The sequence below is a fragment of the Halolamina pelagica genome (assembly GCF_001307315.1).
Lineage (GTDB): Archaea > Halobacteriota > Halobacteria > Halobacteriales > Haloferacaceae > Halolamina > Halolamina pelagica_B.
The window spans coordinates 1-54,664 of the sequence record NZ_LGUC01000001.1; the positions used below are offsets into that span (position 1 = coordinate 1).

At 66.6% G+C, this 54,664-nt stretch carries 55 protein-coding genes and 9 pseudogenes (1 of these 64 cut by a window edge); 34 read left to right on the forward strand and 30 right to left on the reverse strand.

Annotation, left to right across the window (positions count from 1 at the left end; translation table 11 throughout):
• The first annotated feature begins 431 nt into the window (after positions 1-431).
• From SY89_RS00005 to SY89_RS00015, 3 genes and pseudogenes are all read left to right on the forward strand, one after another.
• Positions 432-894, forward strand: a pseudogene (locus tag SY89_RS00005) (dTDP-4-dehydrorhamnose 3,5-epimerase family protein).
• A gap of 3 nt (positions 895-897) precedes the next feature.
• Positions 898-1,965 (forward strand): annotated as a pseudogene (locus tag SY89_RS19210) (glucose-1-phosphate thymidylyltransferase).
• Between the two features lie 2 nt (positions 1,966-1,967).
• Entirely contained in the window at positions 1,968-2,147 is a 180-nt protein-coding gene (locus SY89_RS00015; protein ID WP_054582629.1) for a hypothetical protein, read from the forward strand.
• Here the strand turns inward: SY89_RS00015 and rfbD are convergent.
• Positions 2,144-3,030: pseudogene (rfbD, locus tag SY89_RS00020) on the reverse strand (dTDP-4-dehydrorhamnose reductase). The gene SY89_RS00015 and the pseudogene rfbD overlap by 4 nt on opposite strands.
• A 52-nt stretch (positions 3,031-3,082) precedes the next feature.
• On the opposite strand from rfbD, the gene rfbB reads away from it, so the two are divergent.
• Positions 3,083-4,009 carry a dTDP-glucose 4,6-dehydratase gene (gene rfbB / locus SY89_RS00025; RefSeq protein ID WP_054582630.1) on the forward strand — a complete coding sequence of 309 codons (927 nt, stop codon included), beginning with the start codon at positions 3,083-3,085 and terminating at the stop codon, positions 4,007-4,009.
• Positions 4,010-4,058: 49 nt separating this feature from the next.
• Here rfbB and aglF read toward each other — a convergent pair whose 3' ends face one another.
• A complete protein-coding gene (gene aglF / locus SY89_RS00030) occupies positions 4,059-4,784 on the reverse strand; it encodes a UTP--glucose-1-phosphate uridylyltransferase AglF (protein ID WP_054584628.1) in 726 nt (241 codons plus the stop codon).
• 87 nt (positions 4,785-4,871) lie between these two features.
• On the opposite strand from aglF, the gene aglM reads away from it, so the two are divergent.
• The 4 genes from aglM (at position 4,872) to SY89_RS00045 (ending at position 8,718) form a co-directional block, all read left to right on the forward strand.
• Positions 4,872-6,176 (forward strand): UDP-glucose 6-dehydrogenase AglM, encoded by a 1,305-nt coding sequence (gene aglM, locus SY89_RS00035; RefSeq protein WP_054582631.1) that lies wholly within the window; start codon positions 4,872-4,874, stop codon positions 6,174-6,176.
• Positions 6,177-6,756: 580 nt separating this feature from the next.
• Complete coding sequence (locus SY89_RS00040) at positions 6,757-7,689, forward strand: NAD-dependent epimerase/dehydratase family protein (RefSeq protein ID WP_054582632.1); 933 nt, start codon at positions 6,757-6,759, stop codon at positions 7,687-7,689.
• Positions 7,690-8,153: 464 nt separating this feature from the next.
• Positions 8,154-8,303, forward strand: coding sequence for a zinc ribbon domain-containing protein (locus tag SY89_RS16930; protein ID WP_189319077.1), 150 nt, complete (start codon positions 8,154-8,156; stop codon positions 8,301-8,303).
• A 187-nt stretch (positions 8,304-8,490) separates the two neighbouring features.
• A complete protein-coding gene (locus SY89_RS00045; RefSeq protein ID WP_054582633.1) occupies positions 8,491-8,718 on the forward strand; it encodes a hypothetical protein in 228 nt (75 codons plus the stop codon).
• A gap of 81 nt (positions 8,719-8,799) precedes the next feature.
• Here SY89_RS00045 and SY89_RS17920 read toward each other — a convergent pair whose 3' ends face one another.
• On the reverse strand, positions 8,800-9,180 hold the full coding sequence (locus tag SY89_RS17920) for a hypothetical protein (protein WP_239685464.1): 381 nt from the start codon (positions 9,178-9,180) through the stop codon (positions 8,800-8,802).
• Positions 9,177-9,674, reverse strand: a complete 498-nt coding sequence (locus SY89_RS17925; protein ID WP_239685465.1) for a hypothetical protein — start codon at positions 9,672-9,674, stop codon at positions 9,177-9,179. Before SY89_RS17925 ends, SY89_RS17920 begins: the two co-directional genes overlap by 4 nt.
• A 202-nt stretch (positions 9,675-9,876) precedes the next feature.
• On the opposite strand from SY89_RS17925, the pseudogene SY89_RS18900 reads away from it, so the two are divergent.
• From SY89_RS18900 to SY89_RS00070, 3 genes and pseudogenes are all read left to right on the forward strand, one after another.
• Positions 9,877-11,535 (forward strand): annotated as a pseudogene (locus SY89_RS18900) (long-chain fatty acid--CoA ligase).
• A gap of 126 nt (positions 11,536-11,661) precedes the next feature.
• Positions 11,662-12,033, forward strand: a complete 372-nt coding sequence (locus tag SY89_RS00065; RefSeq protein ID WP_239685466.1) for an NUDIX hydrolase — start codon at positions 11,662-11,664, stop codon at positions 12,031-12,033.
• A 47-nt stretch (positions 12,034-12,080) separates the two neighbouring features.
• On the forward strand, positions 12,081-12,344 hold the full coding sequence (locus SY89_RS00070) for a ubiquitin-like small modifier protein 1 (RefSeq protein WP_054582636.1): 264 nt from the start codon (positions 12,081-12,083) through the stop codon (positions 12,342-12,344).
• A gap of 188 nt (positions 12,345-12,532) precedes the next feature.
• Here the strand turns inward: SY89_RS00070 and SY89_RS00075 are convergent, their stop codons facing one another.
• The 4 genes from SY89_RS00075 to SY89_RS17945 all read right to left on the reverse strand — a co-directional run bounded on the left by SY89_RS00075 (position 12,533) and on the right by SY89_RS17945 (position 15,909).
• Positions 12,533-13,846, reverse strand: coding sequence for a nicotinate phosphoribosyltransferase (locus SY89_RS00075; protein WP_239685467.1), 1,314 nt, complete (start codon positions 13,844-13,846; stop codon positions 12,533-12,535).
• 141 nt (positions 13,847-13,987) lie between these two features.
• Positions 13,988-14,359 (reverse strand): hypothetical protein, encoded by a 372-nt coding sequence (locus SY89_RS00080; protein ID WP_054582637.1) that lies wholly within the window; start codon positions 14,357-14,359, stop codon positions 13,988-13,990.
• A gap of 5 nt (positions 14,360-14,364) precedes the next feature.
• Positions 14,365-15,231, reverse strand: a complete 867-nt coding sequence (locus tag SY89_RS00085; protein ID WP_054582638.1) for a cytochrome b — start codon at positions 15,229-15,231, stop codon at positions 14,365-14,367.
• 66 nt (positions 15,232-15,297) lie between these two features.
• Positions 15,298-15,909: a YncE family protein gene (locus SY89_RS17945; RefSeq protein ID WP_239685468.1), complete on the reverse strand. Its 612-nt coding sequence runs from the start codon at positions 15,907-15,909 to the stop codon at positions 15,298-15,300.
• Positions 15,910-15,975: 66 nt separating this feature from the next.
• On the opposite strand from SY89_RS17945, the gene SY89_RS17950 reads away from it, so the two are divergent.
• Entirely contained in the window at positions 15,976-16,167 is a 192-nt protein-coding gene (locus SY89_RS17950) for a hypothetical protein (RefSeq protein WP_239685469.1), read from the forward strand.
• Between the two features lie 163 nt (positions 16,168-16,330).
• Here SY89_RS17950 and SY89_RS00095 read toward each other — a convergent pair whose 3' ends face one another.
• Together SY89_RS00095 and SY89_RS00100 are read right to left on the reverse strand one after the other, a co-directional pair.
• A complete protein-coding gene (locus tag SY89_RS00095; RefSeq protein WP_204374400.1) occupies positions 16,331-17,398 on the reverse strand; it encodes an alanine racemase in 1,068 nt (355 codons plus the stop codon).
• 51 nt (positions 17,399-17,449) lie between these two features.
• Positions 17,450-17,971, reverse strand: coding sequence for an archaemetzincin family Zn-dependent metalloprotease (locus SY89_RS00100; RefSeq protein ID WP_054582639.1), 522 nt, complete (start codon positions 17,969-17,971; stop codon positions 17,450-17,452).
• 38 nt (positions 17,972-18,009) lie between these two features.
• Here SY89_RS00100 and SY89_RS00105 point away from each other — a divergent pair, with 38 nt between their 5' ends.
• From SY89_RS00105 to SY89_RS00120, 4 genes and pseudogenes are all read left to right on the forward strand, one after another.
• Entirely contained in the window at positions 18,010-18,393 is a 384-nt protein-coding gene (locus SY89_RS00105; RefSeq protein ID WP_054582640.1) for a UPF0146 family protein, read from the forward strand.
• Between the two features lie 87 nt (positions 18,394-18,480).
• Positions 18,481-19,355, forward strand: a pseudogene (locus SY89_RS00110) (TIGR01548 family HAD-type hydrolase).
• A gap of 71 nt (positions 19,356-19,426) precedes the next feature.
• Entirely contained in the window at positions 19,427-20,095 is a 669-nt protein-coding gene (gene npdG / locus SY89_RS00115; RefSeq protein ID WP_054582641.1) for an NADPH-dependent F420 reductase, read from the forward strand.
• 73 nt (positions 20,096-20,168) lie between these two features.
• Positions 20,169-20,441, forward strand: coding sequence for a hypothetical protein (locus tag SY89_RS00120; RefSeq protein WP_054582642.1), 273 nt, complete (start codon positions 20,169-20,171; stop codon positions 20,439-20,441).
• On the opposite strand, the gene hisE is transcribed toward SY89_RS00120, so the two are convergent.
• The 3 genes from hisE to SY89_RS00135 are packed head-to-tail and all read right to left on the reverse strand — an operon-like array spanning position 20,438 to position 21,593.
• Entirely contained in the window at positions 20,438-20,764 is a 327-nt protein-coding gene (gene hisE, locus SY89_RS00125; RefSeq protein ID WP_054582643.1) for a phosphoribosyl-ATP diphosphatase, read from the reverse strand. The two genes, SY89_RS00120 and hisE, sit on opposite strands and share 4 nt — an antisense overlap.
• Positions 20,761-21,387 carry a pyridoxal 5'-phosphate synthase glutaminase subunit PdxT gene (gene pdxT, locus SY89_RS00130; RefSeq protein ID WP_054582644.1) on the reverse strand — a complete coding sequence of 209 codons (627 nt, stop codon included), beginning with the start codon at positions 21,385-21,387 and terminating at the stop codon, positions 20,761-20,763. Before pdxT ends, hisE begins: the two co-directional genes overlap by 4 nt.
• Before the next feature lie 50 nt (positions 21,388-21,437).
• Positions 21,438-21,593 (reverse strand): preprotein translocase subunit Sec61beta, encoded by a 156-nt coding sequence (locus tag SY89_RS00135; protein ID WP_054582645.1) that lies wholly within the window; start codon positions 21,591-21,593, stop codon positions 21,438-21,440.
• Between the two features lie 118 nt (positions 21,594-21,711).
• Between SY89_RS00135 and SY89_RS00140 the strand changes: the two genes are divergently transcribed.
• Together SY89_RS00140 and SY89_RS00145 are read left to right on the forward strand one after the other, a co-directional pair.
• Positions 21,712-21,993 (forward strand): thioredoxin domain-containing protein, encoded by a 282-nt coding sequence (locus tag SY89_RS00140; protein WP_054582646.1) that lies wholly within the window; start codon positions 21,712-21,714, stop codon positions 21,991-21,993.
• Between the two features lie 100 nt (positions 21,994-22,093).
• Positions 22,094-22,243, forward strand: coding sequence for a 50S ribosomal protein L40e (locus SY89_RS00145; protein ID WP_054582647.1), 150 nt, complete (start codon positions 22,094-22,096; stop codon positions 22,241-22,243).
• Between the two features lie 49 nt (positions 22,244-22,292).
• Here SY89_RS00145 and SY89_RS00150 read toward each other — a convergent pair whose 3' ends face one another.
• Positions 22,293-22,916 (reverse strand): MBL fold metallo-hydrolase, encoded by a 624-nt coding sequence (locus SY89_RS00150; RefSeq protein WP_054582648.1) that lies wholly within the window; start codon positions 22,914-22,916, stop codon positions 22,293-22,295.
• Between the two features lie 383 nt (positions 22,917-23,299).
• Here SY89_RS00150 and SY89_RS00155 point away from each other — a divergent pair, with 383 nt between their 5' ends.
• The 3 genes from SY89_RS00155 to SY89_RS00165 all read left to right on the forward strand — a co-directional run bounded on the left by SY89_RS00155 (position 23,300) and on the right by SY89_RS00165 (position 24,461).
• Positions 23,300-23,473 carry a DUF5786 family protein gene (locus SY89_RS00155; RefSeq protein ID WP_054582649.1) on the forward strand — a complete coding sequence of 58 codons (174 nt, stop codon included), beginning with the start codon at positions 23,300-23,302 and terminating at the stop codon, positions 23,471-23,473.
• Entirely contained in the window at positions 23,469-24,104 is a 636-nt protein-coding gene (locus tag SY89_RS00160; protein WP_054582650.1) for an endonuclease dU, read from the forward strand. Before SY89_RS00155 ends, SY89_RS00160 begins: the two co-directional genes overlap by 5 nt.
• A gap of 66 nt (positions 24,105-24,170) precedes the next feature.
• Positions 24,171-24,461, forward strand: a complete 291-nt coding sequence (locus SY89_RS00165; protein WP_054582651.1) for a DUF7536 family protein — start codon at positions 24,171-24,173, stop codon at positions 24,459-24,461.
• Here the strand turns inward: SY89_RS00165 and SY89_RS00170 are convergent, their stop codons facing one another.
• Positions 24,462-25,685 carry a potassium channel family protein gene (locus SY89_RS00170; protein ID WP_054582652.1) on the reverse strand — a complete coding sequence of 408 codons (1,224 nt, stop codon included), beginning with the start codon at positions 25,683-25,685 and terminating at the stop codon, positions 24,462-24,464.
• Positions 25,686-25,809: 124 nt separating this feature from the next.
• Between SY89_RS00170 and citZ the strand changes: the two are divergent.
• Positions 25,810-26,960, forward strand: a pseudogene (gene citZ, locus SY89_RS00175) (citrate synthase).
• 40 nt (positions 26,961-27,000) lie between these two features.
• On the opposite strand, the gene SY89_RS00180 reads toward citZ, so the two are convergent.
• Both SY89_RS00180 and SY89_RS00185 read right to left on the reverse strand, forming a co-directional pair.
• Positions 27,001-28,188, reverse strand: coding sequence for an MFS transporter (locus SY89_RS00180; RefSeq protein ID WP_054582653.1), 1,188 nt, complete (start codon positions 28,186-28,188; stop codon positions 27,001-27,003).
• A gap of 47 nt (positions 28,189-28,235) precedes the next feature.
• Positions 28,236-28,679: a hypothetical protein gene (locus SY89_RS00185; RefSeq protein WP_239685472.1), complete on the reverse strand. Its 444-nt coding sequence runs from the start codon at positions 28,677-28,679 to the stop codon at positions 28,236-28,238.
• A gap of 87 nt (positions 28,680-28,766) precedes the next feature.
• Here SY89_RS00185 and SY89_RS00190 point away from each other — a divergent pair, with 87 nt between their 5' ends.
• Positions 28,767-29,507 carry a CPBP family intramembrane glutamic endopeptidase gene (locus SY89_RS00190; RefSeq protein WP_189319078.1) on the forward strand — a complete coding sequence of 247 codons (741 nt, stop codon included), beginning with the start codon at positions 28,767-28,769 and terminating at the stop codon, positions 29,505-29,507.
• 18 nt (positions 29,508-29,525) lie between these two features.
• On the opposite strand, the gene SY89_RS00195 is transcribed toward SY89_RS00190, so the two are convergent.
• From SY89_RS00195 to SY89_RS00210, 4 genes are all read right to left on the reverse strand, one after another.
• Positions 29,526-30,359: an LLM class flavin-dependent oxidoreductase gene (locus tag SY89_RS00195; RefSeq protein ID WP_239685473.1), complete on the reverse strand. Its 834-nt coding sequence runs from the start codon at positions 30,357-30,359 to the stop codon at positions 29,526-29,528.
• 196 nt (positions 30,360-30,555) lie between these two features.
• Entirely contained in the window at positions 30,556-31,155 is a 600-nt protein-coding gene (locus SY89_RS00200; protein WP_054582655.1) for an NUDIX hydrolase, read from the reverse strand.
• A gap of 43 nt (positions 31,156-31,198) precedes the next feature.
• Entirely contained in the window at positions 31,199-31,687 is a 489-nt protein-coding gene (locus SY89_RS00205; protein ID WP_054582656.1) for a DUF7109 family protein, read from the reverse strand.
• 58 nt (positions 31,688-31,745) lie between these two features.
• Positions 31,746-32,447 carry a hypothetical protein gene (locus tag SY89_RS00210; protein WP_054582657.1) on the reverse strand — a complete coding sequence of 234 codons (702 nt, stop codon included), beginning with the start codon at positions 32,445-32,447 and terminating at the stop codon, positions 31,746-31,748.
• 252 nt (positions 32,448-32,699) lie between these two features.
• On the opposite strand from SY89_RS00210, the gene SY89_RS00215 reads away from it, so the two are divergent.
• Positions 32,700-33,059, forward strand: coding sequence for a MarR family transcriptional regulator (locus SY89_RS00215; protein ID WP_054582658.1), 360 nt, complete (start codon positions 32,700-32,702; stop codon positions 33,057-33,059).
• A complete protein-coding gene (locus SY89_RS00220; protein WP_054582659.1) occupies positions 33,056-33,397 on the forward strand; it encodes a type II toxin-antitoxin system PemK/MazF family toxin in 342 nt (113 codons plus the stop codon). Before SY89_RS00215 ends, SY89_RS00220 begins: the two co-directional genes overlap by 4 nt.
• A gap of 93 nt (positions 33,398-33,490) precedes the next feature.
• Here SY89_RS00220 and thsB read toward each other — a convergent pair whose 3' ends face one another.
• A complete protein-coding gene (gene thsB, locus SY89_RS00225) occupies positions 33,491-35,146 on the reverse strand; it encodes a thermosome subunit beta (protein WP_054582660.1) in 1,656 nt (551 codons plus the stop codon).
• A gap of 349 nt (positions 35,147-35,495) precedes the next feature.
• Complete coding sequence (locus tag SY89_RS00230) at positions 35,496-35,675, reverse strand: hypothetical protein (protein WP_054582661.1); 180 nt, start codon at positions 35,673-35,675, stop codon at positions 35,496-35,498.
• Between the two features lie 130 nt (positions 35,676-35,805).
• Between SY89_RS00230 and SY89_RS00235 the strand changes: the two genes are divergently transcribed.
• From SY89_RS00235 to SY89_RS00245, 3 genes are all read left to right on the forward strand, one after another.
• A complete protein-coding gene (locus tag SY89_RS00235) occupies positions 35,806-36,117 on the forward strand; it encodes a DUF7116 family protein (protein WP_054582662.1) in 312 nt (103 codons plus the stop codon).
• Positions 36,118-36,188: 71 nt separating this feature from the next.
• On the forward strand, positions 36,189-36,794 hold the full coding sequence (locus tag SY89_RS00240) for a mechanosensitive ion channel domain-containing protein (RefSeq protein ID WP_054582663.1): 606 nt from the start codon (positions 36,189-36,191) through the stop codon (positions 36,792-36,794).
• Between the two features lie 56 nt (positions 36,795-36,850).
• Entirely contained in the window at positions 36,851-37,795 is a 945-nt protein-coding gene (locus SY89_RS00245; protein ID WP_054582664.1) for a metal-dependent hydrolase, read from the forward strand.
• Here SY89_RS00245 and SY89_RS15500 read toward each other — a convergent pair.
• From SY89_RS15500 to SY89_RS00270, 4 genes and pseudogenes are all read right to left on the reverse strand, one after another.
• Positions 37,792-39,092 (reverse strand): annotated as a pseudogene (locus tag SY89_RS15500) (tripartite tricarboxylate transporter permease). The gene SY89_RS00245 and the pseudogene SY89_RS15500 sit on opposite strands and share 4 nt — an antisense overlap.
• A gap of 29 nt (positions 39,093-39,121) precedes the next feature.
• Positions 39,122-39,541, reverse strand: coding sequence for a universal stress protein (locus SY89_RS00260; protein ID WP_054582667.1), 420 nt, complete (start codon positions 39,539-39,541; stop codon positions 39,122-39,124).
• Positions 39,542-39,589: 48 nt separating this feature from the next.
• Positions 39,590-40,984: a bifunctional metallophosphatase/5'-nucleotidase gene (locus SY89_RS00265; RefSeq protein ID WP_054582668.1), complete on the reverse strand. Its 1,395-nt coding sequence runs from the start codon at positions 40,982-40,984 to the stop codon at positions 39,590-39,592.
• Between the two features lie 66 nt (positions 40,985-41,050).
• On the reverse strand, positions 41,051-41,251 hold the full coding sequence (locus tag SY89_RS00270; protein WP_054582669.1) for a dodecin: 201 nt from the start codon (positions 41,249-41,251) through the stop codon (positions 41,051-41,053).
• A gap of 110 nt (positions 41,252-41,361) precedes the next feature.
• On the opposite strand from SY89_RS00270, the gene SY89_RS00275 reads away from it, so the two are divergent.
• The gene (locus SY89_RS00275) at positions 41,362-41,712 is read left to right on the forward strand and encodes a DUF5518 domain-containing protein (RefSeq protein WP_054582670.1); all 351 of its coding nucleotides are present in this window, start codon (positions 41,362-41,364) and stop codon (positions 41,710-41,712) included.
• A gap of 10 nt (positions 41,713-41,722) precedes the next feature.
• On the opposite strand, the gene SY89_RS00280 is transcribed toward SY89_RS00275, so the two are convergent.
• A complete protein-coding gene (locus SY89_RS00280; RefSeq protein ID WP_054582671.1) occupies positions 41,723-42,130 on the reverse strand; it encodes a VanZ family protein in 408 nt (135 codons plus the stop codon).
• Between the two features lie 109 nt (positions 42,131-42,239).
• Between SY89_RS00280 and SY89_RS00285 the strand changes: the two genes are divergently transcribed.
• Both SY89_RS00285 and SY89_RS00290 read left to right on the forward strand, forming a co-directional pair.
• Entirely contained in the window at positions 42,240-44,609 is a 2,370-nt protein-coding gene (locus SY89_RS00285; protein WP_054582672.1) for a hypothetical protein, read from the forward strand.
• Between the two features lie 48 nt (positions 44,610-44,657).
• Positions 44,658-46,072 (forward strand): annotated as a pseudogene (locus tag SY89_RS00290) (sugar transferase).
• Positions 46,073-46,554: 482 nt separating this feature from the next.
• Here the strand turns inward: SY89_RS00290 and SY89_RS00295 are convergent.
• Positions 46,555-47,805 carry an RNA-guided endonuclease InsQ/TnpB family protein gene (locus SY89_RS00295; protein WP_054582673.1) on the reverse strand — a complete coding sequence of 417 codons (1,251 nt, stop codon included), beginning with the start codon at positions 47,803-47,805 and terminating at the stop codon, positions 46,555-46,557.
• A 478-nt stretch (positions 47,806-48,283) separates the two neighbouring features.
• Here SY89_RS00295 and SY89_RS00300 point away from each other — a divergent pair.
• Together SY89_RS00300 and SY89_RS00305 are read left to right on the forward strand one after the other, a co-directional pair.
• Positions 48,284-49,839 (forward strand): annotated as a pseudogene (locus SY89_RS00300) (succinic semialdehyde dehydrogenase).
• Entirely contained in the window at positions 49,836-50,912 is a 1,077-nt protein-coding gene (locus SY89_RS00305; RefSeq protein WP_080506541.1) for an SDR family oxidoreductase, read from the forward strand. Before SY89_RS00300 ends, SY89_RS00305 begins: the two are co-directional and overlap by 4 nt.
• A 105-nt stretch (positions 50,913-51,017) precedes the next feature.
• Here the strand turns inward: SY89_RS00305 and SY89_RS00310 are convergent, their stop codons facing one another.
• On the reverse strand, positions 51,018-52,625 hold the full coding sequence (locus tag SY89_RS00310; protein ID WP_054582674.1) for a long-chain-fatty-acid--CoA ligase: 1,608 nt from the start codon (positions 52,623-52,625) through the stop codon (positions 51,018-51,020).
• Between the two features lie 950 nt (positions 52,626-53,575).
• Here SY89_RS00310 and SY89_RS00315 point away from each other — a divergent pair.
• Positions 53,576-54,664: the start of a pentapeptide repeat-containing protein gene (locus tag SY89_RS00315; RefSeq protein ID WP_054582675.1), read on the forward strand. The gene runs 2,352 nt beyond the window's last position; 1,089 of the gene's 3,441 nt are visible here — the first part of the coding sequence; it begins with the start codon at positions 53,576-53,578; its stop codon lies off the right edge, out of view.

Here is a 54,664-nt window from a genome sequence, read left to right on the forward strand (position 1 = left end):
CGCAGAAAGAGGGATGCGGTTCATTAGTTGACTAGAATTATAACATCTGTTTAGGATTATCCTAGCCAACTGGTGATTTTGATTCTAATATTTTTTTTTTTGCATTATTTAGAGGCCGATTATTGAATTCACCTCCTGCTACGAGCAGGTGAAGACCCGGTTGAACCAAACTCGTAGTTCGTGATGGCGACGACCACTCTCTCGGAAACATGTTGCGTGCCATCGTCTGTAATGATAGTCAGAGATCAGGTAAGTCGGCCGAAAAGAAAAGACCAAATTACTAGGAGGAATCTACCGAAAGGAGATTCCAATACATGGCCAATTACCAAAACTGCAAACATTAATGAACCTATTGGTATTATCTGACTGACGAGCATTTATCATTTTCTGATTTTCAACAAGGCTAAGACAGTACAGCAATATCGTCGATTATGATTCACGATGTAGAGGTTAAAAGCCTCCAAGTGAATGCTGACGAACGCGGCCATCTCGTCGAAGTATTCCGAACCGACTGGGAGAGTACAACATCGACCCAGCCATGTCCTACTACTCCATGACTACCCCGGAATCATCCGGGCGTGGCACCGCCACCTCGAAGGACAGAACGATCACTTTGTCTGCCCACAGGGTCGCATCAAGGTCGGCGTCTACGACGATCGCGACGACTCACCCACCCAGGGCGAACTCAACACGTTCGTCATCGGTGAGCACAACCAGAAGCTCATCCACATCCCTGGCGATTGCTGGCACGGCTTCAAAGCCATCGGCGACAAACCCGCCCTCCTCATCAACTACCCCACCGAACTCTACGACTACGAGAACCCCGACGAGGAGCGCATCCCATACGACACAGACAAAATACCTTTAGACTGGGAAGAACCACCTCACGAGTAGTACATGAAGGGCGTCTTACTTTCCGCGGAACTGGCTCTCGACTCCGTCCGATCACCCATACTGGACCGAAACAGCTGGTCCCCGTCGCGAACAAGCCAGTCCTCGAGTACGCGATTGAGGACATCAAGAGGCTGGCATCACCGAAATTGGCGTCATCCTCGGAAACAAAGGTCGGGAAGAGATCCAGGAACTCCTCGGCGACGGCTCGAAGTACGGCGTCGACATCACATACATCGTCCAAGGAACCCCCTCGGGCTCGCTCACGCGGCTGGCTGCGCGCGAGAGTTCGTCGGCGATGACGACTTCGTGATGTACCTAGGCGACAACATCCTGAAGTCCGGTGTTACCGAGCTCGTCGAGAGCTTCGAGGCCGGTAACTATGGGGCGGGTATCGCGCTTCAGGAGGTCGACAACCCTCAGGCGTTCGGCATCGCCGACGTCGACGACGAGGGCAACGTCACAGAGCTCATCGAGAAGCCCGACCAACCGCCGACGAACCTGGCGCTCATCGGGATGTACGTCTTCTCTCCGGCGGTGTTCGACGCCATCGACGACCTCGAGCCGTCCTGGCGCGGGAGCTCAGATTACCGACGCCATTCAGGACCTCCTCGAAGACGGCCACGAGATCGACTCCCACGTCGTGACCGGCTGGTGGAAAGACACAGGAAGCCCGAGGACATTCTGGAGGCCAACCGCCTCGTCCTCGAGGATAAGGAACTCACGACGGCAGGGGTCATCGAAGACGGCGCCGAAACCGACGGCCGGATAGAGCTCGCAGACTCGTCCGTCATCGAGTCCGGCGCCGTCGTCCGTGGGCCCGTCTCGATCGCTGAGAACGTCACGATCCAGGGCGGAACCTACGTGGGACCGTACACATCAATCGGCGCCGACTCCACGCTGGAGAACATCCACATCGAGAACAGCGTCGTCATCGGCGGCTCCGAGATCTCGGCCTCGGGCCGCATCGTCGACAGCCTCCTCGGCCGGAACGCCGACGTCGAGAGTGCCGACGAACTCCTGCCCGAAGGTCGACGACTCGTCGTCGGCGAGAACTCCCAGCTCAAACTCTAACCATGCGCATCATCACCCACTCCTGCCCGGCCTGTGGAACCGTCATCGCGGCGAACGAACTCGAGGACAACCGCGTGATGAAGTGTCCGGGACTGGACTGCCAGGAGGTGCTCCGGTTCGACGACCTCCCCGAGGATGCACGCGAGCACTTCCTCGAACACCGAGACCGGTACCAGATCTAGCGGAACGCTTCCTCTATCGCCTCGATATCTTCTCGTAACGTCGGCTGTTCCCGATTCAGAGTCGACTCAAGCCGAGCAACGTTCAGACAGCTGTATGTCGGCCTTGTTGCTTCCCGTTCCACGTCGGCGACAGACCCCTCTCGAAGATCCGCATCCTCGTCGACGTACTCGGAGAGCAACTCCCCGAACTCGTAGGGAGTAACACAGCTGCGGCAGGCGACATGGAACAGGCCATCGGCCCCTTGCGCTGCAAGATCGAGCAGCACGTCTGCAGCCTGCCCGGCTCGTGTTGGAGTCACCCACTGATCTATAAACAACGGCACGTCATCCCCGTCGAGGAACTTCCCACGTACCCACGCAGGGAACCCTGTGAGCTCCTCGTCTCCGCGATGAACTCCCCACACGAACGACAGTCGGGCTATCAGAGCGCTCTCTTGTACCTCCTCGACTGCCTGTTCACCTGCCAACTTGGACTCCCCGTAGGCCTGTACCGGGTTCATTTCGTCGGTTTCGTCGTACGGCACGCGTGCAGTTCCGTCGAAAACGTAGTCTGTGGAAATATGGACGAACTCAATATTCTCGCGACGGCACTCCGCAGCCATCTCACCAGGTGCCTCACCGTTGAGTTCGTAAGCCAGTTCCGGGTTCGTCTCGCAGGCGTCTACATCGGTCATGGCCGCACAGTTGATGACGGCTTCCGGCTCGTGTTCCGCAAGGATGTTCCTGAATACGTCGTAGTTCCGGAGACCGTGCTGGTCCAGCGGATATCGAACGCTGGCCGTTCGGAGTGATACGTACCACGAACGTCCCAGCCACGCTGTTGAGCGGTGTGAACGACGTTGCTGCCGAGGAGACCGTTCGCGCCGACGACGAGGAGCCGCATACGCTAACCTTTCAACAGTAAGGTAAATACGTGCCGCTCGTAAGCCAATAGTATGCGAATTCTCGTTACTGGCGGAGCCGGATTCATCGGGTCGAACTTCGTCCACCACGTCCTTTCTGAACACGAAGACGACGAGATCGTCACGCTCGACGCACTCACCTACGCGGGGTCAAAAGACAACCTCGAAGGCGTACTTGACAATCCCCGTCACGAGTTCGTCAAGGGTGACATCCGCAACGAAGAGCTCGTCCGTGACCTCGTCGACGATGTCGACGCAATCGTCAACTTTGCGGCTGAGTCTCACGTCGATCGATCGATCGAGGGAGCGAAACCGTTCGTCCAGACGAACGTCGAAGGGACGCAGGTGCTCCTTGACGCTGCGAAAGAGGCGGACATCGATCGGTTCCTCCAGATCTCGACGGACGAAGTGTACGGGCAGATCCTTGACGGGAAATTCTCGGAGGACGACAAACTCTCGCCGCGAAACCCCTACTCCGCGACCAAGGCGGGCGCTGATCACCTCGCCCAGAGCTACGAAACGACCCACAATCTTCCTGTGCTCATTACGCGCACGTGTAACAACTTCGGCCCGCGTCAGAACCCAGAGAAGCTCATCCCCAAGTTCATCCTGAACGCAGCAAACGGAGAGAACCTCCCCGTCTATGGCGATGGGTCAAACGTCCGGGAGTGGATTTATGTGGAGGACAACTGCCGGGCACTCGATGTCGTCCTCCGTAAGGGCGAGGTCGGGGAGGTCTACAACATTGGGAGCCACGCGGAGAAAACCAATCTCGGGGTTACGGAGGCAATCATCAATGCCGTCGGTGCGTCTGACGATCTCATTGAGTTCGTTGAAGACCGTGCTGGACACGACCAGCGGTATGCGCTGGAAACTGAGAAGATCGAGGCACTTGGGTGGGATCCGGAATACACCTTTGAGGAGGGGCTAGAACGTACGGTCGATTACTACATCGGGTAATCACTTACAGAAGAAAAGGTCTGGTAGTTCTCAACCAGATATCTCTACTTCAAGCTTCCACTTGCTTCCCCTGTAACCGCTCCTCTGCCTCATCTCGATCCTCGGGATACCCAACGTCGATCCGCCAACCTTCCAACCCAATCGCATCGATCGTCCGACCACTCTGAATCAGCAGGTCAATCGCCTCCGAAATTTCGTACTCGCCACGGTTAGAAGGCTGCACGAGGTGACACGCGTGGAAAATCGCCGGGCTGAACGTGTAGAACCCGGTCATCACCAGGTTCGACGGCGGCTCTTCTGGCTTCTCCACTACGTCAGTAATCTCCCCGTATTGATTCGTGTCACACACCCCGTACCGACTAGCATCCTCCCAGTCAACCTCCTCCACGAGGAACGCCGCATCTGCCCGGTCCTCCTGCTGCCGACGAACCACGTCTTCCAGATTCGCTTGGAAGATGTTGTCCCCGAGCATCAGCATGAAGTCGTCGTCAATGTGCTCTTCGACGTTTAACAGCGCATGCGCGAGCCCTTTTTGTTCACGCTGGTGGGCGTACGTAATCGGCACCCCCTCGAACTCGTCGCCGTAGTGCTCGATGATGTTCTGTTTCAGGTAGCCAACCACCACCACCAGTTCATCGGCGCCCAGCTCCACCAACTGCTCGAAACAGTGGGTCAGGATCGGCTTCCCGTCGACCTCGACCATCCCCTTCGGTTTGTCTTCCGTGAGCGGACGCAGGCGCGTCCCCTCGCCGGCAGCAAGTACGACAGCTTTCATGACTATGTTGGAGTTGCCATACACCGCCATATGTCTTTTCACACGGATAACCAAACCTATGAGTGACCCTCTTGCTTACCCGACCCCATGCACCTCTCTGTCGTCGGCAGCGGCTACGTCGGCACCACGATCGCGGCCTGCTTCGCGGACCTCGGCCACGACGTCGTCAACGTCGACATCGACGAAGAGATCGTCGACGCCATCAACGCCGGCGAAGCGCCAATCCACGAGGACGGCCTCCCTGAGCTCCTCGAGAAACACGCCGGCTCCAACAGCACAAACCGCCTCCGTGCCACCACAGACTACGCCGAGCTCCTCAACACTGACGCGACCTTCCTCTGTCTCCCGACGCCGCAGAACGACGACGGCAGTATCGACCTCTCCATCATGGAGACCGGCGCCGCACAATTAGGCGCCACACTCGCCGACAAGGACGACTGGCACACCGTCGTCGTGAAAAGCACCGTTATCCCCGGCTCCACCGAAGACAAAATCACCCCCATCCTCGAGAGAGAATCAAACAAGATCGCCGGCGAGGACTTCGGTATCGGCATGAACCCCGAGTTCCTCCGAGAGGGAACTGCAGTTCACGACTTCCTCGACCCGGACAAAGTCGTCCTCGGCGCCGATGACGACCGCGCGCTCGCGGACATGCACGAAGTGTTCGACCCGCTCATCGACCAGACCGATGCCCCGGTCGTCGAAACTGACACTAGGACGGCGGAAATGATCAAGTACGCGAACAACTCCTTCCTCGCGGCCAAGGTCAGCCTGATCAACGACATCGGGAACATCTGCAAGGAGCTCGGCGTCGACGCCTACGAGGTCGCCGACGCAATCGGCCTCGACGACCGTATCGGTGCGCAGTTCCTCCGCAGCGGCTTGGGCTGGGGCGGCAGCTGCTTCCCCAAGGACACCGCAGCAATCCGCGCAGCGGCCCGTCAGCACGAGTACGAGCCGCTCATGCTCGACGCCGCCACCGAAGTGAATGACGAGCAACCAACGCGCCTCCTCTCGTTCATGGACGACCACGTCGACGTCCGCGGAAAGCGAGTCACCGTCCTTGGCCTCGCGTTCAAGCCCGGGACTGACGACGTCCGTAACTCCCGGGCCATCCCCGTCATCGAAGGCCTCCAGCAGCGTGGCGCTAAGGTCGTCGCCTACGACCCTATCGCTGCCGAGAACATGCGCGAGCACTTCCCCAACATCCAGTACGCAGAAAGCCCTGCGGCCGCGCTCGACAGCGCCTCGGCTGCCCTAATCGTCACCGACTGGGAGGAAATCACCTTGCTCGACAAGGAGTTCGACGCCATGGCCACGCCTGTCGTCGTCGACGGCCGCCGCGCGATCGATCGCAGAGACGGAATCGTCTACGAAGGCCTCACCTGGTAACTGTCGTTTCGACCAGTTCTGAAGCTCGCATAAATCCGTCGCCTATCCCCCGTAATTATGCCATAATTTGAAGAATGCTGAACATTTATGACCCCGCCGCCCTACAGTCATATCTAGCGAATCACCAGACGGCGACGAGTGCTGTAACGCAGCGTGACGATATCTAATCGACGCCCGCCGGAACATTTATAAGTAACCCGGCGCCGTCGTGTGAATACGAATCGTCACGTTTCGTGGCTGTACCTGCAGGAAATTGGCAGGTATAGTGAGATATTTGATAAACAGTGGCGTCGATTGGATCACCAGTCACCACACCATTGACTGCTGTCTACGAAAGAGAGGTAAGAACCAGATAAATCGGGACCCATTAGTGAATCGCCATGTACCACATGTCATGAGCCGATACCCTCGATCTGTACGCTCTTCTCGCGTGAAGTGTATCCCGTGTAACGCACCGGCCGCCGAAACTGTCGACGGCGACTACGTCTGTGTTGAGTGTGGCGACACAGTCGTCGGCGACGAGGATTGACACCCGGGATCGATCGACACCCTTTCCACCAACTATCGAACACGAACTCCCATGCAGAACCAACGCGTCCTCGTCACTGGTGGCGCGGGCTTCATCGGCTCAAACCTCGCGAATCAACTCGCCGAGACGAACAACGTCATCGCCGTTGACGACCAGTACCTCGGCACGCCCGACAACCTTGACGAAGCAGTGGAGTTCGTCGACGCATCCGTCGTCGACGACGATCTCCCCACGGACGTCGACGTCGCGTTCCATTTGGCGGCACTCTCCTCCTACAAAATGCACGAGGACAACCCCGCGAAAGGCGCCCGCGTCAACGTCGAGGGGTTCGTGAACACGATCGAACAGGCCCGCAAGGACGGCTGCGACACCGTCGTCTACGCGACCACGTCCTCCATCTACGGCGACCGGACCGAACCCTCTCCCGAAAGCATGGACGTCGAAGCCCGAACCGGGTACGAAGCCTCGAAACTCGCCAGGGAGCGCTACGCCGAGTACTTTCACAACTTCCACGACATGACCCTCGCCGGCCTGCGATTCTTCTCGGTCTATCAGGGCTTCGCCGGCGCCGAGGAACACAAAGGCGAGTTCGCCAACACCGTCGCCCAGTTCACCGACAAGATCGCCAACGGCGAGCGGCCGGAACTGTTCGGCGACGGCACGCAAACCCGCGACTTCACGCACGTCGACGACGTCGTCCGCGCCTGCGAACTCGCCGCCGACCATGAACTCCAGGGCATCTACAACGTCGGCACGGAGGAGAGCTACACGTTCAACGAGATGGTCGCGATGATCAACGACGAACTGGGCACCGACGTCGACCCGAAGTACATCGAGAACCCGCTGGAGGTGTACGTCCACGACACGATGGCCGACTACTCGAAACTCCACGAGGCCACGGGCTGGGAGCCGACGATCGACTTCGAAGAAGGTGTCGCGCGAGTTTGTGAGCCGTACACGGACTCGGTGGTCACGGAGAACTAACCACACTCATGAGCCGCTACCCTCGAACCGTCCGATCCTCGCGTGTAAAGTGCATCCCCTGTAACGTCCCTGCCGCAGAAACCATCGACGGCACGTACGTCTGCGTCGAATGCGGCGACACCGTCATCGGCGCCCGAGACTAACGCGCACCTTTCTCCACGACTACCCCGTATTCCTCCCATTGCGACACGTGGGAGTATCTCGTGAGCGCTCACAGGGAGCCGCTGGGGCGATTAACCAACAGATGTCGACGGTATGGCGCGATGTGTTGGTTAAGACTGCGCACTCTCGAAGTCTCGACCTCCGTCTCGAGTCCGTGAACCAGTACGGACTAGCGTCGCTGCCACGAAACGCCCACTCAACAAACCCTCGGCCACCAGCGACCCCTACTGAACAGCCACCCGAAGAGCCGTGACCCGTCACGAGGACATAGAGTTAACAAGAAGGAAACAGATTATCCACTCGTGCGCCTCCTCAAGCGCCTCCGCAGCGTCGTCGACGACGAGCCCACAGCGATGTGGGAGTGTCGACGCTGCGGGGAAACGCTCGCAGCCGACACGGAGGTATGCCCGAACTGTGGGACCAGCGATATCGCCTGCTACCGGTTTAGCTAGTACTGGTGCGAGACGTTGCGGCATCGCCGCCGAGCGGGCGAGACGATCGGAGGGCAGACAGTAACGGACACTGATTTCGGCATCGGATCTGTATTGAGGGAGCCATACACTACCCAAGCCGCATTTGATACACATCAGGACCCGGATTTTGCGAAAGCGCTATTAATTCGGCATGTAACATATTTCGATGATGGGTCCCCGCGAAGAACTCAAAGAAAAGGTCCAACGCCGAACGGACAGCGTCGTCGATGCGACGGCCAACGGAACGGCAGCTGTTGGCCTCCACGATCCGAACCACGATATTGCGGCGTACGAGTCCCTCGACATCGTCAAGCGGGTCGAGCAGGCCTGTCCTGACGAAATCGAGATGCGGGTGTACGTTACCGCGCGACCGGGCGGCGTCGGCGTCAGCTGAGCCAGGGCGTCTAGACCACGACGCCTGAGTCACGGGCACCTCGCTCCTGCTTGCCGGCTCGTCGATGAACCGGCCCTGCCATCAATGTCGGTTTCCACGACGCGACACCATCCTGCGAAGAGAATCGACCTGCCGCAAGCCGTACTCCACGAGACCGCCGATCAGGAAGATCGCGAGAAAGACGAACCACGCCCCGAAGTAGAGTGCGTGGGCGTCCTCGACGCTCGCCGCAAACTCCGACCGAACGTCGATGACGATGAAGCCGGTGAGCAGCGTCGCTGGAACCACGAGCCGGTGGCGAACGAGCAGGTAGAGCGGCACCGCCGCGAGCAGCCACATCCCGACCGTGCTGGATGCATAGAGCACCCACTCGTAGCCACCGGTAATCGTCACGCCGAGTCGGCGAGCGAACCACACCATTACGACGAGGTGGAGTAGCCCACCCGCGGCGGCGACACTCACAGCCTGCCGTCGAGAGACGGGTGGGGAGAGCCAGTCCGGCAAGCCGGGGGAGCGGGCAGCCGTCGCCAGTCACTCCGGCTGACAGCCTCGACCAACCCAGCAAACAGGAACCCGACGAGCCAGACGGAGGCGTTCATCATGTAGCGCACGATGTACAGCCCGTTCTCGACGACGATGATACCGGTCGGTTCGTCGAGGCGCTCGAATTCGGCGACGTCATGGAACGTCGGTCCGGGTGGCGTGAGCTCCATCCCGAAAACGTAGCCAGTCGTGAGCACGAGGGCCAGCAGCGGAACGACGAGCCGGAAGCGAAGTGCAAGCCAGACTGGAACGGCGGCGACAACAACGAGCCCGCCATAGCGCCAGAGCAAGCCGATCGCTGTGTATTCGGCTGGGCCGACTGCGTAGCCAAGCTCAAGTGCAACACCCAGGAGTCCGGCCGCATGGAGGACACCGACCAACAGACTGCGTGTGATCCGACCGACGGAGGGCATACCTGAGTTGATGTCCGCTTTGGCATCTATCTTGTCCCCATCGAGGGAGCTTGGACGCTGGACAGCGGTATCGAAGGGGACGAACAGGTGAGACACGCCGCCCTACTGCGCTACTCGGTCGGGTCGTTCCCCGCGTTGCTCCGTGAGGAAGGCGCAACAAAACCACCGAAAAACTATTGCGCGTGTTACCACGACTCTAACTGTGACTGGCTACCAACAGACGCTGAAGCCGTTCCTCTGGCGTGCCGAAAACATCACCCCGGAGCGAGAGATCGTCGCCCGCACACACGAGGGGACGAAGCGGTACAGCTACGACGAGTACGGTGACCGCGTCGGGCAGTTGGCGAACGCCCTCGACGAGGCCGGCGTCGAAACAGGCGATCGCGTCGGGACGGTCTGCTGGAACACCGACCGCCACTTCGAGACGTACTTCTCGGTCCCGAACATGGGGCCCAGCTCCACACGATCAACCCGCTGCTGCCCGACGGCCACATCCAGCACATCGTCGACGACGCCGAAGACAAGGTGATCTTCGTCGACCCGTCGCTGGCCGAGAAGCTGGCCGCCGCGTACGACCCCGAGGCGTTCGAGAGCGTCGAGCAGTTCGTCGTCATGGGCTCGGAAGTGCCCGACCTGCCGCTCGAGCCCATCACCGACTACGAGTCGTTCATCGGCGACCAGTCGACGAGCTACGAGTTCCCGGAACTGGACGAGGAACAGCCCGCGGGGATGTGCTACACCTCAGGGACGACGGGGATGCCGAAGGGCGTCGAGTACACCCACAAGATGCTCCACGCCCACACGATGGCGACGATGGTCCCCCAGGCGCTGAACATCGACGACGCGGACGTGGTGATGCCGGTGGTGCCGATGTTCCACGTCAACGCGTGGGGATGCCGTTCTCGGCGGCCGCCGCCGGGGCCAAGCAGGTGTTCCCCGGCCCGTCGCCGGAGCCGGCGGACCTCGCCCGGCTCATCGAGGAGGAGGGCGTGACGCTGACCGCGGGCGTGCCGACGGTCTGGCTGGGCCTCCTCGACTACGTGGAGGAGCACGACGTCGACCTCTCCTCGCTCGAGCGGATCGTCATCGGCGGGGCGGCGGCCCCGGAGGCGCTTATCGAGCAGTTCGACGAACTCGGCGTCGAGGTCCTCCACGCGTGGGGCATGACCGAGATGTCCCCGATCGGGACGGTCGCGAACCTGAAACACGACCTCCTGGACGCCCCGAAAGAGCAGCAGTTCAACGTGAAGTCGAAACAGGGCTGATCGTGCCCGGCCTCGAGTTCAAGGTGATCGGCGACGACGGCGACGAGATCGAGTGGGACGGCGAGGCGTTCGGCGAGCTGCTCGTCCGCGGTCCCTGGGTGACGATGGAGTACTTCAACAGCCCGGCGGCGAACGAGGCGGACTTCGAGGGGTCGTGGCTCCGGACCGGCGACATCGTCACCGTCGACACGGACGGCTACATCGAGATCGTCGATCGGGCCGACGACGTGATCAAGTCCGGCGGGGAGTGGATCTCCTCACAGGAACTGGAGAACGCGATCATGGCCCACGACGACGTCAGCGAGGCGGCGGTCATCGGTGTCCCACACGAGCGCTGGCAGGAACGACCCGTGGCGATGGTCGTCGCGCCCGAGGGGACCGACCGCGACAAGTTGAGCGAGGAGCTCCGGGAGATGCTCCGCGAGGAGTACCCGAAGTGGTGGATCCCGGACGGGTTCGAGTTCATCGACGAGATCCCGAAGACGGCGACGGGGAAGTTCTCGAAGAAGGATCTGCGAGAGCTGTACGAGGGCGAAGAGAGCGAGCTGCTCGAAGAAGACGCGCCCGCAGACGCGGCCCCGGAAGGCGAGGACTGACCAGCCTCGCTGATTCCGGTACGGTTGGGGTTCGACCGGACGCGACAACGTAAAAAAGCTGAACTCAGTGTTTGTACCTCAGTCGGCCAATGACCGACACGCCCCTCCGTGCCTCAATTAGCCTTCGTGGGGTCATCCTCAACCGACGACGAACTGCTGCTCGTTCGTCGAGCGAGCGATAGCGGGTGGGAGCTCCCTGGCGGTCGACTCGAACCCGGCGAGAATCCCGTTCCCGGACTGCGACGCGAGATCGACGAGGAGACCGGCCTCGACGTCGCCGTCGACGAACCGGTCCACACGGTCGCGTGGCGCAACGACGCGGGCCGGGACCGGTTCGGCGTGTACTACTGCTGTTCCACGACGGATCGGGAGGTCTCCCTCAGTGCAGAGCACACGACGGCCGAGTGGACGCGCCCCGGCGTGGCCCGCCGACGGCTCAGCGACCCGCAGGCCCGGGGCGTCGAACGGGTGATGGAGCGTTCGGTATCCACGCTGTAGCCGGTGGACCCGCAACCCTCTTTTCCGCCCGCCGCCGACCCGCGGGTATGCAGTGGAAGCTCTTCGCCGATCTCGCCGAGGCCGCCGGTGACCGCACCGTCGCGGTCGACGTCGACGACGACGCGAGCGTCGGCGACGCGCTCGAGGCGCTACTGGCCGCGAAGCCGGCGCTCCGCGACCGGGCGCTGACCGAGGACGGCGATCTCCGGGGCGACGTGAACCTCCTCAAGAACGGCGAGAACGTCGACCCGGACGACGGCGTCGACGCCGGCGACGAACTCGCGCTGTTCCCGCCGGTCAGCGGCGGGTAGCCCCGCCTCGTCGGCTCGCTCGCGAGACCGGGGTTTCAACACGGCGCCCGACGACTGACTGCCCGAGATGGCGACGGCCACATTGATCGCGATCTGGCTCCTCGCGCTCGGAACGCTCGGCGTCGGCGCTACCTTCGCGTTCCGAACCGAGACCGCGATCGCCCTCCAGGAACGAGCCGCAGAGCGAATCAGCTCGACACCGCCTTCTGAGAACCCCGAGTTCTACGACGACACCCAGGAGCACCGGCTGTGGACGTTCCGGTTCGGCGGGGTCGTGCTCCTGATCGTCGGGTTCCTGCTGCTCGGGGTGGCGGCTTACGGGACGTTCGTCGTCGACTCCTTCCCGCCCTAGCGGTCGCGGGGAAGTCGGTGCACTCGGCGTCCGTGCGTGCGCGTTCGGCCGCGGCGTCGATGTCGAACCCGCGGACCAGTTCGCCGTCCCGCAGCAGCGGCTGCATGAGCGACTCGGCGTCGTCGGGGCCCTCGCGGCTTCGCAGCCCGACGTGGTGGCCGCCGTCGTCGGTGCGGTAGACGGCTTTTGCGCCCGAAAGCTTCCCCCGCTTGGCGGCCGGCTCGCCGTCGACCTCGACGATGTCCAGCGCGAAGTCGACGGGGTCGGCGTTGCTGACGTAGCCACCGACGCCGAACCCGTCGGCCACGTCGCGTAGCTCGCGGATCGACGCTGGGTCGATGCCGCCGCTGACGAACACGTCCACGTCGCCGTGGCCGCGGGCGTCGAGCTCCCACTGCACCTCCCGGACGATGTGCCGGAAGTCGCCGCGGCGCGAGCCCGTCGTGTCCAGCCGGACGCTGTCGAGATCGTCGCCCAGCGCCTCGACGGCGCGGAGCACCTCGTCGACCTCGTCGCTGTAGGTGTCACAGAGCGCGACGCGGGGCACGTCGGCGGCGACGGCGTCGTCGAAGGCGCGCCAGGCGTCCTCCTGATTGCCCCGGCCGAAGCAGATCAGCAGTGCGTGTGGCATCGTCCCGCCCGCCTCCCGATCGAGCACCTCGCCCGCGGCGACGTTGGAGATGCCGTCGAGCCCGCCGACGAGCGCCGATCGCTCGACCATCGCGCCGATCGAGGGGTGGACGTGGCGGGTGCCGAAGCTCAACACCGTCGACTCCGGCGCCGCGCGCCGCGCCCGGAGCGCGTTGGTCGCGACCGCCGAGGCGTGAGAGAGAAAGCCCAAAAGCGCCGTCTCGTACCGGGCGAACTCGAGGTACGTCCCCTCGATCCGGAGCACGGGGCCGCCGTCGAACAGCGTCCCCTCCGGGAGCGCGTCGGCGTCGATCGGCAGCCCTTCGAGCAGGTGGGCGGCGTCACGCAGCCCCGCGAGGAGTTCGAACTCCCCCGTCGGGAACTGGTCGGCCGTGACCTCGGCGACGACGTGGGGGTTGTGCCCTGCGTGCTCCAGGGTCTCGGCCGTTCGGTCGAAGTAGGCGTCCGTCGCATCGCCTGACTCGATCGCTTCGGGTGGGATGATGTCGAACTCGCTCATGATCTGGGAGTCGCCCCGACGCCGGCGGGTCGTCCGTGGGCACTGTCTGGGGCGTGTGAACAAAAAGTCCTGTCAAACGGCGCGATCGGCAGCCGAGTGGGTTCAGCCGGGCGGTCCGTTCGTTCGGCGTCGACAGGTTGCCTACTCGGACTCGTCCAACTGCTCGGCCAGCGTCACCGCGTCGGCGGCGACCGTGGTGTAGTCGACGCCGGCCTCGTCGGAGACCAGGCGGATGTGCGAGGCCAGCAGCGAGAGTGCCTGCATCCCCTCCTGCTGGTGATCGTCCGCCTGCTGGGCGAACGTGGAGTCTACCTCGCGGCCGTCGCGGACGACGCCGACGTAGAGCGCGGTGGCGTCCTCGCCGAGCAGGTCGCGGGCCTCAGAGACCCGCTGGGCGAACTCCGCGTCCTCGTCGCTCCCGGCATCGTCGCCGGTAGCGTGATCGCCGTCAGCGTCGTGGTCGTCCTCACCGGCCTCGGCCGGTGCGCCGTCTTCGCGAGTGTCGTCGACCACGGGAATCAGTCGTCAGGCCGCGGTCGGGCGACGAACAGCGTCTCGACGATGCTGAATGGGTCGTACACGGACTGGTGGCAGGCGCAGTAGACGCCGTCCTCGCCGCCGAAGGAGGCGGAGGACTGAGTCTGCTTGTACCCCGGCACACAGCAGAAGTGGGTACACTTGTTGAGCCACGCAATGAACCCGTCCTGCGTGCTGGCGCTGAGCCAGTCGACGATGGCCTGGTCGGCGTCGGTGTTGCCGTTGGCGATATCCTCGATGATCGGACTCCGGATCACCTGGATCGGGATGGTGTTCTCGGTGTCCTCGGAGCGCCAACGACCGGTCGCCGGCTTCCCGATGCCGGCCTTCCCGATGCCGTTGCCCCACGACTCGTAGTCCTCGAACATGTCGACGTTGAGGCGGTCGCCGCCTTCGAGTTCCTCGCTCTGCCAGTCGTAGGCGGGGCCGGAGTCCGAGCGGAAGTAGTTATCCGACTCGTAGCCCGGTACGATCCCCTGGTAAGACTCGACACCGCAGTACTGGAACCACTCCGAGGAGTAAGTCTGGCCGCCCATCTCGGCCTCCGCGACCTCGATGGTTCGGCCGCCCTGGTCGACCTCCTCGACTTCGGGCCAGAACCCCTTGAGGTACCCCTCGTCGTCGATCTCGACCGGGATCAGGGGCATCCCACGCGGTGCGGGCCCCGCAGTGTTCTCGATGGCCATCGCCGTCGTCGAGCCACCGCCCGACCCCGGCGACTGGGTCGTGGAGTTGATACCGACCGCGCCGGTCGTCCCGACAGCGGCCAGCCCAGCGCCGCCCACGACGCCCTTCACGAACCGCCGCCGCCCCGATTCGGCGGGATACTTGTCCTCGTCTGCGCTCATGTCCAATACGTCGGTGCCGCGTTCTCAAAAGCATGGCGAAGCACCCGAGCAACTGGGGACGGCGCGTCAGTCAGCCCGGTAGGCGATCCCGTCGGGATGGATCCCCGCGTCGAAGCGCTCGACCTCGTCGAACGACTCGGTGTCGATCACCGAAATATCGTTGGTCTTGTTGTTCGCGACGAACGCCCGATCGCCCGACGGGTCGAAGGCGGTCCCGCCGGGCCAGATACCCACGGGGATGCGTTTGACCTCCCACGGCCGGCGCTCGCCGTCGCGGACGAACGCCGTGTCGATCACCGACACGTCGTCGCTCTCGCGGTTGGCCGTGAGCGCGTAGCGTCCCGCGGGGTCGAACACCAGCCGGACCGGCGTCGTTCCGAGCATCGCGGTGCTGGTCTCCTCGTAGCTCCCGCCGTCGAGGACGGTGAGGTTGTCGTCGTCCTGGTTCGCCACCAGCAGTTCGCCCGTGTCGGGGTCAACGGCGAACCCTTCCGGCCCCTCGCCGACCGGCGGGTCGGCGACGACGCGGCGCTCGTCGGCGTCGACGACGGTCACCGAGTCGCTGCCGATGTTGGCGACGTACGCGGTCTCCTCGTCGGGGCCGAACGTGACCATGTGGGAGTACTCCTGGTGGGTCGGGAACGTCTCGAGGAGTGCCTCGGTCTCGAGGTCGAACACGAACAGCTGGCTGCTGTACGTCGACGCCAGCCAGAGTTCGCCCGCGGATTCCCGGACGGCGAGCCCGTGGGGGAACTCGAACAGGTCGTGCTCGAAGCGGTCCCGGACCTCGCGGGCCTCGTTGTCGAGGAAGAGCAGCGAGTTCCCCAGCGAGCAGGTGACGTAGGCGGTCTCGCCGGACGGCGAGAGCGCGATCTCGTGGGGTTGAAGTCGGTCTCGACGGTCGCGAGCGTCTCGCCCGTGTCGGCGTCGAGGTAGTCGACGGTGTCCTCGTCCTTGTTGAGAACGATGAGTTCGCCCATGGGCGTACTTCGACAGAGCGTGGGTTAATCGCGAGGGTTCCGGAAATCGCGTTACCGTACCTTCCCCCGGGCCTGCACTTCCCAGAGATCCGCGACCTCGCCGTCGCGGACGCCGACGATCAGGTCGTGCAGGTTGATCGTCGTACAGACGTGGGGACGATGAACTCGAGTCGGTCGCCGACTTCGAACGACGCCTCGGACTCGCTGGTGTCGATCCAGCCGTGCTCCTCGCTGGCGTTGACGTACTCGATGTCGTCGCGGTGCTTCGGGACGGGCAGCTGGGGTTTGTCCAGCGAGAACGTCTTGCTGCCGCCGTCGACGACGAGGCGGTCGTCGTCGGGCACCGAGATCACCGTCGTCAGCACCGTCGCCGTGCAGTCGTCCTTCGACACTTCCCACGGCCGGAGTTCGAGTTCGCCCACGTCGTTGAACGGGTACATCCCCGGGTTGATCTCGGTGACGACGGGGTGGCGGGCGCTGTAGCGCGAGGTGGCCGTGCCGCCGACTTTGACCTCGGGCACCTCGATCCCGGCGGCCTCGATGTCGTCGACGACCTCCTGTGCGAGCTCCATCGCCGCCCACGCGCGTTCCTCGAACTCCTGTTCCGTCGACGCCTCGCTCTTGACGTGGGCGTCGTAGGCGAGGAGCCCGTCGAACGCGAGCGCGTCGGCGTCGGCGATTCGTCGGGCGAGCTCCGCCGCTTCGTCGGGCGCGACGCCGGTCCGGTTGAGCCCCATGTCGACCTCCAGCACCGCGTGGAGCGTCCGGTCGTTGCGCTCGGCGGCCGCCGCGAGCGCGTCGACCGTCGCCACGGAGTCGACCGTCGTCGCCAGAGCGTCCACTTTCCCGTCGAGCCAGCAGAGCCGGTCGAGTTTCGACTCGCCGACGACCTGGTAGGAGAGGTACACGTCGTCGATCCCGTTGCGGGCCATCGTCTCCACCTCCCCGAGCGTCTGACAGCAGATTCCGGTGTCGCCGGTGAGTTCGACCTCACGGGCCGCCAGTGCGGCGTTCTTGTGCGTCTTGACGTGTGATCGCAGCTCGACGTCGTGCTCGTCGGCGACGGCGGCGTACTCGCGGATGTTGCGCTCCATCGCGTCCACGTCGGCGAGCAGCACCGGCGTCTCGAGGTCGTCGACGGGCTCACCGAGTCGGGGGCCCATCTGGTCGCTGGTCCAGGTGGTCATGCCGAGAAGCCCGGCCGGCGGCGAGAAAAACTGCCGGGAAGCGGTGATTCGCTACCGTAGCATCCGCGAACAGGAGCCACAGAGGTTCTCCTCTTTCACGTCGACCTCCCGCACCGTCGGCGAGAACGACATCACGCACTTGCTGTTGTCGCAGTGTTCCAGCCCGAAGTTGTGGCCCATCTCGTGGACCACCTCCTTCCGGATGCGGTCGGCGAACACCTCCGAGGTGGGTTTGGTGGAGATGCCGCCGTCGGAGGAGGTGTTGAGCCGGTGGGTCGAGATGACCGAGCCACGGCCGTTGAGGTAGGCCAGTCCGAACACGTAGTTGCGCTGGCGGTAGTAGAGGTCCTCGGTCGTGATGGCGATGTTCTTCTCCCCGTTGCCGGTGTTGCTCGCCACCTCGATGAAGCGCTCGGCGCGGTACTGGCTCCGCCCGCGGTCGAGCGCGTCATCGGGGATCGGCTGCTCGTTCCGAACGCCGACGTCGCAGTCGTAGACGGCCCGCAACGCCTCTGACGCCTCGCGTTTGGCGCGGCTCGGGACCGACCCGACTGGAACGATGTCGACGTGCATATGCCACCACACGCCGAGGATCAGCATAAACCCTCGGCATGAACAGCCAAACTGATTCTTCAATCGTCCGACGGCTTCGGGGCGCCGGCCGGCTGCTGGAGGTCGGCATCGGCGACCGCACCGGCGTCGCGGCCGGGCTCGTCGACGCCGGCGCCGACGTGCGCGCCACCGACGTGCATCCCGTATCAGTGCCCGATGGCGTCCGGTTCCGCGTCGAGGACGTGACGACCGTCGACGAGCCCGACGCGTTCCACCGCGTCGATGTCGTCTACGCGCTCAACTGCCCGCCCGAACTCCACCGCCCGATCGCCGACCTCGCCGAGCGTGTCGGGGCGACGTTCGTGTTCACCACGCTCGGCTACGACGAGCCGTCGATCCCCGTCGAGCGCGAGCAGTTGGGTGGGGGCGACGCCCCCGGGTGACGCTGTACCGCGCCGCCACCCGCGAGGCCCGGCGCTGACGCCGCCGCGAGTCGCAAACGCCTTTCGCCCCCGGGACCGAGCGGGGGTATGCACGCGGACGCGGTCGTCCTCGACGTCGACGGCGTGCTCGTCGACGAGTCGGACTCATACCGGCGGGCGATCATCGAGACGATCGAACGGCGCCACGGCACGACGATCGAGCGCGGGACCGTCCAGCGCTTCAAGGAGGCCGGCGGCTTCAACAACGACTGGGAGCTCACCGACGGTGCGACGCTGTTCGTGCTCGCCCGGGCGGCGGGCTACACGGGCGACGCCGCCGAGTTCACCGACGCCATCGCCGCCCGCGAGGACGGCGGGGTCGCGGCCGCCCGCGCAGTCCTGCGCGAGGCCGCGGCCCGGGACGGGTTCGACGCCGACGCCGTCGAGGCCGAGTGGGACCCCGAGGGGATCCGGGAGACGTTCCAGGCGCTCTACCTCGGCGCCGACCTGTTCCGCGAGATCGAGGGCGGGGAGCCACCGTTCGAGGCGCCGGGCTACATCCACGACGAGCCGGTGATCCTGGAACCCGGCACCGTCGAGGCGCTGCAGTCCCGGTTCCCCGTCGGGGTGCTGACCGGCCGCCCCGAAGCCGAGGCGGAGATTGCGCTGGGGCGTGCTGGCCTGTCCGTGCCCGAGGAGCACCGGTTCACGATGGACGACTGGGCAGAGGGGAAGCCCCACCCCGCGCGCTGACGACGCTGGCGGAGCGGTTCGACGCCGAGTCGGTCGCCTTCGTCGGCGACACGCTGGACGACGTGCGGACGGCCGTGAACGCCGCCGAGGCCGATACGTCGCGGGAGTACCACGGCGTCGGCGTCCTCACGGGCGGGCTGACGGGCGAGTCCGGTCGCCGGAAGTACGAGGCGGCGGGCGTGGCGGCGGTGATCGACTCGGTGAACGACCTCCCTGACCTGCTGGACTGAGGCTCGCGGCGACGCCCCAGCCACCTGCCGCTCGCACAATCCTTACGTCGCGACCGACCGGAGTCTCGACTATGGATATCGCGATCCTTGGCGGCACGGGCGACATCGGCGAGGGGCTCGCCCTCCGGCTGGCGTACCACACGAACCACGAGGTGCTGATCGGCTCGCGGGACGCCGAGAAGGCCGAGGCCAAAGCCGCGGAGTACGAGGCCGAACTCGACTCCCGCGGGATGGAGCTGACGATCGACGGCGGGGCCAACGCGGACGTGGCGACGCTCGCGGACGTGGTGATCGTCGCCGTCCCGCCGTACTACGTCACCGACACGATCGAGGCCGTCGCCGACGACTTGGACGCGGGCGACATCCTCGTCACGCCCGCGACGGGGATGGACCGGGACGACGACGGGTTCCACTACGCGCCGCCGCCCGCGGGCAGCGTCACCGAACACGCCGCGAGCGCGGTGCCCGACGGCGTCGAACTCGTCGGCGCGTTCCACAACCTCGCCGCGGGGCGACTGGCCAATTTGGACGCCGACCTCGGCGTCGACACGTTCGTCGTCGGCGACGACGGCGACGCGAAGGGGATCGTGACCGACATCGCCGAAGGGATCGACGGCCTGCGCGCGCTCGACGCCGGCGGGCTCGGCAACGCCGCCGAGGTGGAGTCGCTCACGCCGTTGCTCATCAACGTGGCGGCGAACAACGACGGGCTGCACGACCTCGGGCTGGAGCTGAAGTAGTCCGCCGTCCCGAAACCTCGACAGGCAACGGTGTACCGGGAACTACAGGTCGCTCGCGCCGTAGGTCCGCGGTATGAGCAAGACGGTTCACGAGCTTCGGAACGAGATCCGGGTCGGCGTCGGCCGGTACGAGCGGCAGGTATCCTCCGGGTTCACGAAGGAGGCGTTGGCCGCGATCTGTGAGTCGGTGGATGCGGACGTGGACACCGCGGTGATCCCCGGGAAGGACGTGATGCGGCAGGCTATCAGCGACGAAGTGGCTGGCGTCGACGGCAGTCGCGATCAGACCAGCGGCTTCCGGAAAGCGGAACTCGAGGCGATCGCTGCCGAACTGGACGGGAACTAAAACCGCGCTTCGAGCTCCTCGCGCAGGTCGTTGGGGCCCATCTCCTTCATCGAGAGCAGCACCAGCAGGTGATAGAGGAAGTCCGCGCTCTCGGCGGCCAGCTCCTCGCGATCGTCGTCCTTCGCGGCGAGGATCAGCTCCGTCGACTCCTCGCCCAGCTTCTCGAGCACCGCGTTCTCCCCCTTCTCGTGGGTGAACAGCGACGCCGTGTAGCTGTCCTCGGGCAGGTCGCGTTTGCGCTGCTCGATCGTCTCGAACAGGGCGTCGATGGTGTCGGCGTCGAGCTCCGCCTCGCTCTCGTCGGCAGTCTCGGGGTCGCTCACTCTCCCGCCACCTCGACGGTGTCGAAGAAAGCGAGGTCGTGGATGCGGGAGTCCGACGTGAGTTCGGGGTGGAACGAGGTGCCGACGACGGGGCCCTGGCGGACTGCCACGGGGTCGTCGTCCCAGCGTGCGAGCACCTCCACCGAATCACCGTCGTTGATCGGTGCGCCGCTGCCGTCGCCGACCCGATCGATCAGCGGCGCGCGGATGAACACCGACGGGAACGGGGAGTCGAGTCCCTCCACGTCCAGTGGCGCTTCGAAGGAGTCCTTCTGCCGGCCGAACGCGTTGCGATCGACGGTCACGTCGATGAGGTCGAGCGTCTCGACGCGCTCGTCCTTCGCGTCGGTCGAGGCGACGATCAGACCCGCACACGTCGCGAGCACGGGCTTGCCCGCGGCGACATGGTCGCGGATCTCCTCGTCGATCCCCTCCCGTTCGAGGAGTCGGGAGATGGCCGTCGACTCGCCGCCGGGCATGAGGAGCACGTCGCAGTCGGGGACGGTGCCGGACTGCCGGATCTCCACCACCTCGGCCTCCTCGCCGTGGGCCGCGGCGGCGCGCTCGATGGCGGCGGCGTGCTCGCTCACGTCGCCCTGGACCGCGATGACGCCTGCTTGCATGGCTAGAGGTGGGCGGGCGGCGCGCAAAAAGGGTGCGTTCGGCCCCGGGCTCAGAGCGCCCGGAGGACGAGAACCAGCACGCCGAACAGCATCCCGGCGGCGACGACGGTGCGCGGGTCCATTCGGATGGCGTTGCGGTCCTCGGCGTCGAAGTAGCGGACCAGCCCCGCGCTGGACATCAGTCCGCCGCTGTCGCTTCCGCTCATACGCTCACGTGATCCCCTGAGCCGCCTAAACCTTCCGGAAGCGAGATGGGGGCGAAACGGCCGGAACCGGCACGTGGGAAACCCTTATGCGCTGTCACGGCTAACGCCGGGTCACGCTATGACTGTCCGACTGAAGGATTTCTACGCCGACTGGTGTGGCCCGTGTAAGACCCAGGATCCGATCCTCGAAGAGCTCGAAGAGGAGTACGCCGACGTGGAGTTCGAGAAGATCGACGTCGACTCCGACCAGGAGACCGCCAACGAGTACTCCGTGCGCTCGCTGCCGACGCTGGTGATCGAGAACGACGACGGCGTCGTCGAGCGCTTCGTCGGCGTCACCCAGCGCGACGACCTCGAGGAGGCGATCAACCGGGCCCAGCAGGGCCAGCAGGCGGCCTAATTCACTCGCCAAGCTGCTTCGTTTTTCCCGCCCGAGAGCGGCCGCGCCGTCGTTCGGCCCGAAAGTAAGGGTTAAACGCCCGCCGAGAGAACCCGGGTGTATGGCTAAGTTCGAAGAAGCGGAGGAGCGCATCCTGAACAAACAGATCTGCATGCGCTGTAACGCCCGCAACCCCCAGCGCGCCCAGCACTGCCGGAAGTGCGGCTACGGGAAGCTCCGACCCAAGGCGAAGGAACCGCGCTCGGCCTGATCTCGCCGCGTTTTTCTACGCAGTCGACTGCCACAGCGGCGCCGCCGGCCTACTCGTCGGGGTACTTCGGCTCCCGGCGTTCGGCCCGCTCGAGCGCGCGCTCGATCACGTCCCGGACCGACTCGCCCGCCGTCGCCTCGAAGGGGTCGCCGTGGCCGGCGTACAGCCCCGTCACCGAGTCCGGGAGCCGGTCGAGGATCGTCCGCAGGCTCTCGATCAGGCGCTCGCGGTCGCCGGTCGGGTGATCGGTCCGGCCGAAGCTGCCGTCGTCGAACGCGCCGTCGTTGTACACCACCACGTCGCCGCTGAACAGCGCCGTCTCGCCGACGAAGGCGACGTGGTCGGCAGCGTGGCCCGGCGTGTACACCACCTCGTGGGTCTCGTCGCCGATCTGTAGTTCATCGCCGTCGTCGATCACGTGGGTCCGTCGCGGGTGGTCGTCGTAGGCGAACAAATCGGCGTCGAACGCGTCGAGCACCGAGTCGAGTTGCTCGACGTGGTCCCCGTGCTGGTGGGTGAGAACCACGCGGTCGAGGTCGTCGACGTGGGTTCGGATCTCGTCGACGACGCCCGGCATCGCGCCGGCGTCGACCAGCGTCGTGACCTCGCCGTCGACGAGGTAGACGTTGCTGGTGAACTGCTCGGCGTCGGCGGTGACGTTGACGGGACTCATGGGTGTTCGTTCGCGGGAGGGGAGTAAAACGCCGGCGACGGCGAATGCCGGCAATTGGCAGCCGGGATCGGCGACGGCGGATACCGGCAATTGGCAGCCGGCATCGGCGGCAGCGGACGCCGGCAACACTCAGCCGGGTTCGGCGCCAGCGGCCACCAGTATCGATCAGCCGGCACCTACAGCAGCGCCGCGGAGTTATTCGGCCTATGGCTGTGCCTGCGAGCGAGGGCGATCGGCCGCCCGCGAGCCCGCCAGTAGGCGGCGGCAATCGCCAGACTCCGTCGAGGGTTGCGGAAACCGGCGATCCGCGCCACCCGTGTGGTATGGTATCAATACCTACCGCCCAAGCGTTTAACCCAAGGGAGCCACAAGATTGACGTGTAATGGGCTTCGGGAGCTACGATGAATCCGAGCAGGAGAATCAGCAGCTCGACATGAACGACGGCGACGATGCGGTCGACGCCGACGGCGGGACCCACGAGGGCTCCGTGGAGTTCGACAACGGAGCCTCCAACGACGAGCTCCTAAACCGCTTGGAGGAGATCAAGGACGATTAAGCCGGGGCAGCGCGCGCTCGGGGTGGCGTTCTCCGACGCCGAGTCCGTCGCCACCTGTGCCGGCGCCGTGGTGCGCGCCGACCGGGTCGTCGACGGCCTCGCCTACGAGCGCTGCACCGTCGGCGGCGACGACGCGACTGCCACAGTCGTCGCACTCGTCGACAGTATCGACAGGCCAGACATCGCCGCCCTCCTGCTCGCGGGGGTCGCCCCCGCGTGGTTCAACGTTCTCGACCTGCCCCGGATCCACGAGGCTACGGGGCTTCCCACTCTCGCCGTGTCGTTCGAAGCCAGCCCCGGGCTCGCGCCGGCGATTCGCGCGGAGTTCGACGGCGCCGACCGGGCGTGGCGCCTCGACAGCTACGACTCGCTGCCGCCGCGGCGCGCGCTCACCGTCAACGACGAGCAGGTGTTCGTGCGCGCCGTCGGCGCCGACGCAGCCGTCGCGGCGGACGCCACCCCCAACGCCGCGGACGCCGACGCCGTCCCGCGGCTCGCGCCGAACTGCGAGGCCGCCCAGCTCGTCCGCGGGTTCACGCCCGAAGGCGGGCGCCCCGAACCGCTCCGGGTGGCTCGGCTGGCCGCCCGGGCCGGGCGCGAACTGGGCACGCGACTGACTGCGCGCGACTGACCGGGCGCTCGGCCGGCGGCGCGACGGAGCGACGCCGATAAGCCCCGCCGCCACCAAGCGCCGGCAATGAGCGAGGAGCCGCCCGAACCGTCGGTCGCGCCGCTGCTCGAAGCGCTCTCGGTGCGGCGCAACGCCGCCGTCGGCGCCGCCGTTGGCGTGGCGCTGGCCGCGCTGGCGTACGTGTTCCGCCTCGGTCGCGCCGCGGGCCCGTTCGCGGGCACGCGACAGTTCCCAGTTCTCGGGGAGACGGGGTGGTTCCTGTTGCTCTCCGTCGTGCTCGCCAGCGCCGCGGCGCTGTTGGTCACGACGCTGCTAACGCTGCTCTCGCTCGTCGCACTCGTTCGCGAGGAGGCGTAGCTACGCGTCGAACTCGCGGCGGTCGCCCGCCAGCGCCGAGAGCCGTTCGGCGCCCGCGCGGGTCCCCTTCGCGACGAGCACGTCCCCCGCCGTGAGCCTGGTCGCCGCGTCGGGCGAGACCACCCACGACTGCGCCTCGCCCGGCCGCCGGATCGCGATCACGCGCATCCCCGTCTCGGTCGCAAGTTCGAGGTCGCCGAGCGTCCGGTCCGCGATCTCGGCGTCGTCGGCGACGGTGAGCCGGACGATCACCTCGTCGCTCTCCTCGACGGCGGCGGCGACGACGGGGTGGGCGCCCAGCCCCCGGAGGACGCCCTCGCTGATCTCCAGGGCCGCGTCGCTGATCGTCTCCGCCGCGGCCGCGAGATGGACCAGCCCCCGGAGTTCGACAGGATCGTCGACGCGCCCAGCGGCCCGGAGCGTCCACGCCTCCAGCCGGGACTTCAGCGCGTCGACCTCCGCCTCGAGTTCGGCCACCTCCTCGGCGACGGCCTCGCTGTCGAACAGCACCGAGCCGTAGGCGAGATCGACCGCGAGCTCGCTCATGTCCTTCATCGTGACGATGGAGTCGACCGCGCGTTCGAGGTCCGCACTGGATGGCTCGGTCGCCTGGGGACGCCGATAGGGCTCGCCGGTCGCGGTCTCGAACACCGCCGCCAGCCCCTCGTCGAGCCCGCGCAGCAGGAGCGCGTCGCCCGCGCGGAGCTCGGTGTCCTTGTCGGGGTTGGTGATCCACGCGCGCTTGCCGGTCTCACTGGCGCGGCGGATCGCGATGGCGCGGACGCCGCGCTCGGTCTCCATGTTGATCGCGCCCAGCGTCCGCCCGACGTAGTCGGCGTCGTCGGCGACGGTCGCCCGCACCAGCGCCTCGGTCGCCTCCGGGATCGCCGCCCGCATCGCGTCGGGGAGGCCGATCTCCTCGAGCACGATCTTCGCGATGTCGCCGGCGGCGTCGGCGATCTTCTCGGCGGCGCCGACGACGCCGAGCACGGGCGCCAACTGCTCGGCGTCCTCAGGGCTGCGGGCGGCCATGAGGAGGCTCATCCGCGCCTGCAACTGGAGCACGTCCATGCGCTCTTCGAGCGCGAGCACCTCCTCGGCCACCTCGTCGCTGCCCGATAGCACCGCGGAGTAGGAGAGGTCGATGAGGAGCTCCGCGGTGTCTTTCATCTCGGACAGCACGTCCTTGACGCTGACCGGTTCGTACGCCACGTCGGGCGCCATAGCTCACGCTTCAGCGGGACGGGGGATAAGAGTTGTCGGCCCGCGAGGCGTCCCGACGGGGGATTCCCAACCTCATCGCCCGGAACGGCAACGCTTTTTCGTCGACCGGACCAACCGTTAGCCCATGTCAGGAGAGGTTCAGAAAGGCCTGGAAGGTGTCGTCGTCGGGGAATCTCAACTCAGCTACATCAACGGGGACGAGGGACGGCTGATCTACCGCGGCCACGACATCGAGACGCTGGCGGAACACGCGACTTACGAGGAGGTGCTCTACCTCCTCTGGCACGGCTCTCTCCCCACGGAGTCCGAGCTCGCGGAGTTCACGGCGACGATGGCCGAGGAGCGCAGCGTCGACGACGAGGTGCTCGCGGCGCTGGCCGATCTGGCGGCCGCCGACGAGGCGCCGATGGCCGCGCTCCGGACCGCGGTGTCGATGCTGTCGGCCAGCGATCCCGAGCCCGACGCCGCCCCCGACGACCAGGCTGCGACCCTCCGACAGGGGCGGCGCATCACCGCGAAGATCCCGACGATCCTCGCGACCTACCAGCGCCTGCGCGACGGCGAGGAGCCGCTGGCGCCGAAGGCGGAGCTGAGCCACGCCGGGAACTTCCTCTACATGCTCACCGGCGAGGAGCCCGACACCGTCGCGGAGGAGACGCTGGACATGGCGCTGATCCTCCACGCCGACCACGGGCTCAACGCCTCGACGTTCTCGTCCATGGTGATCGCCTCGACGCTCGCGGACACGTACGCCGCGGTCACCGGCGGTGTCGGCGCGCTTTCGGGGCCGCTCCACGGCGGCGCCAACCAGGACGTGATGGAGACGCTGCTCGAGGTCGAGGACTCCGCGAAGGACCCGGTGCAGTGGGTAAAAGACGCCATCGACGCCGGCCGGAAGATCCCCGGCTTCGGCCACCGCGTCTACAACGTGAAGGACCCCGGGCGGTCATCCTCGAGGAGAAGTCCCGCGACCTCGGCGACGCCTCCGGCGAGCGCAAGTGGTACGACCACGCCAACGACATCGAGCAGTACCTCGTCGAGGAGGCCGGCTTCGCCGAGAAGGGGCTGGCGCCCAACGTCGACTTCTACTCCGGGACGGTGTACTACCAGCTCGGCATCCCCGTCGACATGTTCACGCCCATCTTCGCGATGAGCCGCGTCGGCGGCTGGGTGGCTCACGTGATCGAACAGCTCGAAGACAACCGCATCTTCCGGCCGCGGGCGAAGTACACCGGCAAGAAACAGGCAGACTGGACGCCGGTCGACGAGCGGTAACCGTCGTGCTGTAACGACCTCCCAACGACGACTTCGCTCCTTACTCCCGTCCGCGAAGCACGATCACCACGCTGCTGAGCAGGAGACAGCCCACCAGCCCCGTGAACGCGGTGTCGTAGTCGACGTATTGGGCGACGACGCCGACGTAGGTCGCGCCCAGCGAGCCGATGCCGATGTAGACGCTGCGCATCGCGCCCAGGTCGCCGCCCATGCTGTCGCCCGGGAACGAGTCCATCAGGTACGCCTGCATCACCGGCGGGTACGCCAGCAACCCGGCGGCGAACACGCCGACGGCGATCAGCGCCGCGGTGGGCGTCGACGCCAGCACCAGACCGACCAGCGCGACCGCCGCCACCACCAGCACGCCCGGCGCGAGCAGCCCCCGCGGGACGCGGTCGCCGAGCCCGCCGGCCAGCGGCTTCGCGATCGCGCCGACGACGAACAGCAGGGCGAACGACCCGTTCGCGACGACCGGCGAGAGCTCCTTGGCCCGGAGATACGTCGGGAGAAAGCTCGTCGCCGACTGCCAGGTGAACGCGTAGAGCGCGTAGGCAAACAGCAGCCAGCGCAGCCGCGGCACGCCGAGGATCCGGCGGAACGTGTCGGCGATCGCCAGATCGACTTTCGCGAGTTCGTACCCCTCGTCGCTCCAGAGATGGAGCAGGAGTGCGATCAACAGCAGCGCGACGGCGATGGGCGCAAACGCCGCCCGCCAGGTCGCCACGGCGATGACGACCGTGCCGATCCCGGCCGCGAGGATCCCGCCCACGTCGCCCGAGCCGGTGTGGAGGCCGAACGCGCGGCCGCGCTTGGCGACGAACAGGTCCGACACCATCCCCCGGGCGGGCGTGGGGTAGAGCCCGACGCCGACGCCGATGACGACCGCGCCGAACAGGAAGGCGAGATACGTCGGCGCCACCGAGAGGGTGAGGAAGCCGACCGCCGCCAGCGAGAGGCCGGCGACGAGCAGCGTCGTCCGGGAGAGCCGATCCGACAGCCGGCCGCTGGGGTACTGGAGGATCGCGTACGTCCCCCAGACGACCGTGATGGCGAAGCCGGCGGCGCCGCTGGAGATCTGCAGGTCGCCCGCGATCGCCGTCAGCAGCGGCGAGATGCTCAGCCGGCCGGCCTGTAGCAGCGCCCAGCCCAGCGAAATGACGAGCAGCAGCCGCCCGGAGTAGCCACGGAACAGGCGCTCCTCGTCGGTCGAGTGACTCACTGGTCTCATTGCCGACGCCGACGTACTTGAACGCCTCCGTTCCGGCCGTTCTCCCCCTACCCTACGCCGGCTCGTAGCGGTAGCGCCGAGTCGGCTCCCCGCGGAACCGTGGGCCGGCCCCCGGGGTCGAAGCCGACCGCCTCGACCGCGCGCCGCATCGCGTCGTCGCCCTCCCGGAGCAGCACCTCGACCGGGAGCCCCGCCCCGCGGGCGAACGCGATGGGCTCGGCGAGCAGGCGCTCGCAGGCGTCGCTGTCGCCGCCGAACTGGGTGACGAACACGGTGTCCTCGCGGGCGTCGAAGCTCACGAAGCCGGTGAGGTCGGCCTCGCGCTCGTCGGGAGGCGCGCCCGGTTCGTCGTTGCCGGCCACACTCCCGTCGTCGCCGACGAGCACCCGGACGCTCCGCTCGTGGATCACGTCCCGCAGCACGGGCTCGGGCGCGTCGCTCAGTGCGGCCATCGCCGGCGCGTCGCGCTCGACAGCGTCGCGGACCGTCATTCGCTCGCCTGTTCCGCCGCGGTCGGCTTAAACGCCGGGGGCGGCGCCGTCGCGAGATTCATGTCGGCGCCGAACGACGAGTCAGCCGTGTCCCACGCTCCCGGCCGTCCGATCGCGCTCGTGATCGCCCTCACCCTCGCCGTCGGTGGGCTCGTCGTCAGCACCGTCACCGGACTGATCGGCACCCTGGTCGGCGCGCTCGTCGGCGCGGGGACGAACCCGGACGCCGCGGTCCCCGCGCTCGTCGGCGTGCTGCTCGTCACCGCGGAGGCGGGGTTCGTCGTCGTCGGCTACGCGTTCCGGCAGACCGACGACGGCGCCGCGATCGGCATCGACTGGATCGACCGACACGGGTCGAGACTGGGCGACGCTGCGCTGGTCGTCGGCGCGACTGTCGCGCTCGTCGCGTTCAACCGCGCGGCGTTCGCGGTCGGGTCGCTTCTCGGCGTCGATCCCGTGACCGCCGTCTCGGCGCCCGACGAGCTGTCGGTCGGCGTGCTGGCGGTCATGCTGCCGGCGATGCTGCTCGCGGTCGGGCCCGCCGAGGAGTACCTGTTCCGCGGGGTCGTGCAGGGGTACCTGCGCCAGTCGTTCTCGGCCTGGGGCGCCGTCGGCTGGAGCGCGCTGCTGTTCGCGGTCGTCCACCTGCCGAACCTGCTCTCGACCCCCGAAGCGGGGCTCGTCTCGGTTCCGGTCTGGCTGACCATCGGCGTCGTGCTCGGCTGGCTGTACGAGCGGACGGGCGCGCTGCTGGTGCCGGTGCTGGTCCACGGGCTCTACAACGCGGCGGTGGTCTCGCTGCTGTTCGTGGAGTGGGGGATCGTCTGAAAACGGGAGGCTGAGGACTCAGTCCAGCAGTTCGTCCAACCCGCGGGCGGGGTAGCCGACGACCCGATCGACGCCGGCGTCGTGGAGCGTCGCGACCCGGTCACGGACGGTCGCTTCGTCGCCGACGATCGCGAAGTCCTTGCTGGCGGCGAGCAGCACCTCGCGCGCCCGGCCAGTCGCCGAGGCGTCGGTCTCGTACTCGTCCGGGAGCGCGCGCCGGACGGGCCCGCGCCGGGCGGTGTACGCGCCGACGGCGTCGAGGATCTCGTCCTCGTCGTCGCTGAGGACGGTGGGCGCGTACACCGCGATCTCGCCGTCGAAGCCGGCGGCCCGCAGCGCGCGCACGTCGCGCTCGGTCGAGCGCGAGAGCAGTTCGAACTGCGTCGCGCCGGTCGCGAGCGCGACCCGCTCGACGCCCTCGGTGCCGACCCAGGCGTCGGGATGCTGCTTGCGGCCCTTCCCGAGCCGCGGCGCGATAGCGCGCTGGCTCTCCGCCTCGGAGAGGTAGGCGCCGTGACCGGCGACGAGCACCCGACCGATCCCTTCGGGGATCGACGCCGCGAGGGAGTCGTCGCCCAGCGGGTCGAGGCCGTCGGCGCGGACGGGCGTCGTCACGCGGACCGTGGCAGTCTCCGCGAGCGCGCGGAGCGTGTCGGTGTCCGGGAACGTCTCGCGACCCTCGTAGTCGACGACGAGCGTCGACGCCGGGAGGTCGGTCGCGCGGGCGAGGTCGACCGCCGCGGGTTTGAGCGCGACGGCGTCGATGCCGACACGCGGGAACGGCCCGACAGTGTCGTCGCTCGTGGTTCGCTGGCTGGTGCTGTCGGGCGTGGTGGTGTCGGGCGTGTTCATAGCGAGTGCTCCTCGGTACTCCGGTAGCTATGCGAGAACTGCGCGGATCTAGAATCGCGGAACGCGATCCATCGCCTGTGCGGCCATGCACTCCCCCATATCCCGCTCACCCGGATAAGCGTGTCGTCACTCCGAGTGGGACGAGCCACCGGCCGAGCGGGCTCGAAACACCGCCAGCAGAACCAGATTCTCCGTCTCAGACCGGGAACTCGGCTTCCGGCTCCACGACGCGGTCGACGGTCTCCGGCGCGCGCCAGTCGGTGGTGAGTTCGAGCAGCTGGACCAGCATCCGGCCGGTGGCGCCCCAGACCGTGTAGTCGCCGACGTGGAAGTAGTGGAGGCGCACGTCGCCGACCTCCGGACGTTTGCGGCGCTCGGACTCGTAGTTCGCGGGGTCAGTCAGCGCCGAGACGGGGAGCTTGGCGACTTCGACCGCCTCGACGCCGTCGGGTTCGTAGGTGCGGTCGGGCACCTGCGCAACGTACGGGCGGATCGCGTAGCCGGAGGTCGTCGTCGTGTCGTCGAGGCGGCCGACGATCGAGGGTTCGGTCTCGTGGAGCCCGATTTCCTCCCACGCCTCCCGGCGGGCGGTGTCGACGAGGTCCGGGTCGAACGGCTCGTGGCCGCCGCCCGGGAACGCCATCTGGCCCGCGTGGGAGCCGAGGTCGTCCGAGCGCTTGATGAACAGCAGGGCGGGCTCCTCGCCCCCGTCGACCACCGGGGCGAGCACGCTGGCCCAGCGCTCCGCGTCGGCGACCGTAGTCGGCTCGTAGCCGCCGAGCCCCGAGAGTTCCATACGCGACTGTCGGCGCCAGTCGGTCAAAAACGCTTCGTCGGCCTCAGTCGGTGAGGGCGAGCAGGCGGTCCCGAGTCGCCCCCAGATCTACGGACCCCCACGCCTCGGCGTCGTACGTCACGTCGATCAGCGTCGCCGCCCGCTCGGCGTCGCCGGCGTCGACGACGGTCTCGGACGCCTCGCGCAGGCGGTCGGCCACGTGCTCGGCCGCGGCCGCGCGGTCGATCGATCGCTCGGGCACGTCGAGGATGTGGGGCAGGTCCTCCCCTTCCGCGGGGAGCATCGGGAACGCGACGGGGCCGACGACCAGCGCCGCGTCGTCGTCGACCGTACCGTCGACGGCGTCGGTGGGGAGTTCGACGAGGTAGTACTCGCGGATCGCCTCCGCGACGGCCGCCGAGACCGCGTCCTCGCGCACGTCGGCGCCGCGACGGTAGGCGACCTCGACCAGCGCCTGCTCCAGTTCCGCGCGGGTCAGCGCGTCGAACAGGTCGACGATGCCCGCGAGTTCGTCGTGAGTGGCCTCCTCCATCGCCCGTGACTGCGGCGGGCGTCGGCAAAAGTACGCGGGTCCATGGGGGCCGGACGCGTCAGCCGGCGTCGGTGGCCGTCTCCGTCTCACCCTCGACGGTGACCGTCACCGTTGTCTCGCCCGTCGGCGTCCGGACCTCGTACTCGAGCTCCCGGCCGGGCTCGGCGTCCCGGGCCTCCGCGGCCACCGTCGCCGTGTTGGACTCGCCGGGATCGAGCGGGATGTCGAACCCCTCCGGCTTGTAGAGGGGATAGGAGAAGTTCACCGCGCCGCGGAACGTGCCCGCGCCGTCGCCGACGTTCTCGGCCGTGATCGTGATCTCGAAGGTCTCGTCGGGTGCGACCGTGTTCGGGGCGTCGACGGACCACTCCCACGCGGGCGGCGGCGAGGTGGCGTTCTCGACGGATAGCTCCCACTCCTCGGGCTCCGGATCGTGGTCGAGACGGAGCGTCGGCGCCGACGCCAGTTGGGCCGGCGTCTCGAACAGCAGCCAGCCCCGGCGGTCGGCGTCACCGTCGTCGGGCGTGTAGCCGTCGCCGGGCACGTCGAGATCGACCGGGTAGCCGTACTCGGGCGTGATCGGTGCGTACTGCTCGCCGTCGGCGAGGAGCGTGAACGCCGCCCGGTCCGGCGGGATCGATGGCGCCCGCGCGTCGATCGTGACGAACACGAACTGGCCGTCGGCGGGCTGGATCCCGTTCCAGTCCACGTTCTCGATGTGGCGGTAGGCGTACTGGACAGCAGCGGCTTCCACGGTCACGCCGGACGCCGAAGGGGTTCCGGGCGCCGTAGTGGCCGTCGGGGACTCGGTGTCGCTGCCGGGGCGTCGTCGACGCAGCCGGCGAGCCCCGCGACTGCGACCGTCGCGAGATACGCGCGCCTGGAGGGCATCGTCGCCGTGTTCGGTCGTTCGGGGTAAGTGCTTTCTGCGGGCTGGCGATCCGGATCCGCAACAAACAAGCAAACAAAATCTGGCACAAACGCTAAAACTCCCCAACACCAATTGGCGTCTATGTCCGGTGGCAGCATCGACATCCACGAGTTCGAGTCGGCAGACCCCGACGAGTTCGAGGGGGCGGACAAGACCGAACGGGTCATCGAGTTCCTCGCGACACACGACGATCGCGCGTGGAAGGCAGCCACCATCGCCGAGCGAACGGAGATCGACGCCGACGCCGTCAGTTCCCTGCTTTCACGACTCAAAAAGCGAGGGCTGGTTCGGCACAAGAGCCCGTTCTGGGCGATCACCGACGACGAACAGCGCCTCGCGGCGGCCCGCAGCGTCCATGCCGCGACCGAGCGCTACGACGAGCAGTTCGGTGAAGAAGACCCAGACGAGTGGGAGACCGAGGACTCGGAGGCGTTGCGGTGAGGGCGATCCAGAACAGCGATATCGTCTGGAGCGACGACTTCTACAAGGACGGCGATGCCGGCCGGCCGCTCCTCGTGGTTGGAACCGTCGAGATGGATGCCCACGGGATGCAGTACGTCTGTGTCGCACTCACCTCCCGCACGTATCACGAACGGTCGATCGAAATCCAAGAGCAAGATTACGAGGACGCACCGCTCCCACTGGAGAGTCACGCGCTCCCGTGGGTGTTCCAGACGCTCTCGCGGGAACATCTCCGGCGCTACAAGACCTGTATCACCGACGAGAAACTCGACGCGATCATCGAAGCGGCGAGCCACTACATCGGGGCAACGGCGTAGCCACTATCAGGCCGAAAAACGGGAGAACGAGTGATCGACGGAGCAGTACGCGGGTCGGTGAGGGCAGTGTGAGAGTTGGCTAGTCGCCTAACTTCACATCGCGCCGCCCATGCCGCCCATGCCGCCCATGCCGCCGGCGCCGCCCTCGTCCTCGTCGCCCGAGGTCGAGAGGTCGCCGGCCGCGATGATGTCGTCGATTTTGAGCACGAGGTTCGCGGCCTCGGTGGCACTGGAGACGGCCTGCTCCTTCGAGTGGGCCGGCTCGACGACGCCAGCCTCGTAGGTGTCCTCGACGTCGCCGCTGAAGACGTTCAGGCCGGCGGTCTGGTCGCCGGCCTCGTGGGCCGCACGCAGGTCGACCAGCGTGTCGATGGAGTCGAGCCCGGCGTTCTCGGCGAGCACGCGCGGGACCAGTTCGAGCGAGTCAGCGAACGCCTCGACCGCGAGCTGCTCGCGGCCGGTGACGCTGTCGGCGAACTCGCGCAGGCGGCTGGCGAGTTCGACCTCGATCGCCCCGCCGCCGGCGACGACGCGGCCGTCCGAGACGGTGGTCGCGACGACGTCCAGCGCGTCGGAGACGCCGCGCTCGAGCTCGTCGACGACGTGGTCGGTCGAGCCACGCAGGAGCAGCGTGACGCCGTGGGCGTCGCCGCCCTCGACGTAGAACATCTCGTCCTCGCTGTCACGGCGTACCGAGCCGTGGCCGAGGTCGTCGGCGTCGATGTCGTCGAAGTTGGAGACGACGTTGCCGCCGAGCACGTTCTTCAGGAAGCCGATGTCCGAGGACTTCACGCGGCGGGCCGCGAGGATGCCCTCCTTGGCGAGGTAGTGCTGGGCGAGATCGTCGATGCCCTTCTGGCAGAACACCACGTCCGCGCCGGTGGCGGCGATGGCGTCGACCTTGTCGCGGAGCTCCTGCTCCTCCTGGTCGAGGAAGGACTGGAGCTGGTCCGGCGAGTCGATGGAGACGTTGGTGTCCACGTCGGCCTCGTCGACCTCGATGGCCGCGTCGAGGAGCAGCGTGTCGGCGTCCTCGACCTCGCTCGGCATGTTGTCGTGGACGGGGTCCTTCGAGACGACCGCGCCGTTGAGCAGGTCGCTCTCGGAGACCGCACGGCCCTTCTGGGTCTCGACTTTCAGGTTCGCGAGGTCGACGACGTGGCTGCCGTCCTCGGCCTCGACGGTGACGGCCTCGACGGCCTCGACGATCAGCTGGGCGAGGTGCTCCTTGTCGAGCTCGGCGCCCTTGCCGGTCATCGACGTCTCGGCGACCTTCGCGAGCAGCTCGGTGTCGGTCGGGTCGACGGTGCGCGAGATGTCCTCGACCTCCTCACGAGCCTGCTCGGACGCGAGGTGGAACCCCTTGATCACGGCGGTGGGGTGGATGTCCTGCTCGAGCAGCTCCTCGGCGTTCTTCAGGAGCTCGCCCGCGATCGCGACGGCCGTCGTCGTCCCGTCGCCGGCCTCCTCCTCCTGGGTCTCGGCGACCTCGACGATCATCTCGGCCGTCGGGTTGTCGATGTCCATCTCCTCGAGGATGGTGACGCCGTCGTTGGTGATGGTCACGTCGCCCATCGAGTCGACGAGCATCTTGTCCATCCCCTTCGGACCGAGGGTGGATCGTACCGCTTCGGCGACCGCACGGGCCGCAGAAATGTTGTACTCCTGAGCGTCCTTGTCCTTCACTCGCTGGGAGTCCTCACCCATGATAATCATGGGCTGGCCTCCGCCTCGCTGTCGTTGGCTCATGGTCAACGAAGGATTGTCCGTGGTTCTATATAAATGTGTCGTAGCGTGTGGGGGCGACGGGCCTCGACCGCGCTCGGTGAATCCGCCAAAACCGGATGCAAGCGGATCATCCGTACCAAATCGTGCGTCTGTTTACCATGCCACAACGGACCGCGTTTTGCCGGCTTTATGTACTCATCCGGCGCCGACGGCAGCGAGGTATCGGCCAGTGGGTCGGAGACCGTCGGCGACGAACCAGTGAGCAGTCGCTGGCGTCGACGAACGACGCGCGTATCGTGGCGACAAAAGGGCAGATCCGCAGACGCCCAGGGCAGACGAGGAGAGAAAGGGGGAGTCGACGGGCGGGCGGTCAGTTCTCGGGGCGCTCACCTCCGTCCGGGTCCACCAGGTACTCGGCGTCGGCCGCGTCGGGCTCGGGGAGCTCGTCCGCATCGAACTCCGTCTCGGCGTCCCGGGAAGCGAGCCGGGACTCCAACTGCCGGCGTTTGTTCCGCCCTTTCCGTTCGCGACCGGTTTTCGTGTCTGGCATCTACACCCGTGCTAACACCACACATGGTTATCAACGTTTCGGGGGTGTGCGACGCCGCCCGTCGCCCGCCACAAGTTGACGTGGTAATCACCCACACGCTTAACACGATTGCCGTCCAATCGAGCCGTGTATGGTGCGTACGGTTCCACCGAACGAGGAAGCACGGAGCGTCTTCGAACGCCTCGGCTACGCGGTCTCCGGCGACGGGCCGGAGTTCGTCGCGGAGCGGAAGTGGCGGTCCGTCCGGGTACGGACACTCTGCGCGGAGGACGCCGCCCGGCCGGGAACCCTCGACGGGGAGTATGGCCTCGAATGCCTCGTAACGTGGACCGACTGCGTCGACGAACTCGATCAGCGACTCAACGAACAGGCGCCCGACGGCGAGTGGGCGATCATCGGCGTCGACGACGACGGGGAGTACGAAGTGCACCGGGCGGCGTAAGGTCCGGTGCGGATCTCGGCCGCCCGGCGTCGGCTCACACCTTTTTACGCGCGACCCGAGAGGGATAGCCCATGCTGCCGCTCCAGTTCGGCCTGATCGAGGAGGGGATCAACGGGTTCGTCGACGGCATCGCGAGCGCGATCCCACAGGTACTCTCGGGGATCGTCTTCCTGCTGATCGCGGCGGTGCTGGCGAAGCTCGTGATGATCGTCGTCCGGTTCGCCCTCGATCGCGCGCTGCCGGGGGAGTCGGACGTGTACCGGCGGTTCGTGAGCACCATCGTCGCCGCGTTCCTCTGGTTCGGGATCGCCCTCTCCTTCCTCTCGATCGTCGGGCTCGAACAGATCGCCGCCTCGATGGGGACCGCCGCCGGCTTCCTCGCGCTGGGGGTCTCCTACTCGCTGTCGAACATGATCGCCGACGCCGTCGCCGGGGTGTATCTCCTGCGCGACCCGGACTTCATGCCGGGCGATCGGGTGAAAGTCGGCGACGTGTCCGGCACGGTCACGTCGATCGAACTCCGCAAGACGCGCTTCCGCGACGAGAACGACGACACGGTGGTCCGGGGCAACGCCGAGATCGAGAAGAAGTGGACGAAACTGGACGACGCCGAGACCGACGCCGGGGCAGCGAACGACGCCGACGAAACGGACGAATCCGGAGCTGAGGCGGCCTAACACGCGCCAGCACCCCGGGCGAGAGGCTTATCACCCTGAGCCGCGAATTTCCGGCAATGTTCGTCGGTCACGCGCTGCTGGCGTTCGCCCTCGTCGGCGGGACAGCGGCGGTGCTGACCGACCGCCGGATCGCCCTCCAGCTCGGGATCGTCGCCGCAGTGTTCGCGACGGTCCCCGACGTGGACATGGTGTACGCGCTCGTGGGGCTCGTCGGCGCCGAGGGCGGCGTGATGGGCACTGTGAGCTCCTTCTGGGCGGCCAGCACCGCCGTCCACCGCACGATCACTCACTCGCTGCTGGTCGCGCCCGTCGCGGCCGCGATGGCGGGCGCGTGGCTCCACGGCCGGCGCAGCGAGGCGCCCTGGTGGCTCGGCGTCGCCGTCGTCCTCGGCGCGGGCCTGGGGACCGTCGCGACGCTGGTCAGCGGCGCGCTGGGTGGCGCCGTGATGGCCGTCTTCGTCGTCGCCGCCGTCGCCGTCGCGGAGGGCGTGGGGCAGTACACCGAGTTCGGCAGCCGGGCGACGATCGCCGCCGGGTTCGTCGGCCTGTTCTCCCACCCCTTCGGCGACCTCGCGACCGGCGAGCCGCCAGCCTTCCTCTACCCGCTGAACGCGCCGCTGGTGACCGAGCGCGTCGCGCTCGCCGACGACGCGACGCTACACCTGCTCGGCGCCTTCGGGGTCGAACTCGCCGCGATCTGGGCCGGCCTGCTGGTGGCGATGTGGCTACTCGAGCGCCCGGTTCGGGCGGCGATCGACTTCCGCGCGGTCGTCGGCGTCGGCTACGCGCTGGCCGCGTTGGCGATCCCGGCGCCGACGCTCGACTTCTCCTACCACTTCGTGTTCTCGGTGCTCTCGGTGGGGATGATCGGCGCCGTCCCTCGAGTGCGGTTCCCGAACGTGGCCGTCGAGCGGCCCGACGCCGTCGGCGCCGCGCTGACCGGACTGGCCGCGGTGACGCTGGCCGGCATGGCCTACACCGTCGCGTACGTCCTGGTCTAGAGCCCGAGCGCCAACGGGCCGAGCAACACCCCATGAGGTACACCCGGCGCGCGCCGATCCGGACTGCGAGCAGGCCGACGAGCGTCGCGAGCGCGAACACGGCGATCCCCGCCGTTCCCGCAAAGAGCGCCGCGAGTACGACCAGCAGTCCGAGAACGACGAACGCCAGCCGTCGCTGGTCGAGCCGCGAGACGACCCGGAACGCCGCGTCGCCCAGTAGGCCGACGAGCACGAACCCCGTCGCGGCCGCGACGACGACGACCGGCAGGAGCACCGACAGCGAGAGCGGCACCCCGGCATCGTCGACGGCGACGAGCACGCCCGACCGCGGCGCGCCGAGGGCGACGAGGGCGAACAGCGAGAACACCGCCGTCGAACTGTTCGCGCCGCTGGTAGCGACGACGAACCCCCGGAGGTCGCTCCGGGCCGGGACGGCGGGCAGGGAGACGGTCGCCGCGACGCCCGCCGAGACGCCCGGGAGGTAGCCCACTGCCGCCCCGGAGAGCCCGCCTGCGCCCGCGGCGATCCCCAGATCGATCGGTGGGATGGCCAGTTGCGCGTCGTCCTGCTCGGGAACCCCGCCGCCGTGGACGGCGTCGAGGAGCACCGGCGCACCGAACAGCCCGCCGAACAGCGGGGCGAGCACGCCGCCTGCGACGGGCCCGGAGAGCGAGAGCCCCAACACCGCCGCCCCGAGCGCCGTCGCCAGCCCGAACGCGAGCAGGCCGGCGAGCCGCGCCGTGTGGGACGGTTCGGTCGCGAGCATGAGCGCGAGCACCGCGGCGGCGACGACGGGGAACCAGCTCGTGAGCAGCGGCGCGAGTCGGAGCATCGCCCACGTCACGGGGAAGGCGAGCAGGGTGGCGACGGCGACCGCGGCGCCCGAGCCCAGCGCGGAGAGCCTGAGGGCTTCGCGGCCCCGCCCGCGCAGGACGAGTCGATGCCCCGGGAGCGCGGCCGCCGCCATCGCGCCGTCGGGCACGCCCAGCGCGAGCGAGGGGACGATGTCGAGGAACGTGTGGACGACGCCGGCCGCGAGCATCGCCGCGCCGAGGGCGAGCGGGTCGAGGGGGACGTGCGGCGCCGCGCCCGCCAACAGTAGCGCGAAGTTGTTGGCGTGCAGTCCCGGCACCAGCCCGGAGCAGGTGCCGAGCAGACAGCCCGCGACGGTGGCGACCACGACGGGGAGGAGGAGTTCTGGCTCGGTTCGGGGGCCGAGCGGGACGCCAGCGACGCCGCCGATAGCCGTCGCTCCGGGGGTGAGCGCGTCGACAGTCGGACCGGCGTCGGGCCACATCCGGGGCGGAGTGGTCCCGGTCTCCTACTTCAACTCTGGGTCTGGCCGTTGGCCGAGACCGTGATCACCGTGCAGTCGAGCTGTTCCTCCAGATAGCGGCCCACGTCCGGCGACTCGAACAGTTTGTTGAGCATCTTCCGGAAGCGCCCGGCCTGTTTCGAGCCGATCACGACCACGTCGGCGCCCTCGTCGGCGACCTCCTCCATGATCGTCTCCTCGACGAGGAACCCCTGGCGGACGACGTAGCGCGCGCGGTCGATCGGGCCGATTTTGGCCTCGGCCGCCCGCTTGAGGTCCACGCGGCTCACGTTGTGGTTGTTCTGGAACAGGTCGACGTGTAGCACCGACAGGTCGGCGTCACGCTCCTCGGCGATGCTGACGGCCTCCCGGAGCGTCGCCGCGGAGTGTTTCGAGAGCGGGTAGCGAACCGGGACGACGACCAACGTCATGTAGACATCTCTGCGGCCAGCCGACAAATGCGTACCCCTTCCGACGGCTCAGGACTCGAACACGATCCGCCCCTCCACGTCGACGTTCAGCCCGCCGCGTCGGGCGTGGTCGGCCAGCACGTCGTGCTGGATCCCCACCTCGCCGGCGCGGTGGCGCTGTTCGATCGTCGGGAACTCGTGGTCGGAGTGGAGCAGGTACTCCGCGGTCGCGAGCGTGTAGCGTCGATCCGGGTCGATCGCCTCGCCGTCGACGCGGGCGTCGAGCAGTTCGCCCGCCTCGTGGTCCCAGCGCAGGCTGGCGCCGCTGAGGTGGGCGTGCCACCAGTGGGGCTCGCCGAAGTCGAGTTCGGCGCCGTCGGCCTCGCTGAACACTTCCAGCAGTTCCCGGCCGCTGAGTTCGACGACGACCACGGGCTCCTCGAAGGGGAGGACGCTCACGAGATCCGCGAGCGTCACCTCGCCCGACAGCGGGGGGCCCTCGCGGATGCCGCCGCCGTTCTGCAGCCCCACGTCGGCGTCCGCGGCGGCGCGGTAGGCGTCGGCGACGAAGTTGCCGATCCGGGACTCGCCGCCGAAGGTGGTCTCGTCGGTGCGGGCGAGCGGCTCGTCGACGGTCGCGACCGTCTCGGTCAGGCCGGCCGACTCCCGCCGGCGCTCGAGCGCGTCGGTCAGCGCCTCGTGGACCGGGCCCTCGCTGGGGTCGATCACGCGGGCGCTCGCGGCGACGCCGCCGTCGCCCCGGGCCGCGGCCGCGTCGTCCGTCCCGAGTTCGACCTCGACGAACTCGTGGCCGTTCACGCCCGGGCGGGTGCAGAGCGTGTCGTCGACGTACTCGGTGCGGACGCTGTGGACGTGGCCCCCGAGGATGGCGTCCACGTCGACCCGGCGGGCGAGTTCGTCGTCGCCGCCGCCGAGGTGGGAGAGCGCGACGACGTAGTCGACGCCTTCCTCGCGGAGTTCCGTGACCGCCTCCGCAGCCGCCTCGTAGGGGTCAGTAAAGGTGAGCGGCGCGGCGTGGGGGTTGATCGAGTCGGTCGTCGGGTCCGTCACGCCGAAGAAGCCGACGCGCTCGCCGTCGGCCTCGGCGATCGTCCACGGGACGACGCCTTCCTCGGCGCCGAAGGGGTCGCCGTCCTCGTCGCGCGTGTTCGCGGAGACCCACGTGAACTCGCTGTCGGCGACGATCGCCCGGGTCGCGTCCGGGCCGTAGTCGAAGTCGTGGTTGCCGAACGTGTCGGCGACGGTGTCGACGGCGTCGGCGAAATCGAGGATCTGCCGGCCGCTGGCCGCCATCGAGACGACGCCCGGGGCGGTGGTGTCGCCGCTGCCGACGACGAGCGCGTCCTCGCCGTCGCGTTCGCGGAGTCGGCCCGCAAACCGCCCCGCCCGCTCGGCGTCGTCGAAGAGGTTCTCGATATCGGAGTAGTGGAGGAGACGGACCATTCAGTACTCGAGAGCAGTCGGGCAGCAGCCAAGAAGCCGTCGGGAGCGGACCGCGCTCCCGGGGGATCAGTCCTGCAGTTCGAACGCGACTTCGACTTCGGCCTGGTACTCCCGGTCGTCGACGCTCGCGAGTTCGACGCCGAACTCCTTCACTTCCGCCCACTTCACGTTGTTCAGCGTGTCCTCCGCGCGGTCGATGGCGTCGTCGGCCGCGGCGTCGAAGCTCTCGCTGCTCGATCCGATCAGGGTGATCTTCTTGTGAACCATCACGTGCTACTTCACAGGGCGAGCACATAAACGAGGGGGCCCAGTCGAACGTTCGGGCGTCGTCGACGGGTGGCCGACAGCTTTTGCTTCCCCTCGGCCCAATGACCGGTATGGACACCGAGAACACCTACGTCAACGCCCTCCTCGGCGCGGCCGTGACGGTCGTCTTCTCCTTCGCCGGCGTCTCGCCGGTGTTAGGCGGCGCGACCGCGGGCTTCCTCGAACGACGCGACGGCGCCCAGGTCGGCGCGCTCGCTGGCTTGTTCGCCTCGCTCCCGATGGCCGGCGCCGTCCTGCTGTTTGGCGGGTTCCTCTTCGCCTTCCTGGGGTTCGGTGAGCCGTTCGCCGGCGGGTTCGTGATCCTGCTGTTCGGAGTGCTGTTCGTCGCCGTCTACACGATCGCGCTCTCCACCGTGGGCGGCGTCCTCGGCGTCTATCTCGCCGAGGAGTTCCGGGACTAGCGCCCGCGGCCTACGCGGGCTTCGGGATCCGTCGGTACTGGACGTAGCGCTCCACCGCGAGCCAGAGGCCGCCGATGGCCGTCCCGATCACGTTCGCGAACAGGTCGCCGAAGCTGAAGTACCGTCCCGCGAGCTGGCCCTGAGCCAGTTCGATCCCGACCCCGTAGAGCAGGACGGCGACCAGTACGACGACGCCGCGCGCGAGATCCCCGCCCCGCCACTTCGCCGTCGCGTACACGGCTACCGCCGCGAGGGCCGCGTACGCTGCCAGATGGAGCTGTTTGTCCCACCACGGGCTCGGCGTGGGTGGGGCCGCGACGCTGTCCAGCAGCGAGAAGTAGAAGATCACCGCGACGACGGCGACGACACCCGCGGCGCGGACGAACCGAGGGAGCAACGGGAACCGGACCTGCCGCATGGGCCCAACCCCTCGGCGGCCCCGCAAAAACCTCCCGACTGCGGGATCGTTGCTCACCACTGTCGCGTGAAAGGGAGGTTTATACGCCGCGGCTGAATCCGTTTGCCCAATGAGCGACGTGCGGGAGGCGACAGCAACCCTCCGTTCGGACCGCTCTGCCGTCGACGACGACCTCCGGGCCGTCCTCGAGGTCGACGCCGCCAAGGAGACGTGGACGTTCGACGACATCCCGATCGATTCGGGGACGTTTGGCGAACTCGTCTCCCGCGGGATCGTCGAGAACGTCGACGGCGAGTACCGGGTCGCCGATCGAGAGGCGGTGCAGGCCGCCCTCGACGGCGAGGAGCTCGAGTCGACGGCCGAAGACTCGTCGCCGTCGCTGGAGTTCAACCTGGATCTGCCACCCCGGCGCGTCGGGGGCGCGATCGTCGCTGCCCTCGCCTTCGTCGTCGCCGTCCGGCTGGTCGCGTACCCGTCGGTGTTCCGGAGCGAGCACATCGTGTTCCTGGGGAACGATCCGTACTTCTACCGCTACTTGCTCCTCGAGTCTCTCGAACAGGGGGCGACCGTCACCTCGCTCCCGGATTCGGTGCTCCTCGGCGAGCCACTCCTGACCGCGACGCTACTCGCCGTGACGAGGTTGCTGGGCGGGAGCACCGAAGTCGCGGACCTCGTGCTCGCGTGGTACCCGGTTGTCGCCGGGCTGGTGACGGCCGCGCTCGTCTACGTGCTCGCCGTGCAGGTGACCGACGACCGGCGCGTCGGCGTCGCGAGCGTCGTCATGCTCGCGGTGACGCCGGTCCACGCCTACCGGACGGCGATCGGCTTCGCCGACCACCACGCGTTCGACTACGTCTGGCTCGCGATCACCGCCGTCGCCGCCGTGGCGCTGCTCCAACGCACATCGACGGAGGAGGGCAAGCGCGGGGTTGTGACCCCGTGGACACTGGCGCTGGGTGGCGTCGTCGCGGTCGGCGTCGCGGGGCAGGTACTGGCGTGGAACGCCGGCCCACTCCTGCTGCTGCCGCTGGCGCTGTACGGTGTTGTACGGGCGACGGCCGCCGTCGACGCCGGCGCGTCGCCACTCGCGGACCTCCCACTGGTCGGGGCGATCGGTCTTGGCGGGGTGCTCGCCGTCGTCGTCCACACGACGCTCGACTGGCAGGAGCTCTACATCGTCGCGACGCCACTCCTGCTCGCAGCTGGGCTGGGGGCGGTGCTAATGGTCGGCGAGGGTGCGCGTCGATACGGCCTCTCAGCCCAGGCGACGACTGGCCTTGTCGCCGCGGCCGGTGCCGTGGTTTTCGTCGTCGCGTACACGGTGGTTCCAGAATTCGGCGCCGAGTTCTCACAGGAGTTGAGTCGATTGGTTAACGCCGGATCCGTCGAAGGGATCGCGGAGACCGCCTCGCTATTTGGGACGCAGTACGGGACCATCGTCGGCCCGTTCTTCTTCTTCGGACTGACTCTCTTCTTCGCGCTCCCGTACATGGTGTGGAGTCTGGCCGCCGGCTGGTCACAGAACCGTCCGGTTTGGCAGCTTGTCGGAAGTTACAGCACCGTGTTCTTCCTGCTCGCACTGCTGCAAGTCCGGTTCGCTGGCCAGTTGGCGCTGTTCTCGTCGGTGTTTGCCGGCGTCGCCGTTGTCCACTTGAGTGCGGTCACGGGTGCGACCGTGCGGCCGGCGATGGTCGCCGAGGACGGCCTGGACACGTGGAGCGAGCGGGCTCCTGAGCTGCCGGCGTTCTCGATGCCGAACCGCGACACCGTCCTCGCTGTCGGGATGATCGTCCTGCTCGTCGGCGGCCTCGGCGCCGTAATCAGCCCCGCCCGGACCACGAGCCTCATGGTGAGCGACGAGAGCTACGAGGCGGCGACGTTCATGGACGACTACGCCACCGAGGAAGGCTGGGAGTACCCGCAGAACTACGTGTTCAGCGAGTGGGGTGACAGCCGGATGTACAACGCGATCGTGAGCGGCGAATCGCGCAGCTACGGGTTCGCGCAGGCGAACTACGAGGAGTTCCTCACCTCCGCGAACGCGTCGACATGGTACCAACGCCTTAACGGCCGGACGGGGTTCGTCGTCGTCGACCGCCACAGCGGACTGGCTAACACGGATGACGAGACGATGTACAGGCGACTGCACGCGTGGGGGAACGAAACAGGTCATTATCGGGCGGTGTGGACCAGCGACGATGGGTCGATGAAGGTGTTCACGCTGGTTCCTGGGGCGGCGGTGACCGGCTCGGCCGACCCGAACGCGACGGTGACGGCGACGACGACCGTTGAGGTCGGTGGGACGGAGGTTAGGTACCGCCATACAGAGACGGCCGACGCCACTGGGAACTACTCGGTGCGGGTTCCCTATCCCGGAACGTACGAGATCGGTGGGACGGAAGTGACTGTACCCGAGGAGGCGGTCGAGAACGGTGGAACCGTCCGAACTGGGACCGGCTCTGGGAACGGTAGTCAGTGATTAATCGAGTCGGAGTACTTAAGCTTCTAACAGTCACAAGTGCGAGTGATGAACGGCGGCTGGCGTTATCGGGCGACGAGCGTGTTCGGGGTCGCGGTACTGACCGCGTTTGCGGTCGGCATCGCGAACAGCCCCACCGCTCAGACGATCTTGGCCTCGATTCCGGCCGTCAGCACGCTTTCGACGGATCCGCCGTCGGGCGCCGAGGGGTTCATCGAGGTCGCGACGGCGGTCGTAGTCGTCGCGGGCGCGTTCGTCCCGCTGTATAAGCCACGGCCGCGTCGCATTCTGGACGCCGTCGTCCTCGCCCAGAAGCGCGTCGCCGTCGCGCTGCTCGCGCTGTCGGCTATCGGCTACTTCGACTACACGTACCGCCTGCCGCGAGCGACGCTACTGGTGATCGCACCCGTTCTTTTGGTCACGCTGCCGGCGTGGTTCGTCTGGATCCGTCGCCGACCGACAACAGATCCCGAGCGGGGGATCATCGTCGGCGACAACCCCGAGGAGATCGATCGGCTCGCCGCCGACGTGGACGTGCCGTTGTTGGGCTACCTCTGCCCGACGATCGCCTTCGACCGGCCCAGCCAGTCGACGCCACAGCCGGTCGTCGCCGACGGCGGTGTCGGTGGGCTCACCCGCCTGGGCGGCCTCTCGCGCATCGAGGACGTGCTCGTCGAGTACGACGTCGACACGGTGGTGCTCGCGTTCGAGCACACCGACCGCGCGGAGTTCTTCGGCGCGCTCGACGCCTGCTACGAGCACGGCGTCGACGCGAAAGTCCACCGGGATCATGCCGACCAAGTGCTAACTTCCGGGGACGATGTCGGGACGCTCGTCGACGTGGACGTCGAACCGTGGGACGTGCAGGATTACGTGCTGAAACGGGGGTTCGACCTGGCGTTCTCCACGTTCGGACTGCTCGCGTTGAGTCCGGTGATCTTCGTGATCGCGGCGGCGATCAAGCTGGACGACGGCGGATCGGTGCTGTACAAACAGGAGCGGACGGCCGTTTTCGGCGAGACGTTCGACGTGTACAAGTTCCGGTCGATGATCGAGAACGCGGAGGCCGGGACAGGAGCGACCATCAGCGACGAGGACGAAGGTGGTGTCGACCCCGGGTGACACGTGTTGGGCGGCTGCTCCGGCAGACCCACCTTGACGAGATCCCGCAGCTGTGGGCCGTTCTGAAGGGCGACATGAGTGCTGTCGGCCCACGCCCTGAGCGACCCGAACTGGACTCGGATATCGAGACCGGTGTGGTGGATTGGCAGAAGCGGTGGTTCGTGAAGCCGGGACTGACTGGGTTGGCGCAAGTGAACGACGTGACCGGTGCCGAGCCGGAAATGAAACTGCGGTACGACCTCCAATACGTGAAACAGCAGTCCTTCACGTTCGACATGAAGTTGGTTATTCGGCAGGTGTGGAAGGTCGGCGTCGACGCCGCCTGTGCCGTTCTAGAGTGACCGATCAGGCTCTGTCGGAGTTCCGACTGGAGAGCAGGGTGTGTTCGTTAGAAATCGCCAAAGGGTCAAATCGGCGTCACACCCACCGTAACTGTCAACTGTTAGTAGCCCCCACACGGAGTTGTCAGCGGGTTCCCGCTGACGCAGAGCCGGCCCGCAAACCACCTTTGGAAAGTCGCTGCCGAGGGGTCAGACCTGATTCACTGTCGCAGCGGCTTTCCGCTCCCCACCTTTTCACGTTGCTGCACCGATGTTCGGCGTGCTGTCGAGCATGACCACTGCTTCAGCGCTCGACAGTTGGTCGCGTTCGCCGTCGGGGTGTCGGCCACGGACCTTTGACTGCCTCGCGAGACGAAATGCAGCGACTGGCGGGTCGAACGTCGCACAGAAGTGCCCCTTTTGTGGATGCCGTCAACAACTGTGACATCCTCCTCGCCGTAAACGGCGAGGCTTCCCGTACCGCAGGTAGGATATTTGCTGGTCTACAACACGACCTGTTCTCTCGTGTTGAACGTCCCGCTCTCGCGGTCGAACAAGTGTGTCGATGGCTGTGCCACACAGCCGTTACTCCTATCCTCGCCGTGAGGACTCGGAGTTATCTTTTGACGCATATTCTCTGCCCCGTTGCAATCCGCGTTGGCTACCAACTCGCACGACGAGCAAACGTACAGGCCGCGTTCAACACGGTTCGACTTCGTGTCGTCACCACACCGCGAGCAGGTCTTCGACGTGTCCCACTCGTTTTCCTTCAGCACCTCGACGCCACGTATCTCCCCTTTGTATTCGAGGTACTGGTAGATGCGGTCGAACGCCCACGAGTGCAACTTCTTGTTGCCGGTCTTCCCCCAATCCGACTCACGCACGTCTTCAGGCCAACTCACTGCGAGCGTGCCGACACCGCGTTGGACACACTCTGTGATGATGGTGTCTGTCAGCGTGTGGTAGAAGTGCGTCTCGCGGTCAGCGAGTTTCCGACGTGCCCACATCGACTTCTCAGACGGGCCGTTTTCCCCTTCGGTGTCGTACTCTGCCCGGGTGAAGTAGTGCTTGTCTTGCTTGAGGGAGTTTCCGGGATACAGGACGTATTCATCGGGGAAGGCGACCGTGGCGATGTTCGTGATGCCAAGGTCAATGCCTGCCACGCCGTCGCCTGCTGAGTCGAGTGTTTCGAGTTCGACTTTGCAGACAAAGTGCAACTCCCATTCGTCACCGTTCCAGACCGCTCGAATGTTCTGCACCGAGTTGACTTCCGAGAGGTCAACGTCGGGACGGGTCTGGTACTCGCACAGGAGGAAGTCTGAGAAGTGGTCTTTGAGGTTCGAACCTTTGCTGAGTCGAACGCGGTTGTTCTCCGGGTCGTGTTTGAACCCGTCTGCTTTGAACGTGATCGTACTCTTGGGTCGGGTGTCGCCGTGTTTGCGGTAGCCTGGCGGATTCGCCTCGTCGTCCTTGTGTCGCAGGTCGAACCATGACTGGAAAGCGTCGGAAAGTTCTTCGATGACTTTCTGACTGGATTGTGCGTTCAAGTCTTTCCAGCACTCCCGGTTCTTCATGTACGCTTTGAGCGTTCCTTCGTCTGGGATTTCGCCGGTTGCGTTCCAGATGCGGTCGGCTGTCCATCGTGCGACGTTCCAGATTTTGGAGGCGGAGTCCCCAAGCGAGTCGAGGCCATCGTGTACCTGCCGGTAGTTCTGGATGGAACCAACGTAGGTTCGAGTGGCCTCAATCGCCATGCATAGCCTATGTAGTTAAACTTACTTAACGGTATGGTTAGCGTAGAATATCCGGACTCCCATCGACGGTGGACTGTGTAGGAGTTGTCGGATTCACTCCCGCCGTAAACGGCGGGATTCTCTCCTCGAAGAAAGATAGCGCCGCTACAGTCTTGGAAGTCACGAGAGACGGCGTCTACGGACGCTGTGCTGGTCATCGACGATCAGCACGTCGACAGCGGACTATCGACGGTGATCGGTGGCCCAGAAGGCGCGACGTTGCCTCGGGAAAGTTCTCGAGAAGCAACGAGGGTCTGATCGGGCCGCCGAGCGACCCTCTTGTTCAGACACCATATGCGGTGACACAGCCGGTGAGTGGGGTTTGGGAGTGTCGCATCCGGGAGCGACCAGCGGGAGCGAGCGGTTCTCCGGCTGATGGAGAAGCCGATCGCTGAACCGCGCCACCGCCGTTTATGCACCGTCTCCGTGTAGGGCCCGTATGCACACCAGCCGGGTCGGGGAGGACCGACTCGAATCGCTCCGTGAAGCCCTCGTCGTGACCGGAGAGCGGGAGCGGTTGGACGTGATCGCGCCGTTTCACGGCGCCCCGTTCACGTCGATTCCCGCAGGGACGGCGGCGGATGTCGAGGTTGCCGTCGAGCGGGCCGAGGCCGCACAAGCGTCGTGGGCCGGTCGTCCAGTAACCGAGCGGGCGGCCGTTCTGGAGCGATACGCCGACCGGATGCTCGATGCACAGGACGAGCTACTCGATATCGCGCAGTTGGAAACGGGAAAGACCCGGCGGGACGCCTTCGAGGAAGTGCTCGACGTCGTCCAGACAGCCACCCATTACGCCGATGCCGGCCCGGAACTGCTCGAGAGCGAACGTCGCAGTGGGGCCATGCCGGGGCTGACGAAGGCCACGGTGCACCAGCGGCCGAAAGGAGTAGCCGGGTTCATCGCGCCGTGGAACTACCCCGTCACGCTGTCGGTTTCCGACGCGCTGCCGGCGCTGCTCGCTGGCAACGCCGTGGTGTTGAAACCCGCCGAGGAGACCACCCACACGGCGCTCCTGGCTCGCCAGTTGCTCGTCGACGCCGGCCTCCCGCCGGCGCTGTTTCAGGTCGTGTCCGGGACCGGTGAACGGGTGGGGGCCGAGCTCGTCGACCGCGTCGACTACGTCTGTTTCACCGGCTCGACCGCGGCGGGGCGGCGTGTCGCCGAACGCGCCGGCCGGGCGCTCATCGACTGCTCGCTCGAACTCGGCGGGAAGAACCCGCTGCTGGTCCTCGACGACGCTGACCCGGAGAAGGCCGCTCGTGGGGCGATCCGTGCCTGCTTCCCGAACGCGGGCCAGCTCTGTATCAGCGCCGAGCGGCTCTACATCCACGAGTCGGTGTACGACGCGTTCCGCGACGCCTTCGTCGCCGAGACACGGGCCCTCGACCTCGGAACCGGGTTCGCGTACGGGCCGGATGTGGGGTCGCTGCAGTCCGCCGCACAACTAGAGAAGACCGAACGCCACGTGGCCGACGCCGTCGAGACGGGTGCCGACGTGCTCGTCGGGGGCGGCATCGACCGGACGTGGGCCCGTACTTCTACGAACCGACGGTGCTCGAAAACGTCACGCCCGAGATGACCCTCTTCGACGAGGAAACGTTCGGGCCAGTGGTGAGCCTCTACCCGGTCGCGAGCGTCGACGACGCCGTCGACCGGGCGAACGATTCCCGATACGGGCTGAACGCCTCCGTCTGGACGGGCGATCGCGACCGCGGCGAGCGCGTCGCCGAACGCATCGACTGCGGCACGGTGAACGTCAACGAGGCCTACGCGGCTGCATGGGCGTCGGTCGATGCCCCCATGGGCGGGATGGGTGATTCGGGGCTCGGTCGGCGACACGGCGACGAGGGGCTGTTGAAGTACACGGAGGCCCAGACGGTGGCGGTCCAACGGGGGCTCCAAATCGGGCCGGGGCCGCTTCCGGACGGCGTCTGGGCACGGGTGATGACCGGGTTCTCGAGGCTTCTCAAGCGACTACCGGGGTGGTTGCGGTGACCGCCTCCGAGGTGTTCGTCACGGGGTTCCCCGGCTTCCTCGGGGCATCCCTCCTCGAGCGGCTCGTGACACGGACGGAGACGGTCCACTGTCTCGTCCAACCGAAGTACCGGGCGGCCGCCGAGGCCCGCGCGGCCGAGCTCGTCGGCGACGACTGGGGAGCGGACGTCCGCCTCTACGACGGGGACATCACCGAACAGGGGCTCGGCCTCGACGCCGCGGACAGAAGCGCGCTTCACGCCGCTGTCGGGGAGGTGTTCCATCTCGCTGCGGTGTACGATCTGGGCGTAAGTCGTGCGGTCGCCGAGGCGGTCAACGTCGACGGGACCCGGCACGTCCTCGAGTTCGCCACCGCGTGTGCCGTCGAGCGGTTCCAGTACGTGAGCACCTGCTACGTGAGCGGGCGCTACGACGGCGTGTTCACCGAGTCGGACCTCGACGTGGGCCAATCCTTCAACAACCACTACGAGGCGACGAAGTTCGAAGCCGAGCGCCTGGTGCAGGCGCGCATGGAGGAGGAGTTCCCGGCGACCGTGTACCGACCCGCCATCGTCGTCGGGCACAGCGAAACCGGGGAAACCGAGAAGTACGACGGCCCGTACTACGTGTTGCGCTGGCTGCAGCGCTGTCCAGGCGTCGCCCCGCTCCCGTGGTTCCCGGGCGCGGACGTGACGGAGTTGAACGTCGTCCCGTGGGACTTCGTCGTCGAGGCGATCGACTACCTGAGCCAGCACGGCGAGCCCGGGGCAGTGTACCAGCTCTGTGACCCCAACCCGCCGACGATCCCCGAGCTCACGCGGCTGTTCGCCGAGGCCACGAACACCCGGGTGCTCCCCGTCCCGGCCACGCCGGGCGTCGGGAAGCGCCTGCTCGGGACGCGGGCGGCCCGCTCAGTGACGGGGATCCCACCGGAGACGCTCGACTACTTCACGCTCCCGACGCGGTACGTCAACCCCGCCACTCGCCGCGCACTCGCGGGGAGCGGTATCCGGTGTCCGCCCTTCGCCTCGTACGTGGACGTGCTCGTCGAGTACGCGCGCACGCACGAGGCGCGGTCCGACGCGATGACGTGAGGAGCGTGCGTGATCGCTGGGGGACGCAGGTCGGTGTCTCGCTGGCCGTGACGGGCGGGCGCACCGATCGCCGATCGAACAACTCGAAAACGAACTGGCTGCCGTCTACCCCTGCCCGACCATCGAGTCCTCGTCCGCCCACTCCGCCTCGCGGAGTTCGTACTTCTGGACTTTTCCGGTCGCCGTCGTCGGGAGGTTTGCGACGAACTCGACGCGGCGAATCGCTTTGTACGTGGCGAGGTTTTCGCGGGTGAACGCGACGAGGTCGTCCTCGGTGACGCCCGGGTTGTCGGGGTCGCCGGACTCGGGGACGACGAACGCCTTCGGCGTCTCCCCCCACTCGTCGTGTGGCGACGGGATGACGGCGACGTCGCTCACCGCGGGGTGGTCGAACAGGGTGTCCTCGAGTTCGATGCTGGAGATGTTCTCGCCCCCGGAGATGATGATGTCCTTCTTCCGGTCCTGAATGGAGAGAAAGCCGTTCTCGTCGACGACTGCGAAGTCCCCCATGTGGTAGTACCCCTCGAGCCGCTCGGTGAAGGCCTCCTCCGTGGCGTCGGGCTTGTTCCAGTACCCCTCCATCACCTGGTTCCCGCTGACGACGATCTCGCCGATCGTTTCGTCGTCCCAGGGGACGTCCTCGCCGTTCTCGTCGACGACCCGGACGTCGGTGCCGAGGAAGCCGATCCCCTGCCGTTTCTTCAGCGAGTAGCGGTTCTCGTCGTCGAGCAACCGGCCGGCCTCCGACGTGGTGATGAGGGGGCCGGTCTCGGTGGCGCCGTAGACGTGTATGAGGTCCCAGTCGAACGCGTCCTCGACGGTGCGGATGGTGGCCTCGGGCGGGGCGCTGCCGGCGGTCGCGGCGCGAACGTCCGCGTCCCCGGTGGTGTCGACGTCGTTGCTCGCGTGGTAGTCCTGGAGCATGTTCAGGACCGTCGGCGCCGCACAGAGGTAGGAGACGTCCTCGGCCCGGATGGTCTCGAAGATGTCGGCGGCGTCGACGCCGCGCGTGCAGACGTGGACGGCGCCGGCGCCGGTGATGGAGAAGATGTGCCCCCAGCCGTTGACGTGGAACATCGGGAGCGTCCAGAGGTACGTGTCGGTGTCCCGGATGTTCTGGTGGTAGGCGACGATGTAGGAGTGCAGCGTCTCGTTTCGGTGCGTGCGACAGACGCCCTTCGGATCGCCCGTCGTCCCCGACGTGTAGTTGATCGTGATCACATCGCTCTCGTCCATCGCCGGCCGGTCGTACGACGGGGCCGTGTCCGCGAGTTGGGCGTCGACGTCGTCCCAGTCACCCTCGACGGCGTCCGCATCGTTCGTGAGGAACGTCTCCACGGGAACCTCCTCGCGGATCGCCTCGATCTTCTCGGCGTAGTCGTAGTCCGCGTAGATCGCGGTGACGCCGGCGTCGTTCAGGATGTACGCGAAGTCCTCGGGCGTGAGGCGGTAGTTGAGCGGGGTGTGGATGGCGCCGAGCTGCATCGCGCCGTAGGCGGCTTCGAGGTGGTAATGCGTGTTCGGGTCGAGGACGGCAACGCGGTCGCCCTTCTCGACGCCGCGCCCCTGGAGGAGTGCGGAGAAGCGGTCGACCCGGTCGCCGAGTTCGTCGTACGTGAAGCGCTCGCCCGTGGCGGCGATGACGCCGGTCTCGTCGCCGTAGTACTTGCGAGCGCGGTCGAGAAAGTCAGTGACGAGAAGTGGTCGCTCCATCTCTGTCTAATGCAATCAACGTTCGTGTGATAGCTTTTGGGTTGGGGACAAGTTACGTACAGGAGCGCTCACGGGCGCCCTTCGGGAAGTTGAGCCCGATACCGAGTCGCACGACTAGGCCACCCAACGGACGAACGGTCACGATAGATGCCAACTACCGATACTATCTGCTACAGATATATTTATTAGCGATCATTCCAACAGCCCCCATGCATGGGACTGTTTAGCAGTGACACATACCCCTGTACGGTTTGTGGCTCGGAAGTGACGAAAAGTGATGGCGGCAGATGCCCTCGATGTGATGCCGCATTTCACGCCGAGTGTCTCAAGAACATCGGGAACGTGAAAAAGGAATCAAAACTCATCCGGAGTGACAAGATAAAGGCCAAATGTCCGAATTGTGGCAACGTCGGTAAGTGGTGAACGGCGATCGGAGCGAGCGAGCCGTCACCACAACCCGGCCCAGTTCCCGAAACCACGCTGGATCTTTTCAACAGATGTCATACAGAATGGACACCATGCATGAGTGAGTGCACGTACCGCTTCGACCCAGAGGGGGGCGACGTACCGACGGACGGCCCCTGGGAGTGCCCCCACGAGCGCTACGAGGGCGCCGATACGTGTGTGTTCCACCTCTCGCCCGCAGAACGGGCAGAGTACGGCGTCGATGACCAGACGATCGCGGCGGCGTTCCGCGAGGTCGCAACCGCGACCGGCCGCCGAAAGAAGGAGTTAGTCGACGCGAATTTGGGCACCCTCGACCTCTCGTATGCGATACTCGATGCCCCGGACAACTACCCGATCGACTTGCGACACGCCACCGTTTCCGGGGATATCGACCTCTCAAACGCCGAGATTCACCAGCCACTGGATCTCCGACACGCCGAACTGGAGCGACTGGATCTGACTGATGCTGCGTTGACCAGTACGCTACGCATGAACCGCTGTACGTGCGATGGCCCAATCGTCGGAGAGGGGCGGTCTTCGAGGACGGCCTCGACGTTCGCCAGGGGTCGTTCAGCGCACGCGTCATCCTCGATGAGGCACGGTTTCACGGCGATGCCTGTTTCAAGGAAACCGTGTTCGAGGGGCCGGCGCAGTTTCGGGGTGCCGAGTTCAACGGCGACGCGAACCTCCTCGACGACGACGCCTGTTTCGAGGACGCGACGTTTGCGGCGGACGCGGCGTTCACCAAGGCCCAGTTCCGGTACGCCGACTTCGTGCGCGTGACGTTCGACGGGGAGGTCGAGTTCGAAGAGGCGACGTTCGACGGGGACGCCGAGTTCCGAGCGGCGACGTTCCGGGAGCGAGCGGGGTTTCGCGGAGCGGAGTTCCACGGCGACGCGAACGTGCGCATCGACGACGCCACGTTCGCGGACGCCCGGTTCGCGGGCGACGCCGTATTCGACGGCGCGGCGTTCCGGATGGCCGTGTTTGCCAACGCCACGTTCGAACAGGGGGCGGCGTTCGACGATACCCGCTTTGAGGGTGACACAACGTTCTCCGGCGCAGCCTTCGGTGACGAGACCGGGTTCGATGAGGCCCGGTTTTACGATGACGCCGCCTTCGAGGGGACGACGTTTAACGGGGCGCTCTCACTCCGAGGGGCGGAGTTCCACGGCGGCGACAACGTCGAAGACGACGATCTCACGTTCGAGACCGCAGTGTTCGACGGCCCGGTCGACGCGACTCGGGCGGAGTTCAGCCTGGCGACGTTTACTGACGCGTCGTTCACCGCTACGGTCTCTTTCGACGAGACGACGTTTGACGGCGATGTCGCGTTCACACGGGCAAGCTTCACGGGGCCAATCTCGTTCGACGAGGCCCGGTTTCACGCGGATACGAGTTTTGCCGCGACGACGTTTGCGTCAACGCTCTCGTTACGTGGCGTGGAGTTTCAGGGGGGCGACAACGTCGAAGACGACGACATCACGTTCGAGGCCGCCGAATTCGGCGGCGACGTCGACGCCGAACGGGCCGAGTTCGGCCTTGGGTGTTTCAGTGACGCCACGTTCGAAGCCGGTGCGAGTTTCGACCAC

What these genes read in the sequence shown, in the direction of transcription:
- SY89_RS00180 (WP_054582653.1), bottom strand. Translation starts at nt 28,188, where the DNA reads ATGAGACCAGTGAGTCACTCGACCGACGAGGAGCGCCTGTTCCGTGGC.
- aglM (WP_054582631.1), top strand. Translation starts at nt 4,872, where the DNA reads ATGCACCTCTCTGTCGTCGGCAGCGGCTACGTCGGCACCACGATCGCG.
- SY89_RS00140 (WP_054582646.1), top strand. Translation starts at nt 21,712, where the DNA reads ATGACTGTCCGACTGAAGGATTTCTACGCCGACTGGTGTGGCCCGTGT.
- SY89_RS00165 (WP_054582651.1), top strand. Translation starts at nt 24,171, where the DNA reads ATGAGCGAGGAGCCGCCCGAACCGTCGGTCGCGCCGCTGCTCGAAGCG.
- SY89_RS00230 (WP_054582661.1), bottom strand. Translation starts at nt 35,675, where the DNA reads ATGCCAGACACGAAAACCGGTCGCGAACGGAAAGGGCGGAACAAACGC.
- SY89_RS00185 (WP_239685472.1), bottom strand. Translation starts at nt 28,679, where the DNA reads ATGACGGTCCGCGACGCTGTCGAGCGCGACGCGCCGGCGATGGCCGCA.
- SY89_RS00105 (WP_054582640.1), top strand. Translation starts at nt 18,010, where the DNA reads ATGAACAGCCAAACTGATTCTTCAATCGTCCGACGGCTTCGGGGCGCC.
- SY89_RS00205 (WP_054582656.1), bottom strand. Translation starts at nt 31,687, where the DNA reads ATGGAGGAGGCCACTCACGACGAACTCGCGGGCATCGTCGACCTGTTC.
- npdG (WP_054582641.1), top strand. Translation starts at nt 19,427, where the DNA reads ATGGATATCGCGATCCTTGGCGGCACGGGCGACATCGGCGAGGGGCTC.
- SY89_RS00135 (WP_054582645.1), bottom strand. Translation starts at nt 21,593, where the DNA reads ATGAGCGGAAGCGACAGCGGCGGACTGATGTCCAGCGCGGGGCTGGTC.
- SY89_RS00215 (WP_054582658.1), top strand. Translation starts at nt 32,700, where the DNA reads ATGTCCGGTGGCAGCATCGACATCCACGAGTTCGAGTCGGCAGACCCC.
- SY89_RS00145 (WP_054582647.1), top strand. Translation starts at nt 22,094, where the DNA reads ATGGCTAAGTTCGAAGAAGCGGAGGAGCGCATCCTGAACAAACAGATC.
- SY89_RS00275 (WP_054582670.1), top strand. Translation starts at nt 41,362, where the DNA reads ATGGACACCGAGAACACCTACGTCAACGCCCTCCTCGGCGCGGCCGTG.
- SY89_RS00295 (WP_054582673.1), bottom strand. Translation starts at nt 47,805, where the DNA reads ATGGCGATTGAGGCCACTCGAACCTACGTTGGTTCCATCCAGAACTAC.
- aglF (WP_054584628.1), bottom strand. Translation starts at nt 4,784, where the DNA reads ATGAAAGCTGTCGTACTTGCTGCCGGCGAGGGGACGCGCCTGCGTCCG.
- SY89_RS00040 (WP_054582632.1), top strand. Translation starts at nt 6,757, where the DNA reads ATGCAGAACCAACGCGTCCTCGTCACTGGTGGCGCGGGCTTCATCGGC.
- SY89_RS00085 (WP_054582638.1), bottom strand. Translation starts at nt 15,231, where the DNA reads ATGAGCGCAGACGAGGACAAGTATCCCGCCGAATCGGGGCGGCGGCGG.
- SY89_RS00280 (WP_054582671.1), bottom strand. Translation starts at nt 42,130, where the DNA reads ATGCGGCAGGTCCGGTTCCCGTTGCTCCCTCGGTTCGTCCGCGCCGCG.
- SY89_RS00260 (WP_054582667.1), bottom strand. Translation starts at nt 39,541, where the DNA reads ATGACGTTGGTCGTCGTCCCGGTTCGCTACCCGCTCTCGAAACACTCC.
- SY89_RS00200 (WP_054582655.1), bottom strand. Translation starts at nt 31,155, where the DNA reads ATGGAACTCTCGGGGCTCGGCGGCTACGAGCCGACTACGGTCGCCGAC.
- SY89_RS00195 (WP_239685473.1), bottom strand. Translation starts at nt 30,359, where the DNA reads ATGAACACGCCCGACACCACCACGCCCGACAGCACCAGCCAGCGAACC.
- SY89_RS00045 (WP_054582633.1), top strand. Translation starts at nt 8,491, where the DNA reads ATGATGGGTCCCCGCGAAGAACTCAAAGAAAAGGTCCAACGCCGAACG.
- SY89_RS17925 (WP_239685465.1), bottom strand. Translation starts at nt 9,674, where the DNA reads ATGCCCTCCGTCGGTCGGATCACACGCAGTCTGTTGGTCGGTGTCCTC.
- SY89_RS00100 (WP_054582639.1), bottom strand. Translation starts at nt 17,971, where the DNA reads ATGCACGTCGACATCGTTCCAGTCGGGTCGGTCCCGAGCCGCGCCAAA.
- SY89_RS00170 (WP_054582652.1), bottom strand. Translation starts at nt 25,685, where the DNA reads ATGGCGCCCGACGTGGCGTACGAACCGGTCAGCGTCAAGGACGTGCTG.
- pdxT (WP_054582644.1), bottom strand. Translation starts at nt 21,387, where the DNA reads ATGCAAGCAGGCGTCATCGCGGTCCAGGGCGACGTGAGCGAGCACGCC.
- SY89_RS00285 (WP_054582672.1), top strand. Translation starts at nt 42,240, where the DNA reads ATGAGCGACGTGCGGGAGGCGACAGCAACCCTCCGTTCGGACCGCTCT.
- rfbB (WP_054582630.1), top strand. Translation starts at nt 3,083, where the DNA reads ATGCGAATTCTCGTTACTGGCGGAGCCGGATTCATCGGGTCGAACTTC.
- SY89_RS00150 (WP_054582648.1), bottom strand. Translation starts at nt 22,916, where the DNA reads ATGAGTCCCGTCAACGTCACCGCCGACGCCGAGCAGTTCACCAGCAAC.
- SY89_RS00235 (WP_054582662.1), top strand. Translation starts at nt 35,806, where the DNA reads ATGGTGCGTACGGTTCCACCGAACGAGGAAGCACGGAGCGTCTTCGAA.
- SY89_RS00245 (WP_054582664.1), top strand. Translation starts at nt 36,851, where the DNA reads ATGTTCGTCGGTCACGCGCTGCTGGCGTTCGCCCTCGTCGGCGGGACA.
- SY89_RS00265 (WP_054582668.1), bottom strand. Translation starts at nt 40,984, where the DNA reads ATGGTCCGTCTCCTCCACTACTCCGATATCGAGAACCTCTTCGACGAC.
- SY89_RS00095 (WP_204374400.1), bottom strand. Translation starts at nt 17,398, where the DNA reads ATGACCACCTGGACCAGCGACCAGATGGGCCCCCGACTCGGTGAGCCC.
- SY89_RS00270 (WP_054582669.1), bottom strand. Translation starts at nt 41,251, where the DNA reads ATGGTTCACAAGAAGATCACCCTGATCGGATCGAGCAGCGAGAGCTTC.
- SY89_RS00155 (WP_054582649.1), top strand. Translation starts at nt 23,300, where the DNA reads ATGGGCTTCGGGAGCTACGATGAATCCGAGCAGGAGAATCAGCAGCTC.
- SY89_RS00310 (WP_054582674.1), bottom strand. Translation starts at nt 52,625, where the DNA reads ATGGAGCGACCACTTCTCGTCACTGACTTTCTCGACCGCGCTCGCAAG.
- SY89_RS00015 (WP_054582629.1), top strand. Translation starts at nt 1,968, where the DNA reads ATGCGCATCATCACCCACTCCTGCCCGGCCTGTGGAACCGTCATCGCG.
- SY89_RS00120 (WP_054582642.1), top strand. Translation starts at nt 20,169, where the DNA reads ATGAGCAAGACGGTTCACGAGCTTCGGAACGAGATCCGGGTCGGCGTC.
- thsB (WP_054582660.1), bottom strand. Translation starts at nt 35,146, where the DNA reads ATGAGCCAACGACAGCGAGGCGGAGGCCAGCCCATGATTATCATGGGT.
- SY89_RS00240 (WP_054582663.1), top strand. Translation starts at nt 36,189, where the DNA reads ATGCTGCCGCTCCAGTTCGGCCTGATCGAGGAGGGGATCAACGGGTTC.
- SY89_RS00070 (WP_054582636.1), top strand. Translation starts at nt 12,081, where the DNA reads ATGCAGTGGAAGCTCTTCGCCGATCTCGCCGAGGCCGCCGGTGACCGC.
- SY89_RS00075 (WP_239685467.1), bottom strand. Translation starts at nt 13,846, where the DNA reads ATGAGCGAGTTCGACATCATCCCACCCGAAGCGATCGAGTCAGGCGAT.